This window comes from Pseudomonadota bacterium (assembly GCA_026388315.1).
GTDB lineage: Bacteria > Desulfobacterota > Syntrophorhabdia > Syntrophorhabdales > Syntrophorhabdaceae > MWEV01.
In genome coordinates this window covers 115,344-173,014 of sequence record JAPLKA010000055.1, presented here as the reverse complement: position 1 = coordinate 173,014, position 57,671 = coordinate 115,344, and the positions used below count along the sequence as shown (strand labels likewise).

The window sequence follows — 57,671 nt, the reverse complement described above, 5'->3', positions numbered from 1 at the left end:
AAACAATGATTTCAAAAATTATCACGTTTATTGTCCTCTGTCTTGTTCCGGCATACGCATACAGTGCTATTTATGGTTATGTGGATGACCGTGGCATATACCACTTTACAAATATCAAACCTGCAGGGAAGCAATACCATGTGGTCATCACCGATAAAAACAGAACAATGGACCTGCAGAAAAACTTCGACAACAGCAATTACGATACCCTTATCATACATCATTCGAATCTGCATGGAATAGATCCATCTCTTGTCAAAGCGGTCATGAAGGCCGAATCAAACTTTAATCCCTATGCGGTATCTCTAAAAGGGGCGCAGGGACTTATGCAACTCATGCCTGATACGGCAAAACTGATGAAGGTTGAAAATCCCTTTGATCCAGATGAAAACATCAAGGGAGGTACGAAATATTTAAAATTTTTAGAAGAAACCTTTCATGGTAATCTCGAGCTTATCCTCGCAGCATACAATGCGGGTCCCTCAAAGGTGATGGAACACAAAATGAATGTCCCCCCTATCGAAGAAACCAGGACATTCATTAAAAGAGTTAAACAATTTTATAATAAGTTGAAGTATCCGAATGAAGGTTAGAGATGAAAAGGCGTCAGTCTGGACGCTTCCAAATCGGCTGAGTGTTATCAGAATACTTTTCATTCCCGTCATTATCATTCTCATTTCTACTGAATATGAAGAACTTCTCTTCGCATCCTGTCTGTTATTTATTATAGCCGGTATTACCGACGGACTTGACGGGTATATGGCCCGAAAAATGCGTATGACAACAAAATTAGGGTTATATCTTGACCCTATCGCTGACAAGCTTCTTGTGTCATCAGTTCTTATAACTCTCACGTATTACAGGATGGTGCCTTTATGGATAACGATAATTCTTGTGGCACGGGAATTTATTATAAATGGTCTGAGGTCTTTTTACGCCATGGAAGGCATTACAATATATCCGTCTTTTTCCGGGAAATTTAAAACAACGCTGCAAATCATAGGTATTGCCTGTATACTCTTTAACAGCCCGATGAACAAATTAGATGCGGCAATCCATCAAGCAGGTTTAATAACCTTATATCTTGCCCTCTTTTTCAGCATATACTCTGCCGTACACTACGTAGCAGCAATATTCAGATCCACAGATACAAAGACGGGAGATCAGGGGCCAGATGCTTAAGTTTCCTTACACAACCCGCACTCTATGCATCTGCTTTCTTTCCCGTCATCACAGTAAACACCCGTAGTACCAGAAAATCCCCCCAGATAGATCTTGTCGGCTTTTCTTTTTTTCATATACCGGTAATCCACCGGCACTTTACCAAGCCCACCCGGAATGTCAAAAACATAATGTGGCAATGCCAGGCCAGAGATATTTTTCCTGAGGAATCGCATAATCTCAATGCCCTTCTGAACCCTTACCTTGAAATGCATCGCACCTCTGACTTCGTCAAGCTGAAACAGATAATACGGTTTAACACCGCAATAAACGAGGTTCTCGAACAGTTTTTGGAGTATGTATGGACAGTCATTCACGCCCCTTAAAAGCACCGTTTGACTTAAAATTATCCCACCCGTTTCCCTGAATCTCTTTATCTTTTCTACAAAAGCAGGTGTTATCTCTTTCGGGTGATTTATATGAATTATAATCCAGATTGGTGAATTATCCTTGATAGCGGTAAAATGATCTTCGTAGAGACCCTCTGGAAACACTACAGGAACTCTTGTACTGATTCTTATAGTTTTTATTCTCTCAATGGCCCTTAAACGCTCCAGTAAATAATTCAGTTCATTGGGCAACAACATAAAAGGGTCACCACCTGAAAGGATAATTTCATGTATCTCATCATTATTTTCTATATACCGGAGTGTTTCCTCCCAGTGTTTCTTCGGGTTCCACCCTTTCCCCACAAATCTCCTCCTGTTACAAAACCTGCAATGCATAGCGCATTCCGCATTTACAAGAAAAACGCCTCTGCCCCGGTATTTTTTAATAAAGGTGGGTGTTACAGAATAATCTTTTTCGTTCAGCGGGTCCAAACCCCCGTTATTCATAAGTTCTTCACTGGACGGAATAGACTGTTTTCTTATAGGACAAAGAGGATTATCCTTGTCCATAATACCGATATAGTATTCAGGGATTTTTAAAGGATGGTGACGAGAAACAGCATCAATATCTTTTTTAATCTGCTCGTCTAAATATACATACCTTGATACGTGTTCTGCGTTTTGAATAAAAGGGAGGGTAGCTGTTGTTGTACCCTCCGCATTTATCATCACATTACGGAAGTGCCAGGAAATGAGCCCTTCTGTTCTTTGCCCATGCCGCCTCATTATGTCCCGGATCAGCAGGTCTTTCTTTGCCATAGCTGACTGTCTCTAAGGCTTTCCCGTCAACTCCGAGGTTCACAATGTATGCCTTTGCGGCATCGGCTCTTTTCTGGCCGAGTGCAAGGTTGTATTCCACTGTGCCTCTTTCATCACAATTTCCTTCAACCCTCATCTTCTTGCCTGGATTCGCCTTGAACCACTCAGCATTACCCTTCAGTATATTCGCATCGCCAGGCCTTATGTTGTATTTATCGAAATCAAAATTAATATCATTCAGAGCAACAATAGGTGCTGGTGCTGCTGGTGCTGGTGCTGCAACAGGAATTTCTTTTTTCGTTTCAGGTGCTACAACTTTTGCCTGCGGTGGAGGTGGTGGGGGCGTTTCGCCCTTCATCTGCTGCATGAAACATCCACAGCCGCCTAAAGTCATACCTAATACGATTACCATTAAAACAAGTAAAAAAGACTTCATTTTCATATTTCACCCCTTTCATACGTTGAGGGTATACCCACAGGATGTGGATATACCCCAAAAAATAAAAACACTACTTTTTCGCCGGTGCTGGAGCTGGTGCTGCTTTCTCTGGAGCCGGTGCTGCTTTCTCTGGAGCCGGTGCTGCTTTCTCTGGAGCCGGTGCTGGAGCTGGTGCCGCTGGTTTTGCCTCCTCTTTTGGAGCTGGTTTTGGTGGCTCAGCCGACGGGCCGCAACCCATTAATGAAAAACTTGCAAAAAATGTAAGGGCTATAAATAACACCAAGAGCTTTTTCATCTAATTTCACCTCCTTTCATTGTTAATTAGATATTATTACAACATTCAAAATAAGTAAATTAAATTTTTTTAATAATTACATCTTTTTTAATAATTTCAACATCCTCCCGCTTACACAACTCATTGCCGGAATTCAGTGTTGAAGCAGTCCCGCATGCAACCCCCAGTGTAATAGCATCTTCAAATGTCCGGCCTTCACTCATAGCATAAACAATCCCTGCCACAAGCGAGTCGCCGGCCCCGATAGAACTCCTCACCTTAATTTTTGGGGGAGTTGCTAAATAATATTCATTCCTGTTAATCCCCACGACACCCCTCACGCCCATAGATACAACAATATATTCTACTACATTTTGATATGGTTTTGCATAGTTAATAATTTCTTCTACGCTCGATACATTGTGTTCCACAAATCTGCCGAACTCATGGATATTTGGTTTGATTAAGCATGGGCCGGCGTCTACGCCTCTTCTCAGCGCCTCACCATCTGTATCAAGGATCACCTTTGCCCCTTTCTCCTTCAATGTAATAATCATTTGCGCATAAAAATTCTCATTTACTCCCTTGGGCATATTTCCGCTAATCACAACATAACTGCGCCTTGGTATCTCTTTGATTTTATTGAAAAATGAAGCAATTTCAAGCGGATCGACATCAGGTTCACAGGTACTCAACAGCGTTTGCAATTTCTTTTTTCTCTGGTATACAATATTATTTGTTCGCGTTTCACTATTTATTCTTGTAAAATCGCATATAACACCTTCGTTGATGAGCCTGCCCTCTAATTCTAAACCATCATACCCACCGATAAGCCCGAGTGCAATGCTCTGTCCGCCGAGTTCCCTTATAACGCGGGAAACATCAATGCCCCTGCCGCCTGCCCGCCTTCTCTCTTCTTCAATCTTATTTACATCATCATATATGAGTTCCTCAACATCTACGATTCTATCAAGGGAAGGGCTTAATGTGATTGTATATATCATTAAGACCTATTTTATTAAATTAAAAATAAAATGGCTACACAAAAATTTTTATATATTGTTTTTTTCAACCTTAAATGGTAATTAGACTGAATACTTGCCGGTTATCAACGTTTAATATTTACAAGAATTTTGGTATACAAAGTTTTTTCGATTTTAACTTTATTGCTTTATATTCGTACAAACGGGGGCTTAAAGTAAAAAAGGCATTTATTTTAATCTTTTTTCTCTTTTTAATACCCCTTGATGTCTTCGGGGCCGCCTTCCTCATTTATAACCAGGATGCAAAAGCGAACGGCATGGGAATGGCCGTAATATCTTCCATAGATAATCCGTCGGCTGTGTTTTATAACCCTGCAATGCTCGTTTTTCAAAAAGGTTTTGGAATGTCTGTTGGTGACACTATGATTGCACCAAATATGCGATACGAAGATCCAACAACAGGAAAACGTTATTATGCAAAGACAGAAACACACCATCTGCCCGCATTTTTTGCAAAATACACCCATGGCAATATATCTTTCGGGGTTGGTGTCTATTCACCCTTTGGTTTATCCACTGAATGGCCGCAGGATTGGGCTGGCAGCCGTTACAGCACTTTTGCGGAACTCAGGACAACCTATGTTAATCCTGTATTTGCTTTTAAAGCAAATGATAATTTTTCTTTCAGCTTCGGTCTCTCTTATATAACAAGCTCGGTAACGATGAAACAGGCCATATTTGTAGCCCCCGGGTTGCCTGATGGCACTACAAAACTTACCGGCGATGGAGACGGTATTGGCTATAATGCCGGGGTTGCCATTAAACTCCCCGAAGATTACACGTTATCGTTTACCTACAGAAGTTCTACAGAGATCAGGTTTAACGGGAAAGTCTTCTTTTCTCTTCCGCCACCCTTGACTTCCAGTGGCACCGGTGCATCAACAACATTTACCCTGCCCTTCATTGCCGTTGCCGGTTTATCAAAAAAATTCGGAGATTTAACCCTGGAAGGTGATATACTCTATACAGGGTGGTCTTCTATGAGCAGCTACAAAATCACATCCGATAACGGGACGGCAGATGCATTTATATACAAAAACTGGCGCAATACACCGACTATTGCGCTCGGCTCAAACTACACGGTGAATAAATTTTTCGATATCAGGGGTGGATACATGTACGACAAGAGCCCTGTTCCAGGGAAAACGCTTGGGCCCGAAATGCCTGATAGTACGAGGAATATTTTCACCCTCGGAGGAACATTGAGGAAAGACGCTTTTAAAGTAAACTTCGGATATCAGGCAACATTTTTTGATGACCGAAATTCATACATCCAAGGGCTAAACGGCAAATACACAAACTTTGCGCACGTTTTTCTCCTGGGCTTCGAGTATAGTCATTGAAATCAATTGTTCTTAAAAAAGGTATCCTTAACGGATTATCTATTATTCTGGTCATGGCCAAGGTTATTGTGCCATGTTACATCGCCATCGAGTTCATAAAATATTTTGGGCTCATTGATATAATCAGCAGATTTTTCAGGCCTTTTATGGGCTTGTTCGGATTGCCCGGCGAGGCTGCACTGGGGCTTATCGCAGGATATCTCATCAATCTCTATGCAGCCATTGCAGTCCTGACACCACTCAACCTGTCTACAAAGGATATTACCATTATGGCATTGATGCTCGGCATCTCACATGCGCTTCCTGTGGAAACACCGGTGACACAGAAAACAGGCGTAAACGGGTGGATCATGCTCGCCGCAAGAATATTTTTTAGTCTGCTTTCAGGGGTTTTGCTTAATCTATTATGGAAATTATTTTAGTAGCATTAAAAGACTCGTTCAGCCTGATACTCAAACTTTTCGTCATCATACTACCCTTGACGATTTCTTATGAGTTTCTCAAACACAAACAGTCACAGATCGAAAAAATACGCTTTTCTGTATTTGGAATAACCCATAATGGTTTGGTGCCTCTCATTACAGGGATTATTATCGGGTTAACGTATGGTGCCGGTATCATCATCTATTCTATAAAGACATCCAATATAAGTAAAAGAGAGGGTTTTCTCATCCTTCTTTTTCTCTCAATCTGTCATGCCATGATAGAAGATACTTTGATTTTTGTTGTAATCGGCGCGAATGGTTTTATCCTGGTCGCCTTCAGGTTTGCCCTTGCGTTTATTCTGACGTACTTAATGCACAGAAGCAAACTATTAATGGGGCTCGCGTCGCCCCCTCCACAAGCAAAGCTCGTGGAGCCTCCCCACTCTCGCTCATGAATTCGCTAAATGTAGATTCCAACAACCGTGGGAATCTACTAACAAGTTAATTTTAGAACTGCTTTTGCAAGCCCCAAAACCTCCAGAGGTAATTCATGCTGGTTCTTTCTCCGCATATCCCTCATGACAATTATCCCTTTTGCAATCTCATCGTCCCCCAGAATCAAAACATAATCCGCACCGAGGCTATCCGCAAAGCGCATCTGGGACTTCAACGATTTACCTTCATACGCATAGTTAAAGGATAACCCTTCACTGATAAATGACCTCAGGATTGGCACAAGGTAATTTTTTGCCTCTTCGCCGACATATGCAAAGAAATGAGAAGGTTTTCCGGACAAAGCATCAATTGAAGTAATCAATGCAAGTCTTTCAACACCTATTGCGAAGCCGATAGCGGGTGTGGATGGTCCACCCATTTCTTCAACGAGATTATTGTAACGCCCACCTGCAATGAATGCCTTCTGGGCGCCAAGGTCACCGGATGTTATTTCAAAAACCGTTTTAGAGTAATAATCAAGGCCCCTCACGAGCCTTTTGTTGATATTAATGGCAACGTTAAAGTCATTTAAGTGCTTCAAGAAGGTTTCAAAATGTGTCTTGCAACCCTCACACAGCGAATCAAAAAGAAAGGGTGAACTCTGAGTAACATCAATACATTGAGAATTCTTGCAGTCAAATATTCTCAGAGGGTTTCTCTCCAGACGGCGGAGACAATCCTCGCAGAGATGGTCTTTTTTTGTTTCAAAATATGACACAAGTTCATTTCTAAAGGATTCACGACATTCTTTGCAACCCACGCTGTTGATTTCAACGATATATCCGGCTACATTAAGTTCCTTGAGTATGAGCGTGATCATCCAGAGAAGTTCCGCATCAATCAGGGGGTCGTCTGTCCCGAAGGTTTCCACGTCAACCTGGTGAAACTCCCTGTACCTCCCCTTCTGAGGCCTTTCATGTCTGAACATGGAGCCTATGGTAAATACTTTCGATATCCTCTCCTTTGCATACAGCCCTTCCTGGAGATAAGCCCTCACCATCCCTGCTGTAGCCTCAGGCCGCAGGGTAACTGAATCACCCCCCAGATCAACAAAGGTAAACATTTCTTTTTCAACGATATCCGTCGTATCACCTATGCTCCTCACAAAGAGCTCGGTCTTTTCAAGCACAGGTATTTCAATTTCCTTAAACCCAAAAAGATTAAAATATTTCCTTGAAACATTTTCAATAAGATTGAACTTCTGTATCTCCTCACCAAAAACATCCCTGAATCCGCGTAAAGTCCTTAGTTTTTCCATCTCTCCTCACCAAAAAACGTTTAAATATCGACACATTACTAACATAAAACATACGGAATTTAAAGCTAATTTAACAGTCCAGCATGTTATATTCCGAAGTTCTCCATTGCCCAGGCGACCCGTGTCTCCGGTGTCTCGAATACATTTTGGGGTGCCGCTTCTACCGTCTTGAGGCGTTTCAAAAGGCCACTGCCATTGGCCAACTGGATTGCAAGACCCGGACGTGCATTTAATTCGAGAAGGACCGGACCCCGTTCCTTATCAATCACAAGATCAGCGCCAATGTAACCAAGGCCGACCATATCTGCAGCCTTTGCCGCAATAAGAAGCATTTTTTCCCAGTAAGGTATTTGAATTCCGTTCACGGGGTTGCCTGTATCAGGATGATGGGTAATGAGATTTGAATGGTGGACGGCCATTAAGGTATTACCGTCTTTAAAATTAATTCCCGCGCCGATGGCCCCACGGTGTAAATTGGCCTTCCCGTCAGAAGCCTTTGTGGGCAGCCTGACCATGGACATCACGGGAACGCCCTTATATACTATAATCCTTATATCCGGCACCCCCTGGTAGGTTACATCGGCAAAAACAGGGGCAGGATGGATAAGAGACTCAATAATTGCATAATCCTCCAATCCTTCAAGGGAGTAAATACCCGAAAGAATCCCGGAAATATGATACGAAAAGTCCTCCCAGGGGATTTCTTTCCCACTCTGTGTAACATAAGTTTCTTCGGTATGATTGATAATGAGCACTATTCCACTTCCGCCGGAGCCGCGTGCCGGCTTGGCAACAAATTCCCGGTGGTCTTTGAGGAGTGTTTTCAGCTCTGAAATTCCACCATGATGAAGAACGACATGATAGAGGGTTGGCGTGGGTATCCCGTGCTCCATGGCAAGTTTTTTTGTTAATACCTTGTTGTCTACAAGCGGAAAAGAAGACCGGGGGTTGAAGACCATTATATACTCTGCATTCCGGTTGTTCATGCCAAGGATGCCGGATGTCCTCATATTCCGGATTGTATAGAGGATCATCATGAACCTCTTATGGCGCGAAAACGAATAAACTCGGAAATTCTGTAACCTGTATAGCGGCCTATGAGGATTTGAATACCTACTATTGCCATGAGAAGTTCCGGATAGACAAAAAATGTCAGTTGCAGTGGTTCCCAGCTTATAATCACATAGGTCAGTACCGACACGGCAGCACTTCCGCAGGCAGTCCTGAAGGCCTCCAATGTTCCCGATTCTTCAACAAGGACGAAAAACCTTTCAATGGTCATGGTAAGGATTACAAAGGGAAGGAGGCCTACTGCCATAAATTCCCTTAATCCATATTTATTCCCGATGAGGGCAAGAATAGTAAAACCACCAATGACGAGTGTCAGCATGACTGACATGCGCGGCACAAGGAGAAGCCTGAGCTTATCCAGGAAACTGCGTACAATGTATCCAAGAAGAATAACACCGAAAAAGATTCCAAGACCATAGATGAGCCCCGTACTCCTGAAAGAGAGCGCCATAAGGACAGGCATAAAAATGCCGAATGTCGGGAAACCGACAATATTGCGGAGCACACTGATCATAAGCGCACCAATAGGCACGAGCAGGAGTATCCGGAATGTCTTCTGAAACTCAGGGGGCAGCCTGAAAAGCGACCAGGTGTCAAGAAAACTCTTTGATCGCGTCGTACGCTCAGCATGTAAGCTCCACCGGTCTGCAACATACCTCACCAGAACCCAGCGTATATCCCTGATTTCGCCATTCGTCAACCGGACCGCAGGGGCACCGCCATTGGCAAGCGGAAGAAATGAAGTATAATCCTGATACACATCCCCGGTTTCGACCCACACGTTCAACCACTTCTTGCCATCCCATGCCTCTATCCATTTTGACAATTTACCCGTCACACTCTCTCTGAGAAAGAGCCCTTCTGATTGGTGTGCCGGAATATTCGCGCTCTGGCATAGCATTAAAAGTGCCTTTGCATTGCCATATTTTTCTTTTACCTTAGCCCATGCATTCATATCTTCCTTATCGGGGGCAGGTGTTCCCCATATTCCTGATACAGTCCCTGCGATGGCAGTTATCCTCTCATGCAATGGAAGGTTGTCCCATTTGTCTGTCAAGCGTCTCGCAATGACCTTTTCTGTATCTCCTCCCGAAAACAGATATTCTTTTGAATCCGGCAGTACGGCTTTAAAAAAGCGTTTAGGACGCAAAAGGACCGTGGCATGATAAAATATCAGTTCTTCCCATGGAACTCTTCCCTCATGTCCTGACCAGACGCCAAACCTGTTCTGCCCTTCATTAAGGATATTGAAATTCAGTGTTCCGGAAGATATTTTCTCCTCAACGAGCATCCGCCGGGGGTAGTCAATGGGGATTCCCAGTGATATGTCGATCCCTTTGCCGTTATTTTTAACATGGGCGTCGATGGAGAGGCGCCATGTTTGGCCTGGCGCTGCCGGAATGACAGGATAACCAAGCCGGACAACACGGTAAACAATAATTGCGGCAGAAAAAATAAAAAGCGAAATCACCAGGATAGTGGTAAATCGCCTCACTTTTGCGAAGCCTCAGGACAGGTAGGCGGTACACGCCCACTCCGTGTGGTATCTACAAGGAATGACTCTTTCAGGATATTTCGTCCGATTAACATAGGGTATGTCATTTTTGACCGGTTGTTGAGGTTCACCTGTGCACGAAAACGTTTTGAACCGATACAGATTTCCATCTCTACTACAGGCCTTTTTTTCACTTCACCTGTAGACTTTACTGTCCGCCAGTCAACAATAGGAAGACAGAGTTTGAGCCCCCCCCCATACTTTTCGGGCAAATAAAATTCAGCCATACTATCATCTTTTATTATCAGATTCCGGGCATCAAGTGAAGATGTCGCTGCTCCCGTGTCAATACGGGCGGGTAATTTTACACCCCATGGCAGGAGAATTACATCTTCAACAGTACCGATGATGATTTTGTCATTGGCCATTGTTATCGTAAACAACAAATGCAAAAAAATAACAATCAAAATCAGCATAATACATCTCTTGACCATTGCAGGTAAAGTAAACTGTTTTGTCATTGCACTGTACACAAGCATTTAAACAGGTTTTTTTGCCTCTACAAGGCAATCCATCTTTTCACCGGTCCTTACCAGTTTTATATCAACAAACCCGGCCTCTTTCAATGTATCTTTAACCTCAACCAGAGTATACGTATCCCCACCATGTGTATTTACAAGCATATTTATAGCAAAAAGTGCCCCGGAGGGAGGGTTTGTCCTTGATTCATCCATAATATGGTCTCTGATAAGCAATGTTCCGCCTGGTCGCAATACAATGAATATCTTTTTATATAGCTCTAAGTTCTCTTCAGCGCTGTTCTGGTGGATGATTGCCGAAAGCAGCGCCAGATCGCACCCTTCGGGGAGTTCATTCTTATAAAAATCCCCTGCAACAAGTGTCACGCGATGGGAAAAACCCTCAGATTCGAGTCTCTTCTTTGCTAAGGGTATCACCTCCTTCAGGTCATAAAGAACAGCTTCCATCTTCGGATTCTTACTGAGAAATGCCATTGTATAAGTACCGGATGCCCCTCCGATATCAAGCATCCGCTCAAAGCGGCTTACGTCAAAAGAACCTGCAATTTCGGATGAAAGGGTCCTGCCAATGACATGCATGGCACCAATAAAGGCTTCCCTGCTTTTTTTATCTGATCCCTTTATCACCTTGTGTCTTCTGCTTGTCTTTCCTTTTACGGTATCGGTGAGCAAACTCCAGGTATCCCAGAGTCTGTTAAAATGGAGCACCATGGGAAGAATAGTCCCGGAATGGCGGGATGAGAAAAAAGCACCTTTCTCTGCATTGGAATAACGGTTATCTTCTTTTTTGACAAAACCAAAGGCCACAAGGCAATCAAGCACCCTTGTCAAACCCTTCAGATTAAAACTGTACCTCTCCGCGATCTCTATTGCAGTTAAAGGTTTTTCATCGAGTTTTGTAAATAAATCGAGTTCTGAAGCCGTAAGGACTACACGGCTTTTCATGAAGTTCATTACTTCTGTCATAATGGTTTGAGGACTCTCCATTCAGTAACCTCTCCTGTTTATTTAACCACAATCCCTCTCCGATCCATTAACCCTATAATATAATTGCAGTAATGTCCAACATTTTATGGAAAATCACGCTCCGCTTCGATATAATCCCATAGCAAATATCCGAAGAAAGGAGCCTTCAGCGGCCATATCCAGGCAGGTAACGCTGAGGTGCGGATTCGTTTTGAAGTGAGAAGATCGCCGGACACATGAAAGGGTTCCACGAAAGAACCGACAAGAGAGGTGCGTACTTAAAAAAGAGTACGTTATAACAACATGATTTTACATGGTTTATTTTTTAATAAAATTTTACTTGACAGGAGGAATATAGGATGTCCCCTTATCCCCCCTAACGGGGAGCAAGGATCTCAAGGAGCTTCTTCGGCCCCCAGGTGGGATGTTTTAATCGGGCCTGCACGAGAGCTTCACTGATTGCCTCATCGGTGAGATGTGGACAGGTGTGGGGTCTTCGTGATCTGTCTGCCAGTCCTTCCGGTCCTTCCTGTTCATACCGTTCCACCCACTTGTAGCCTGTCTTCCTGCTGATATTGAATTGAAGACACAGTTCATTAAACGGGAAATACTCATTCAGGTATTCTGCAATGAAACATACTCTCTGGTCCATGACGGTAACTCCTTTCCAACCCATAGATACCTCCTCGTGTCTATGAATTAATACAAAAGTGTTACCTATGTCCCCGTTCGGTCAATTGGCCTCTATCTCCTGCCCTCTGTCAAAGCTCTCTCCTGTGCCCCCCTCTTATTTTACCTTTGACGTCGTCACTCTTCCGGAAAGGATCACTAGAAATGATCCGTCAGATTGGTAACCCATATCAATAACCTGAAACCCTGGCTCAAGTACAGCCTGGGCCTTGCTTTCTATAAGATCATGCGTTACTACAAAGTTCTCAACCTTAGTATATGAGGATATATCAATACCCGCCCTCTCGATCGCTTGGAGTTTGGCGTTAAGCAACGCCTCTTGATAATCCTGCTGCCTCGATTTGCCCCCGGGAGAATAACCCTTAATCAAAACATCTACAGATTTGGCAACAGTTTCGACCTTTAGTGGGGCTGCATTGTCTTGCGCATTATAAACCTTTGGCAAGTAAATACTTGCTATGACACCGCCAGAATTATCCCAAAAACCAATATCAGCACAATTTGGCCGAAAAGACAACTCGCCTGAGGAACTGGCCACCATTACAACATAACTTCCAATGAGGAATTCTTTTTCATTACCAATCTTGCCGAGTAACGACATAGCACCATATTCGGAATTGTAACGAATTTCTCCGGCAGAACCGATATATCCATCAGGGCCACAATCAGGTGCAAAACCTTTATTCCAAAGTCCACTTGCTCGTATGATAAATTTTTGTCCTTCTCGTAGCATGATTTCCGAATCTTGCCAACCTGTTCTGGCGCTTACAGCCATATCTTTTTCAAGTTTATAACTGGAATCTACTTGAGGAATCGTCTGGTTCTTAATATTTGGATATGCACAACCGGTCAGTAAGCATAGATAAAATAAAAATATGATAAATAATCTTTTCATTATCAGCCCCTTCGTAGTTGTAATGTTTTACGCGCCACAGTTAATATATCAAATATACTTGATTTGAATATTATACTTTTCAATGAAGGAATGACAAGCTTTTTTCGAGTATAATCAAAACCTTAATTTATGATGAAATTGTTTTTGCTGATATTGCATGGTAAAAGCAAATGTACTTTTTTGTAGTTTTTCTGTCCACGATTGCCAGTTGAATTATTGGCCAACGGAAAGGAGCAACATGTTGCCTCTTGCAGGAAGCAATTGAACAGAATTGCGTTATCAGAACAAATCAATATGATACATTCCGGCTTCACCACAACCATCCAGTAGAAGCCTCTTATCAAGACTTAACGTTGGAAGGATAAAGGGGGTATCATAACCCCTTTATCCTCTCCCAGCATTACTTGCCGACTGGCTTCAGCGGCAACAGTCGCCCCACATGACCCAGCTGGTTGTCAAATACTCGCCCAGTCTCGTCAAATCGGAAAATATGGCCCCAAATGCTGAATTCACGGTTCTCTGGTTTTCCGCCAGGATACGTCCATGTTCCTGCTGCTTTTGTTCCTTTGTTATAACCCGTTGCCCGCCATTGTTTCGATGAAGGGATATACTGGACAGTATAGCGTTCTCCCCCCTTAATCGTTCCAAGGGGCCAGTTTTTTTCATTAGAATCTGTGACCGCATCCAGAACAACGTTCACCGGCTGTCCGCTGGATAAGATAGAAATCCAATTCAAGAACTGAGGCTGGCTGGTGTCGGCAACACGGAAGGAACCGGAGGCAATTTCCTGAGACCCGGATGAGACAACTACTTTATATTCACCCACCGGCCAGCGCTTTCCGGGTGCCAATGTGTAATTGAACTCTGCCCAATTATTGTTTGGGTTTAGGGTAATCTCTTCTCCACCCATAAAAAAGGGACCTTTTTGGCTCAGAAAATACCAGGCTGATTTGATCTTTCCCTGTGATCCGGTCCTGTCCAGACGCATCCACATGTAAATGGGGTTGGTATCCGGCGAAAACGAGCCAGCAGCACCAACTGGTTTACCATCACGAACACCTGTGGCAAATACAAGCTCCTTCACAACAGGCATTGTAAGTGTGGTATCCGGCCGTTTGGCAGCACCTTCCCACCAGCGGCTTATCTTTATCTCCGATGCTTTGATTGTCCTACTGATTCCGAAGCCGGGGATAGCATATACAACGGACCCAGCAGGTACTTCCCGCTCCGAGCCGGTCACAGCTTCTTTCACCCTTGCCTTTCCTTCGAGTACCAAAAGCCCTGTTTCACCGTTGTATCCCACATCCACAACTGCCTTTCCTGCAAGCGTTATCTGGGCAGAGGGTGTTAAAATAAACACATATTCTGGAGAACTTGAAGCTGCAAAAACAATGGGACTTTTTACAAAATCAGTTGCTATCGAGCTGTCCTGTTCATCAAGGGAAGCTAATAAGGTGTGTTTGAAATTATAAATAAAATCTCCACCGCCGTTTACTGTTCCTTTAACGCTGGAATGCTCGGACGAACAGAATACTGCTTGTGGTCCTAAATATGTAAAATCATAAACATTATCTTTTATTTTTACATATTCAGTATCTGATGATTTGCTTTTCCTGTATTTCACCTTTGTTAAGCTCTTTGGACAAATGTTCGGGTAGGTTGCCTCAAGAATAAGCCTGTTCAGTTTTATAATATTTTTTGCTTCAGCCTCAGATAGTTGCGAAAATCTTTTTTGACGGTAATTTTGTGTTTCATAGACAAGCTTTTCAGCTTCAGGGCTCAATATCTTATTTTTCTCGCGCCAGATATCATAAAAATTGGGCACCTGGAGGAGTTCGTTCAGCCTTTCTATAGAATCGTCCGGCTTTTGCAATACAATTTTATATCCATCTCTTGTTATTGCCTTACTTAGGGCTCCAACCGCCCCGGCCCGGAATTCATCCATGGAAAAGTAGGTAGCAGCAGTGTAAGTACTTATTATTTTACCGTAGTTCTCGGGAAAAAGATTCCTGACCGTACCTTCAAAACCCCTTTCTTTTTCCTTCGTTTCTTCATCCGGAGCTTCTGTTGGGAGCAGTGCCGGCAAAAGTGCAGGCTTATTGGAGAAGGCAAGCTTATCTTTCAGCGATTCAGGGATGTTCATTTTTTTACCTTTATTATTGATTGCATAAAATTTCCCTGTATTATCTCTGACCACTAAGAATGCATCCTTGCCGATAATCTCCTGTATGGCCTTTTGGAGCGGAGGTTTAGCTTCCATCAAACGCCTGACGCTTTCAAAAAGAAAAGGAGGCAATTCTTTCTGAACGTATGGCTCAACCTTCTGAGCGCCGCCGCAGGCTGAAACAAGTTTCTCCAGTCGGGAAAGGTATTGCGACCACGCACATTTTTCATAATCCTGGAATGTGCCTTTGCTCCATACGGTACGGCATTCTGCAGGCCCCCAATATTTGTCTCCTTTTGGGTCTTTAGGCAGACCTCCATCAACTGCTTTCCAGACATATTCGAGGTCTTCGGGAATGACCGCATACCATGGGCTTGTTCCGGTGTAGAACCGTCTACTCTTCTCGCCTGATTGAATCTTTTGGTAGCTTTGTCGTTCGGATTCAATTTGAGATCTCGCTTTTGAGCAATCCTTGTCTGATGGACCTGCGTATACAAAGGCGCTTAAACCAATTATTATTACAGTAAAAAAGAGAAATAATTGCATAATGCCCCCATTCTACAGAAAGTAGGTTTCTTTGGTAATTGGCCTCCTCAAGTATAGCGGATTCACAGAGAATGTCAATTTGCTTTTCAAAACATTGATCTGACAAATCTATCCGGGCGTTTTTAAGAGCGATAGCGTGCGAAGCATCGTCCTTGTTGTCTTCGCAGATATAGATACAATCTCCGACACAGTGTCGGAAAAACCTTCCGACACATAATCGGGAGACCGGTCGTAGTTCACCGGTTCGCTCATCACCCCCTTCACATCATAGTTTTTATCGGGATGTCTTGCTTGAATGAATGCGAGAATTCCTTTGGCCTGACCCATGGGAGGATGAGCGTAGAGCGTAGAGGGAAATAATGAAAGGTGAAAGCGGAGGGACATCACGCAAGCCTTAATCCTGCCGAAGGCAGGACAATCACGGAATTTAAGACACCCCGTTCTTTAATAGATTCCATAAAGGAAAATAAGAGAATATTGTCTCACCGAAAATTGCTGTAAAAAGTAAAAAAACTACCCAAAGACCAAAACAAAAATGTACAATATATCATGGCTCCGATATTTTTCTCTGTATTCGATTTTTTTACAGTTAGCAGCAGCTCCGTTCAGACGGGAAGCCTGCGTATTTAACATACATTTATCCTCTTGGAGGTTTCGTATGAAAATAACCAATCTTGACAAGGTAGAGAAAGTTAAACTCAATATTGAAGGGGCAAAAAATACATATAAGCAGATCCCCATATCAATGGGTGACGGTTCTCCGGCATATTCTTTCCGGGTTTTCACCATTGAGCCGAACGGCCATACCCCGTATCATCAACATGCCTTTGAACATTTGAATTACATCATCGAGGGTAATGGCGCCGTTGTCATGGAAAACGGGTCAGAACGTCCTGTCAAAAAAGGAGATTTTGCCCTTATCCTGCCTGGCGAAACACACCAGTACCGGAATAAATCAGCAGATAAGCCATTCGTTTTAATCTGCGCCGTTCCGAAAGAGTACGAATAGATTCCCACGGGCTTGTCCGCTGGAATCTATTCAGCTCACACGGTGAGCGAGAGGGGGAGGCCGGGACACCCGCTTGCGGGTCGTGGCTTTGCCGGTGGAGGGCGATGTTAGCCCCTGTCAGAACAAAGAGTCTTCAGCACGCACAGCGTGCGAGAGTGGGGAGGCTCCGACGGCTTTGCCGGTGGAGGGGGCGACGTTAGCCCCTGTAACTGAGCGCCTCTTTCGGGCAGGTGACCACACAGAGACCGCATTTCAAACAATCTCCTTTAAAGGACATCTCCTGGTTTTCCTTCATTTCATAAGGGGTGAGCTGCATAGGGCATGTCTTTCCACAAAGCTTGCACGAAACGCAGGATTCTGTATCAATGGCAAGTTGATCCCTGTTCTTCCCTACCCAGTTTGACATTGACCCTATCGGGCATATATAGCACCATGAACGCTGCTGGAAGACAAGGGCAAGAATTATCCCGACGGCTGTCGTAATGGTAAGGAGCACCATAAAAAACCTGCCGATGGCATATGGATCAGGCCAAAACCTTATGATCTGGACAGTGAGCATCCCTATGAGGAAGGCAAGCACTCCAATGCGAACAGGTAATGAGCGTAACCAATCCGGAATTTTCTTTTCAGGGCTTATTGCTTTCATATAAGCATCCGCGAAGGAACCTCTCGGGCAGAACCAGTTGCACCATTTTCTTCCTTTTACGCTCGCCATGCTGATACCTGCAACCATACAGAGCGGGATAAAATACCCGATGAGAGGGAAAAACCAGCCTCCGCCAAGGAGTATAAGAAAGAAAGTTCCCATAACAATCTGCTTGCTCATCCGTGACTTTTTCATATTTTTCAAATTTTCTTTCGCGTTCATAATCCTTCAGTTAATAATGCCTTTTAAAGAGTTTGTCAAGATGCACAACAAATTCCTATACTAATTACAAATAGTTATTGCAATTTTAGAATCTTGTGCTAATAGAGATAGTAAGGAGATAAATTTAAAAAGGGTGGTGATGGTCATGTCGATTATGGAAGCATCTCCAACAAAAGAATTTGATCTTTTTCGGGGAGTAAGTCAGCGTGTCATGAGTGAAATTGGCAAGAACAGCGAGGAAATAGTTATTGAAAAGGATTCGGTCATATTTAGAACAGATGAGGAAGCGCTTTACATTTATGAGCTCGTAGAAGGAGAGGTAGATATTGTTTTGCTTGAGAGAGAAAATATGCATTATACCATGACTCGGCCTGGTGAAATTTTTGGATGGTCTGCACTCGTTGAACCCTATGTTTATACCGCTACAGCGCGTTGCAGTGAGGGTGCAAAGGTAATAAGGGTTTCCAGGGATACGATAGAAGATGTCATAAAAAGACATCCTGCTGAGGGTTTATTCATTTACAAGCACCTCACGGGTATTGTCGCTCAGAGGTTACGAAATGCCTATCAGCATATTTATCGCCAGTAGTAAGCTGCTCTTTTTCAAAATGCTTTTTACATGAAAGAAAGGAGAGTATCATGATAACCCTTGAAATGGATAGTGAAGAAGCAAAATTATTGCTCAATGTCATCGAGACATACCATTCCCATCTGGAGGTAGAAATCGTGCACACTCACCGGAGGGAATTCCGTGAAGCGTTGAAGGAAAGGGAAAAACAACTGAAAACCGTTATAGAACGGCTGAAGAATCTGATTGACTGATAAATTCCGTGATGTGCAATTGGTTTTAAACCATTACGGTAAAACCTCTGTTACTGACTGCGTTTGCGTCGTACTGTAACGCTTTCACCGCCGATGCCCCAGTTGTCTGTTTCCACCTCATCAATAATCACGACCGTAGTCTGGGGATTTTTACCCAGCACATCAACGAGCAACCGGGTGACCCCTTCGATAAGTTCTGCCTTCTTTTCAGCAGTAACACCTTCCTTGGTAATCTTAATATTCACAAATGGCATATTTACCTCCTCAAGATGAAATAAACAATGACCTATAACCTTTCACATTTCACCTTTCATCTATAAATCTTCCATGAGCCTCTTTACTACTGCATAATCAGCTTCCGGGAAATCGTACTGGTTTAATTCGGATCGTCTGATCCATCGTATCTCGTCATGGTCATTCAAGCAAAATTCCCCGGAAACATAGTTTACCTTATATACTGCAAGATCAATTGTAGTCTGGCAATTGAGGGGATGCCGGGTTGAACAGATAAAGTCACCTATTTCTGACTCAATGCCAAATTCTTCCATCAGTTCTCTTTTCAAACATTCTTCGGGGGTTTCGTTATCCTCTAATTTTCCTCCGGGGAACTCCCATTTGCCACCTAAAAAGCTATTTTTCTTCCGCTTGGCAATCAAAATTCTGCTATCATTTTCAATAACACCGGCAATAACCGTTATATAATACTGGTTGTCCATTCTTGAAATAATGCTACCATATGTACACGCGTTGTGTGAATAATAATGCATTCACCCACGCTTGAAAGCGTGGTCCTCAACTATCTTTACGCTCTTGAAATGATAACCTTGAAATCTTCACCTTCTTCAACAGAATATTCAATATTCTTCTTGCTGTTCAGTAACCGCTTTATGTTTTCAACGGATGCCTGTGTATCGACGAGAACCTCCAAAGATTCAAAGGATGGGTTTTCAATCGCTTTTTTTGTTTCAAAAACAGGTTGCGGGCAGGAAAGACCCCTTAAATCGAGTGTTGTTCTGCTCATTTTCCATCCTCCTTATACAATTCTTTTTCTCATGAATAACCCTGTTGCCACACAGAACAGAAGACCCATTATAACGGCAAAGGGTGTCCACGGAGCAATGCCTGCCGGGGAAGCTGCAGTGCCGAAATTGTGGGCAAACCCTGCACCAACGATCATCCCGATCACAAAAACTCCCGCATCGATATCACCTTCACCGGACAGGAAAAGCTGTCTACCAGGACAACCTCCGGCAAGTGCATACGAAAGGCCCGCAAGGACCATACCAAGAAAATTCCAGAGATGGTTCGTATGGGCTATGGGCTGGCCGGTAAAACCCGGATGGAATTGCCCAAATACGAGGTTTGCCAAAAACGCAAAGACGAGGAGGCTGATTACGCCGCTGGCAAGATGGAAATCCCTCATGAGGATTACATCTCTGATCGACCCCATGGTGCAGAAGCGTGTCCTCTGGGCAAACACACCTATGAAAAATGCAATGGCAAAAGACGCAATAATGGGTGCATGCTGTGAACCAGGTCCCTTTTGGCTGAAGAAAGGAGCACCTGTGGGCGTTACCGGCTTGATGATTAAAAGGAGAAGAAGGGCAAACATCAGCATGGGCATCAAAAGACCCGCAAGCTTGTAAGCCGGATAATTCCTTCCAAGCGTAAAGCCATTCCTGATAAAAAGAATGCCTACATAAACACCAACTATAAGGCCGATAATCGCAGGAATGGCGTTCCAGTCACCGCCGGCAAGTCGGAGCAAAGCCCTCCATGGGCATCCGAGAAAGACAAGGGCGCCAAGCATGGCGAAAAACCCGAGAAAAAATCTCACGAGGGGAAGAGAGCCGCCCCTTGGCTTGAATTCTTTAAAGATAAGGCTCGCAACAAATGAGCCAAGGACAAACGCAATGATCTCCGACCTCAAATATTGAACAATCGCCGCCTTGTGAAAGCCAAGCGCCCCTGCAATATCCCTCTCAAAACAGGCCACGCATATGCCCATATTTGCCGGATTGCCGAGTTTCTGGAGAACAGCCGCAAAAATCCCTATAAAAACACCGCACAATATAATCTTCCAATGCCTTTTAAAAAATTCCATTAATGTTAACCTCCACAGAATATAGGCTAACTTTAATATTCATAATTGATATTTGTCAAATTGATATTAAGAATAACTTCAGGCTGATTTATAAGATTTTACTATTTTAAGATACCTGTCTGTCTTTTCCTTGGTTTTTCGAGTTTTACCCTGGTAATTCTTATTCCTTCTACTCCGACCACTATAAACCTGTATATGCCATGGTCAATCATCTCGCCTCCCCTGGCCATACCCTGCAACTGGTTGAGTACAAATCCGCCAAGCGTTTCATAATCCGGAGACTCGGGAATATCGATGTCAAGCCTGATATTCAGATCCCTGATTGAATAAGAGGCATCGATAATAATAGAGCCGTCCTTCAATCTTTCGATCCTGTCGTCCACGTCGGTTTCATCCATTATCTCCCCGAAAATCTCTTCCATAATGTCTTCAAGCGTCACAATGCCGGCGGTGGTTCCATATTCGTCCACCACAATGGCAAGGTGCTGGCGCCTTTTCTGCATCTCTTTGAGGAGAATGCTTATTTCCATTGTATCGGGTATGAAATAAGGTTTTTTGAGGATGTTCTCCAGGTAAATGGGATTCTTCAGCCATATCTGCTTAGCGATGTCCTTGTGATAGACAAGCCCGATAACACTATCAAGGCTCCCCTTGCAGACCGGATACCGGGAAAATTCGTTCTCAACAATATATTTCAATATCTCGTCCATGCCATCCTCGATATTGATACTGTAAATGTTCGGCCTGGGAACCATAATCTCTTTTACCGACCGGTCGGCAAATTCAAAAACGCCATGGATAAGCTTTTCCTCGGTCTCATCAAAAACGCCTTTCCGCCTGCCTTCTTCAAGCAATATCTTAATCTCGCCTTCACCGATATGTTCCTCACCCTTCTTAAGGGAAAGGCTTCTGACAACAAGCATTGTTGACAATGAGAGAAAATTTACAAACATGAAGAGGAATCTTGAAGTAAGCTGGAAGATCGGAACAATCCATAATGCCACCTTTTCTTTATAGTTCATACCGATATATTTGGGCACAAGCTCTCCGACAACAAGAAAGATATAGGTAAGGATTGCTACCACGATAACAAGGGAGATAGTATCGTCAAAAACACCGATATAAGGCATGGCATGTATTACAGGCTTCACATATTGTACCGCAAGGATACCGCCTATAGCGGAAGCAAGGGTACCAAAAAGCGTTATACCAATCTGCACTGCAGAAAGAAACCTTTCCGGATTCTCTTTCATTTCGAGCAAGGCTTCGGCCCTTTTTCCTTTCTTGTTTTTTATCATCTCTTTAATCTTGCTTTTCCGTGAAGAGATGATGGCAATCTCACCGGCAGAAAAAATACCGTTGAGAATTATGAGAACTGCTATAAGTAAAACTTCTAAAAAGGGTCTATCCACTGCAATCTCCTGAATTCAGAATACATGAGAATGTTTTAGCAGTTTTTGACAGAGAGTGTAAAGGCAGAAATGAAAGGTTTGTAAATTCGGACAACCGTATTCCATACCTTTAAGTAACTCATAATCGTATTGCCTGTAGAATGAAGGCTAAGCCTGAGAGGACTATATAGCCTTGCATAGTTACGTTGATTGTAGAGCGTCCCGGACTGCAAGGCTACCGTCCCACAGGGTATGCCGGGGGGGAGCCAGCAACTTGCCGGAGATAACAATACTCCCTCCCTTGGGTGCGCCACAATTATCCAATCTGACTCGGTTCTTTGCTTCCTGAAAGAGAATATCTGTACCATTTTTAGAAACACATATATTTCGACCCAATATTCGGTAATCTATTAAGTGTTTTTAAGTTGAAATCAAAATAGAATTGAAGGACAATGAATATATGGGTTGGGAGTCAACGAAACATGAATGGGAAAGCAATCTAAGGTTTAGAATTTTCGCATTTTTCTGCGGTACTGCGCCGATGGTGAGTACCTGTCTGATCAAAACAACGGGAGTTCTTATAGCCCCTGCAGTCTATCTGATTTTCCTTGCATTGGTAATCCTGCCTGCGTATATGCTTCTAAAACCGGCAAAAAAATTGGATCAACAACCATAGCGGCAATGCAGCAGGGGATGATTATCAATTTTTATCCGCGTTCTTTCGCTTATTGAGTGGGAATTGTTCTTGAGATGACGAAAACATTAAAATGAAGATAGCAATTGTCTTTCATAAAAACCCCTTGGCGCCGCCGGCAAGCATCGATCTGATCCGCCTTCGTGCCATATCAAAGGGATTGATACATAAAGGCATGGAAACGGAAATCCTTGCCCCTGTTGAAGAAGATGGATTCATTGATGGAGTTGTGCCTGTATGCCATTTAAGCTCCCTAAAATCAGGCCGTTATGACCTCGTGAAAACCTGCTATCATTTTTCTATTGATCTGATTGACGGTTATGAAGGACCGGTAGTTTCCAGGATTGTGCGGGTTGTAGACGACCTGTTACCTGAACGGGATGAGTCAATGAGGGAACAACTCCTGAGATGCCAGGCCCTTATCAGGGAACGGGCCTCCTGTGTTATCGTGAACAATGCTGAAAACGGAGAGAGGTGGCATGCCCTGTATGGCCCAGCCTCCCCTGTCGTGTGTGTCCCTACCGGGTGCCCTTCTGTGATCCCGCTGCCGGGGAAAAACCCTTTCAGTCCTCATGAAAAGGTTATCCTCTTTCTCGGAAGCCTTGCAGCACCGCGCATGATCCCTGTAATCAATGAAATCTCCCGGCGTTTCGAGGGGGTGGCAAAGATTCACTTCATCGGCTCAGACAAGTCATGCCTATACTCCGGAAAGGAACAGCATGCGCTCAGTCCTCTGGTGGTGCAGCACGGATCATTATCTGAAGACGAGATATGGAATTATGTCTTTCATGCCCGCATGGGCCTTGCCATCGCCACAGGCCCTTATCCTTTCGACAACGATATGTCGAAAATATTCAGTTATCTCAGGGGCGGCCTCCCGGTGCTTTCCGAAGAGCCCATTGTTAATAATACACTCATTCGTGAGACCGGCCTCGGTTTGACCTTTAAATACGATGATATGGAAGACCTGACAGAAAAGGCCCGGTCGCTCCTTCAACACCCGCCGTCAGACAAAAGGGAAGCAGTAATGGCCTTTATGGCACATAAACACTCATGGGAGCAGAGGGTAGATACATATGTGAAACTGTTCCATGCATTGACAGAAAAGATGCCTGTCCCCGATGAACTGCTTCTGTGAAGCCCCGGCTATCAAAGGGGCTCGCGTTGCCCCCTCACCCGGCAAAACCGTGTGAGCCTCCCCCTCTCGCTCGCCGTGCGAGCTGAATAGTAGATTACTGCCCCTGAGATTTATTTTTCTCCCCGGCCAACCTCACGGAAAATTGTCTGCAAAGGTTTATTCCGATTTGGGGATGGAGATTCATAATCTCATAAAAGGCATGACGGTTGAAGACAAGGGCCTCCAGAAAGTCCGATGCCACCACATAGGTTTCACCTGCAGGGAGATGGCTAAAAAGGTAGAGTTCACCCATAACGTCCCCGTCTGTCAACGTACCCATAAGCTGTTGCCTATCGGTCCCGTAATGGGTAAAGACGTGTACCTGGCCATCCGTGATAATATAGAGCGACAGGACCTCCTTCCCTTCACCGATAAGGATATCCCCTGCTTTATAAAATTTCTGTGTTGCGATAGAGGCAATGGCCTTATATCCCTTAATGGTGATGCCCTTAAAAAGGGCCTCCTTTTTCAAAATGTCCATATCATAAATAATTTCAGGCATCTTTGCGTCTCCTTTCATGCACCGTTGTACTGCATAGGCAGCAGCCTGCCTCACCCCTTCATCCCGATCATCGAGAAGCCATTCTGCAACAGGGTAAAAACTCATATTGGGCATATGTTCACCTACGGCATACGCCACGAGCATCCTTGTGACAGGGTCATCGCTTCTTGTTAACCCGGAAAAGATATAGGCAATATCGTTTGTTTGTAAGAGAGGTAGAACCTGTCTCCCACGCTCTATCTTTTCGGCAAAAGGTATCTCATCGATGAGGGGGATGAGATACCTTGCCGTCTCCCTGTCGATGGATGTCTCCACCATCTCCACAGCAGCAGAAGCCTTGCCGGTGCGGAGGGACTCATACATCAATCTCATATCGTCATAGCGTACCCAAAGGGCATAAAAGACAGCGCCCATGATCTCTTCATTCTGTTCATAAAGGTGGGTCTTCAGCATATCGTAGCTATGTGAGCCGGGATGACGCGAAAGAGCTTCCGCTGCAATCAAATTGTTGTATGCTGTTGTTAATACCTTGAACATAAAAGGCGTTACATTAAAATCCTTCATGCCTGAACATCTCATGGCCTCAATGATACCCAGTTGAATCCTTATAGGGCTGTCCAGTAAAGCTGTTTCGAGAAATGGCCTGGCACCTTCGCCATAGGCGGCAATGGATTCGACAGCCCTTTCCCTGACTACCTCCTTGTCATCGAGGCTCTGAATCAAGCGGTTAATGGCCCGCGGGTCACGATGGCCGCCGAAGAAAACCACCGCCTCAGCCCGTACAAGGTCGTCTTTGCTGTTCAATTGTTTCAGCGCTATTTCGGGCGTGATATCCTCATGACATACCATCTCCCTGCGGCCTTTGTGCTGCCCGGTGGCAATACTGCAGGCCTGGAAAACCATAGGCGTTACATCCTGTTCCATGGCAATCTCTGATTCGATACGGTCGAAATCGATACCTCCGTCCATGAGCACCTGTTTAAGCCCCTCTTTGTATCGTCTTTTGAAAAGAACGGTCTCGAAAATCCAATACAGAGCAATTACGGCTGCAACAGGGGCCAACCCTTTTGCACTTACCACATGCTTCAGTACAACCATGATAAGGGCGCCTATAATGACAGCTGCCTTTATTACGGTTCCCCTTACAAATACACGGCTCCATGCTGCGACAGTCTCAGGCACCACATTAAAGAGGACTTTGTTGGCAGGTCCGGCAATGGCCCTCTGGATGAATATGGTGGAAAACTGGCCATATGCTGCCGTAAATATATTGAAAAAGGGAGTCAGCGCAGTAAAAACACAAACAAAATTTAACGGCTGAATCATTGATGCGTTGGGCAGCCCCATTCTTGTATAGGCACGACCCATTACAAAAAGGAGAATGAAACTTATCAGCGTTGTACCCCCCCTGAATACACTGAGGAAGGTCAGCAGAGAGTGCTCTGAGGTAAAGCTGTGCTGGGCAATAACGCTGAACTGATATGTAAAGACAGGCAGCAGGATATTCGGAATAAGGCCCGATATAATCAGATAGCGTATAATGGGATACTGCCTCATGATAGACAAGATTTCCGCCGGGCCTTTACTTAACGTCTTTTCTTCTGTTTTTTCAGGGGCAAGGGAACCGACCATCCTTCCAGCCGAAAAGGCCATCGCCGATGCGATAGCAAAGTAACCTGCCGAGGTGATAATAAGGAGAGGCTCATATCCGGCGTATGAAGCAAGGGGCGCCACGATAAAACTCCCCAGCGTGGTTCCCAGCACCTGTCCCGCCATAATGAGGGGGAAAATGCGTTTTCCCTGACGGGCATCAAAGAGATCGCATGCCATGTTCCAGAGGTATACCAAAAAAAACGAGTCCTGGAGGTTCAGGATTTGAAAAAGTACCGGATAGGCGATTATACTCCCCCCCTGAATCATAAAAAAGAGGATTGTTATCGCAAGGGCGCATAGTATAAGAAAACCGCTCAGGAGTCTATGATCGGGGAATTTCATATTGAGACGATTCATAAATCCGAAAACAACGATGGTCACGACACCGTTAATGAGCAGCATGAGCGGAATAGAGCCGGCGCCATAGCGTTTGAGAAATGTGGTATCCACATAGCTACGGAAAATGGCCATGATAAAGAAGATGCCGAAAAAGATAGCGCCTATCCAGAGGAATTTTCTAATTTCCTGATCATATATGTTAAGCGTTTTTGAAAGAAAACGTTTCATACCGTAGGCTTACCTGATAACCCCTGATTAATTGTTTGACATATATAAATCTCTTTTATAGACTGCATTAAACGGAGCTATTTTGTCAAACCGTATTCACCGCATCCTCATTTACACACATAATTCTATAGGCCTTGGTCACACCTTCAGGGTCCTGGCGATTATTACTGGCATAAAAAAATGGCGGCCCGATATTGATTTTCTTGTCGTGTCGGGCACATCGGTGCCTCATATCCTGTTGAGACAAGGTATTGAAGTCATCAAGCTCCCGAGTGTAAAAAAAGTGATAACTGGCGAAGGCGGTTCTTTATCTCCCCGGTATCTCCATGAGACAAGCCTTGATGATATCCTTGAATACCGAAAAAGGGCTATTGCTGGCTCATTTGATTTCTTCAGGCCTGACGCACTGATGATCGAGCACTATATAGCCGGGTTGTCAGGCGAAGTCACCCCTCTTCTTGCCAGAAAAAAGGCCTGCAAAGGGACACCGGACGAATTCCCCCTGGTCAACATATCACGGGGCATTTTGGGTGGTACTCCAGGATCGCATGAAGGCCGATTCCAGTTCCCGCTGACCGATTATGTATCATTGTATGACTTCATATATGTCTTCGATGACAAAACCACCATAGACGTAAACAGGGAGTTCCTCGGCAATGATCCCCTCATTGAATCGAGAATCCGGTATGTGGGGAAAATAACCGATAAACATCTCGATGAATTGCCTGATCCGCAGGAGGTTCTCAAGCGATTCCGTCTGCCGGACAAACCCATCATTCTCATGAACCTCTCCCGCCACGGCGATGTCGGCGCTTTGAGCCGGTGCCTCATGTCCGCATTTCATCGAACAGGGCTGAGCCGGCGCTTCCAGATCATCATAATCATAGACCCGTACCTTGACCAGAACATTTTTAAAGGTTCACAGAACGACCCCCTATTTGAGGATGTCCGGTTCCTGCCATTCTTTTACCCCCTCATAGACCTCATCCATGTATCAAAACTGGTCGTATGCCGTGCAGGCTACAATATTATCAATGAGATCCTCCTGACCGATTCGAGGGCGCTCATCATACCGGAACACCATCCCAGCGGCGAGCAGGAGCGCCGTGCATGTCTCATCCCCCGGGATAACGTCATTGTGATGGCTGAAAAGGATATACTTGCCTCTCCCCCTGACCATATCCTTTTGGACCTTCTCAACCGGAACACGGTTCCCCTCCATTTCAGCTTTGACAAATACCGAATCGGCAAAGGCATCATTACCGACCTTGAAAACTGGTCAAGTATGCGTCCGTTCTGATTATTCCATTCGACTGCGCATTGCCCTGTTACCGGGGCTCACGTCGCCCCCTCCACCAGCAAAGCTGTCGGAGCCTCCCCTTCTCGCCCACGGTGTGGGCTATTGAGATTCCCACGGGCCATGCAACGCAAACAAAGACCTTGCCCATGAGAATCTGTTTTTTTGCACTACCGTCTCCTCAATACGGGATGACAGCTTCCTGAAACGCTCAGGGGATATATTGACGCAGAAGCAGTTTTCAGGGCTCTGGTGGCAGTAGAGGGACGGGTCATAGTCGGGGGTGATCATGCCCTTGCCCCGACAAAGTTCGAAAGCCTCCGTGCCAGGATAAGGGGTAAATATGCTGTATATGATCTTTTCACATTCAATCTCTTCGATGACCTTCGCAGTATCTTTGAGGGACGCCTCTGTCTCCTGAGGGAATCCGGCCATAAAAAAGGTTTGCAGGTTTATGCCGTGGTTCCTGATGATATTGCATGCTACAAGCGCCTCCTCGATAGTAAAGCCTTTTCTAACTTCTTTCAGGATTTCGTTATTCCCCGACTCAATACCGAGCTGGATCATGAAGCACCCCGCTTCTTTCATAATGGATATGTTTTTGTCATTCACGAGCCGAACATGAATTTCACAACTCCAACTGATCCCTGGGCATGAAGACTTGATTGCCCGGCAAAGGGTCTGGAGATATGGTGTTGTAACCCCGAAGGTGTCATCACCAAAATGGATGTCTTTGATGCCGATGTTTTGCAGATTCAGTATCTCTTCAACCACATTGCGGGGTGAACGGAACCGTACGCCTTTCCCCCATACGTTTCTGGACCCGCAGAAAAGGCAACAGTAAGGGCATCCCCGTGTAGCAAAAACATTGCTGAAAGCGGATAACGGGTAGATTTCGTAATCTTTTAAGACGTGAGGGGCATATTGATAGGGAAAGGGAAGCGCGTCGAGGTTTTCTACGGGTCTTCCCGGCAGGGTTGCCATAAGCTCTTCCCCCTTTCTATACACAATCCCTCCGATACGGTCAGGGCTCTTATGCCTTTCGAGGGCATCCAGTAATGCAACGATCGTCTCTTCTCCCTCACCGACAACAAACATATCAATATCCCGGCAAAAAACCTCGCCGCCCGCATCTGTCCTGTCGACTCGACCCCCTTTCATGCCTGTCGTGTCAAATGCCTTTGAGAATACGGCAGAAGGGTGAGGACCACCGACAACGACAATGATCTCGGGATTGATCGCTTTTGCAATACCTGCGACCCGGAGGACAGACGCAAAGGTGGATGATTTTGCTGAGATGCCCACAACAGCCGGTGCATATCCGGAGATGACATCCCGAATCCCCTGCCATATCCGGTGCGATACATCACAGAGGGTCCTGCGGTAGCGCGCAAAGCCCGCACCCTTAAAATACGTCACTTCAAAGGGGTCGCTGGCCGGTGTAAAATCAGCGTTATAGGCCATGATATCCCAATCCGTCCCTGCTTTTACGGATGACGCAAGATACCCGAGAGAAAGGGGGTACCTGACCAGCCCGTAAGTCTCTTTAAAAAGCCGGTAAAAGGGGGGTTCGATGAGAAGGATTTTATGGTTTTTCAACTATCAGTCCCTGGCCGGTCGTTCCGTCAGCATGTATCCAATCCACTTCTTTATCGTCACCGCTATTCAGTATGTATATCGTTTCATGGGACTGATGGACATTCAGGATGCACAACGGGTCCATCTCGAGCCACAGTTTCAGGAAGACACGGTTTATCCCCGCGTGACCTACGACAATGGCTACATCATAACCCTCCATCATTTTTATCTTCCGTACGACTTCGGCCACCCGGAGTTCTCCGTTCGCATAGCCCTCACCCTCAGGAGGGGACGCCGTCCATGCTGCACGGATAAAGGGCCGATCCGGCGCTACTACGCTCCTGAGTTGTCCTTCCCATTGTCCACAGGAAAGCTCGGCCATCCCTGCCATCACCTCTATCTGCCATCCGGTTTTGTCGGCATATATCCGCGCACTCTCAAGGGCACGGCCAAGGGAAGAGGCTACGATGAGGCCTCTAAACACACGGGCATCTTTCGGCAATAGTCCGGACCCATCTCCGACAAAAGAAAGGCTTCCGGAATATGACATAAGCCTCTCCATAACAATATGAGCCAGTTTCGTGGTGGTCTTAATGCCTTTGTCAGTTAGAGGATAGTCCTTTCGTCCAAGGATAAGTCCCTGGCTGTTTCCAGCGGTTTCACCGTGCCGCGCAAGAAACACCTTTATCATGTTTTACTCCTCATCTTTTATGACCCTTTTCCCCGGCAAGTTATGATATAGTTATATCACTTGCATTATAACAGTACTACACTTTTGCCGCCTATGTCGATAACACGATATAAAAAGCAGACGAGGATCACATGAAAGATCCGGGATTGCCTTCCGACACATTTCTTTGTGACACAATCACCAGGAGGGCGTTGCTCTTTGAGGGGTACGGACATGCCGCATCGATCGGTCAGATCCGCGTAACCCTTCTATGCCCCATGCGGGATTTTTCGTCATTCAACCAGCTATCTCTTACCGCAACCAACCTTACGGAAACGGTCCTGTATGCAGAAATGAGATTGTTCCACGGGTCCGGCAAAACAGATGTGATCGATGAGCCCGTTTCACTAAGCGGTGGGCGGGAATGCCTGCCACCCGGGAAAACAGTGGAATTAGCATTCCCCCGGGAGTCATTCGGCACATATGGAAAACCGGATGACTGGAAAGACATCACCCGCATAGAAATCACATGCAAACATGAGAAAACAGACGTTTCAACGGGATTGATCGCAGTGGGCATAGGCGCCCTCTATGGCGAAGACCGGCTGTTCCCGGCAGGCCCGAGGCTGACAAATGGAGGTCTCAAGGCGATGCTGAGCCATTGCGCGTCTGCAAGGGCCCTCTCTCTCCCGCAAGAAAGGGGCCCAGGGGAAGATGCGGACAATCCTTACGGGCAGGCATATGCGTCATTGCTTTCTATCCCCCCTTACCATCCCTACCCTCAGGAGGGCGCTGACGAAATCCTCAAGGGTCACATCATGGGCCAACAACTTCCATGGCCCTTACAGTGGGACAAAAACCCGTCCTGCATTCTGGAATGGTCGCACTTTCTCCACCGGCATCACTTCTTAAGGGAAGTGATGAAGGCCTTTCTGGAGAAAAAAGACCGGCATTATAGTGCATTTCTGGATCAGATAATCCACGACTGGATCATCGCGCATCCCGTGCCTGTGGGATCAAACGGCGGCGCTGGACCATCCTGGGAAACCCTGTCTGCTGCATGGCGTCTCAGGGAATGGCTCTGGATAAAAGGGATAGCATGGCCTCATGAATCCTTCAGGCGTGAAACGAAAGAACTGATGCTCCGTTCCTTCTGGGAACATGCCCGCCACCTCATGGATCACAAAGGCCATCCTAATAACTGGATCATCGTGGAATCAACGGCATTAGCCCTTGCCGGGATATGCCTCCCCGAATTAACGGAAGCCGCCAAGTGGTTCGAGGAGGGGGTAAGTCGTCTTGAAAGTGAATTCCACAGACAATTTATGGCGGATGGGGTTCATTTTGAACTGTCACCGCTTTATCACGCCATCTGCCTCCATGCATTATTGGAAGTGAAAAGGGCAGCATCCGTCAAACATGTACCTCTCCCCGCAGTATTTGAGGCCCCCCTGGAAAGGGCAGCCGGATACCTCGCTTCTCTATGCCGCCCTGACTTCACCTGGCCTTCTTTGAATGATTCAGGGAACATAACCGGTGACTATAGAGTCCTCATGAGGCTTGCAGGAGAACTCTTTAACCGTCCCGATTTTATATGGATCGGCACAAAAGGCCGGAGAGGCACTTCGCCTGCCGCTGCTGTACACATATACCCCGATGCCGGTATTGGCGTTATGCGGTCGGGTTACAACAAAGACTCACATTTCCTTGTATTCAGGGCAGGTCCTCCGGGAATGACACACATACATGAAGATGTCCTCTCTCTCGATGTAACAGTGCATGGAACCCTTTGTCTTGCGGACCCGGGCATCACAACCTACGCGCCTACGCCCCTTACCGGTTATTACCGCTCAGCCGTTGCCCATAATATGATCCTCATCGATGGGAAAGGCCCCGAGAGGTCACAGTTAGCTTTTCAGGAAAGAGTACGATCAGCGAGGGAAGGCTTTGGATTTCACCATGAAACGCTTGGTATAAATGATCTGCCGCTTAAATTACTTTCTCGGAAGAAAGGGTTGGAATGCTCGATTGATACGTTAACGGGAATCTGCAATGATTATCTCGACGAAAGAGGCACAAGGATTGCCGTAACAAGAACGGTCTCCTTTCCGGCCCATAAGTACTGGATCATTCAGGATTCAGTCCGAGCGTCATTTAGCGAGCACTGCGAGCGCGAGAGAATGGCCGGGGTACCCGCTTGTTGCGGGTCGCGCTTGCTGGCGGAGGGGGCGACGCGAGCCCCTTTAATAGCAGGGCATGGGAATCACACCGTCACCGTGTGCTGGCAGTTTTCTCCCGGGCAAACTAACATTGACTCTTGTACATACATAATCCGCAAAGCGACATCGGAAGGCAGGGGCGTTGCCCTGATCCCCGTCTTGAGGAACTATAAACCGGATGTCGTCCGTTCGGAAGGCAATACTGATCCATTATGCGGATGGGTCTCTGTAAATGGTGGAGATATTTTGGCAAGTCATTTTACCTTTTCCTTCGTATACCCCCTACCTCTCACGCTTACATGGGTACTCTATCCCCTCCCGGATATCCATTCCCACATCCCTCCCCATTTTCTCACATCTATTCATTCGAAAATATGCGGAAGAAATTATCCATGATGAAATTTACCGTCTCTTTGTTGACGTGGAACGGCTCCCTTCCCTCGGTAAATAACGATTTGCCGAGGATTGCCCTGTATGTAACGGCCATCTCAAAGGCAGGAAAATAGAATACGTTCTCGTGGCGGGAGACAAATTCGTCTACAGCAGCCCTCAGGGTAGCCTTGGAATTCCAGCTTGCGCTGATGACGTCGAGGTCTTTCCTGAATGTTGCCCAGAGATGTACCGGTGAGACCGTCACAATCAGTTTGCACCGGGGATTATGGGCCTTCATAAGTTCATATATGCGCTCCATGTTGTCAAGGTTTTCATGATAGCGACTCACCCTGAAGTGGTACCGGCTCATATCACCGCCCTCGTTCACATAGGGACCGGAAGGAAGGCAGATCACAGACCCGTCAATCCTGTCTTCCCATATCTCGGTGAGACCGAAGGTCAGAATGAGTACCTCTGCACGTTCAAGGGCTGTGCGCGATGCCAGGCAATGTCTTTCGAAGTCCGCCTCCGCCTCCGCCATCGATTTGTAAAGGATAATCCTTCGGTAGGGGTCCTGGATGATGCCGGACACTGGCGCCTTCCACCAGCGAACATGAGGCCTCCAGTCGTCAAAGGTATACTCGAATATCTGTCGCATGGAAAAGGAGTTGTACGTTCGTTCCCATGCGGCGCTGGCGTGTTTCGAGGCAGGATGACCAACCTCTTCCCTGATGTATGAATAATCTCTGTCAATGAGCACATCCTTTATCTCCCTGGCAAAGCATGAACCCATAGAGGCGATGGGCGTTTTCAGGTCAATCTTTAATCCTGAAACGTCCGGAAAGGGATAGACCTCTCCAGAGGCAGGAGGGTTATCATATGACCCCGGCCACACCTGCCAGGGTTCGAAATGGAATTTGGGATGAACATCAGATCGGGGCATAATGCATTTCACCTGTCATTCATTATTATTACCCCATAACGCTTCTTTTGTAAAGAAATCGCCCTACGAGTCGGCAACAACCAGGATGTTTCCTGAGTCTTTCTGACTTACACCCAACAATATACCTGTGATTATTCAAAGAAATGTTAAATTCACCCCGGACGGAACCATTTCGGTCGAGAACGCTGGAGCCTGGTTGGTTGGCCTCCATAAGTCAGGAAGCTCCAACAATAACATGGTTGACTAAGTGACAATGTCTTTGATACTATAAAACCCATACATGCTTCGAAGAAAAGGCAACATTACGAAAACATGCATTGTAACACCTGAGTATCCGCCTGACCAATGGGGTGGGCTTGCGCGGACAGTGAAAAACGTTTCCCGGCATATCCGGGACATGGGGATAGAGGTTCATGTTGCCCATTTTACAGTCACGGATGAACCGATGATTCTCCTTGATGAAAACAGGAGGAATGAACTTATTGACGGGATCATGGTTCACCGGATGAACATCGGCAAAGAAGAGTTTTACGGCAGACCACTTACGATGTGGGATTCTCCTTATACACGGACCTTCAAAATGATGTATCAGTCCCTCGAACTTCTCCATGACGATCAGTGCTTTGATTGTTTCCACAGTTTTTTTCTCTATCCCGCGGGGTATATTACGGGTCTTATTGCCCGCAAAACAGGGAAACCTTCCATTGTCACCATTGTTGGCAATGACGTAAAAAAGTATATATTCAGCCCTGAAAAGACCGCAATGTGTAAAAGCGGCCTGGAGAATGCCGACAGGGTTGTGGTGTTAAGCCGGGACCTTCTTGACACAGCAGACGCTCTCTCATCGATTAAAGGGAAGGCACAGATCATCTACAACTCCGTTTCCATACCTACTGTGCCATGGACTCCTCAAAGTGTTAAAAATAATACCTTTCACATCGGCTGTGCCGGCATATTCAAGTACGCAAAGGGGCTGCCCTACCTCTTTAAGGCAATAGCAGAATTAAGAAAGCAGCATGATGTAACATTGGAACTGACGGGAACGATCAGGGATTCGGAACGGAAGACCTGCGAAGACATGATCAAAGGAACCGGCATTCAGGACATCCTCACATTTCACCCTGCTGTTTCCCATGAAAAGGTGACTGACTGGCTTTTGAGCCTTGATGCCTTTGTCCTCCCTTCTGTGTCGGAAGGGTGTCCCAATATCCTCATGGAGGCAATGGCCTGTGGACTTCCCTGTGTTGCCACCCGTGTGGGGGCAGTGGAAAACCTCATGGAAGACGGGATATCGGGTTTCATTGTGCCCTGGGGCAGCGCTAACACCATTGCCGATGCCCTTGAGCGGATCATCACGCTGTCTGATGGCGGCCTGGCACTGGGTATTGCCGCAAGAGAGCGTATGACAAATTTTTCCCCTGAACGGGAAAGGTGGGAATGGGAACAGGTATACAGGCAGTTTATGGGATTTAATAAATAAGCCTCACAGAGGTCTGTATTTTTGCTGCAGGCAGACCGGAATGACAAATGGACTTCCTGCAGATCATCATATCCGCGTATGAAAAGAAAAAGATACCCCGAAGACCACTGGATACGTTCTGAGCATATCGAGAAGGCCCTGCAGGCGTATATGGATCAGCAGAGCAAGGCCTACAGCAGAATAAAAAATATGTTTATCAGTGCATTGCTGGGAGACCTGAAGGGGAAAAGATTCCTTGATTATGGCTGTGGTGCGGGTATGTTTCTTGTCTATGCCGCCAGGTTGGGCGCTACCCGTATCGTAGGGGTGGACGCTGAAGAAACAGTTTTATCAACAGCCCGTTATCTCACGGAAAAAGAGGGGGTCCAGGATAAATGCGAGTTTATTGTGAGCGAAAGATGGCCTGCTTTTCAACCTGGCGCCTCTTTCGATGTTATCCTGTTAAAAGACGTAGTCGAACACGTTGAAGACGATCAGGCTCTTCTCGATGCAGCCGCGCAAAACCTTGCACCCGAAGGGGTCTTGACGGTAAGCACCCAGAATGCCTTTTCCCTTAATTATTTAATAGAAGGAATGTATCATCGCGTTGTGCGGCGTCAAAAGGACTGGTATGGATGGGATGCAACACATCTCCGTTTCTATACCCCCCGGAGCCTTAAAAAGAAACTTCTAAAGGCAGGGCTAAGGCCTGTTGCCTGGCGCTCGTTGTACATCATTCCCCATAAATTCCCTGCATCGCCATCCTCTGGCAGACAGTTTTACCGCTTGGAATCCTTGGCCCTCATCGATAAAATCCTGGGACGTATCTTTCCCTGGAACCGTCTCGGGTGGAACATCATCGTCAAGGCAGTCAAAGAGACAAAATAGTAACGATCTCTATCAAGGGCATAATCCACCATCATTATTCGGTTAAGTTTTTCATAAAATCAGCGTGTCGGGATGGTCAGGACAGGCATCCCCTGTTTCCCTTCTGTTTCCAGCATCGAAAAGACGAACATGAGGAAGGAGAACATGGACTTTGACGGAAGGTCCTTATTATCGATCCAAAACCACGTACGGTCATAGAGGACAGCCATGTACGCGTCGCCGGGTAATTGCGGGGAATTGTAGATCTTAATGGATTGAGCTGCCAGTGGGTCCCTGTCATCTGCAATCTTAAGGTTGGGGTATGCCCGCTTTTCTGCTATGTCGGTCTCAGGAGCCTCTATAGAGGAGGCAAGATCGGTGAGGACCTGGACCATCGAACGGCTCAGAATAGCTATCTCTTTGTTGTTCCTGGGGGACTGTCCATACACAACCCTGTACTCCTGGGTCTGAGGATCAAGACCAAGTATCTTTTTTACCTCGGCGCCATCGGCCTTGATCTCTTTACTGGACTTCTCGCTGAAGGTGAGGAACGCGGATTCTCCCTCGCTGGATTTTTCTATCTTGAGCGCCATGGCACCGGATTGTTGCATGCGCCGCATCCTCTCCAACAACGGATATAGGTCAGGGTCGGCTGGATTCCCCGTTGCGCCCATGCCGAAGCGGTTCTTAACGCTATTTGCCGACTGAACCAGAAGACGAAAGACAATGTCTGCCGGGTACCCGGATTGGACAAGCGCAAGAACGACGGAAGGGGAAATGGGGGTCATCATGCTGCGAACGAACTTCTCCCCTACCATGGGACTGTATGTTATCGTTGGACGAGTGGCGGAGTATAGTTCTCCACCTATGTAGGTACTCGTTGTAAATGGAAATGTCCACCCTGTATTTGCGGTTCCTTTGCCGGACACCTCATATGAAGTGACCACGGAGTCGATGTTGAGAAAGATGGGGGTATCTCCGTAACGCACTCTCACGATATTGATAAGCATCTGGCTCTTCCAGGAATCGGATATTGCAGTATTGTAGTCGAGTCGGTCACGACGGATCGTTGAAGGCCCGTATGCGACACACCCCGAGACCAGCAGCATCACGATATAGAATGTGATCACTTTCATACACGTTAGCTTCACGATTATGTCCTCCTGCAAACTTTAGTAGAGCATAACAACCATTTATTGATTCGGTATGGACATATTTACCACCTAAACGACCCGTAAAGCAACAAATTCGTCGGTCCTGCGTTCATAGGCATGAAACCTCGTGGGGACGTGTAGCGACCGTGGTAAATCCGCTGCCTCATGAAGCATGACCTATCACGTATGGCCATATAATACAGTAGATCACCAATTATGAAATACTGAGATTTATTGATTGCCACTTGCTATCGAGTTTTTAGAACCTACGCCCAATATACAAGACTTTAAGTGGTAATCGTTTTTTTTGCTGTAATAGAATTGAACGTCTATCCTACAAGCTGAAAAGTTTTTCATAAAACCATGATAACCAAAAGTGATTGATATCCTGGATTTTTAGTAACTATAATGTGTTCTATATTGATATAGAAACCGGCATTTGAATCCTCAACCAATAAACCAAGAGGACACAATGGACTGATGACCTAACCCCCGTTTCTCGAAAGAGAGCAGGATTTTGTGCTTTAGAGCGGTGTCGGGAATAAATGTTATTATTGAAATTGCTATTCCATGTTTTGTTCGTGTCCAAACTGTAGACAAATTGTGTATATTCCTAAAATTATGATAACTTTTTGCTTTGACTGATATGATTTAAATCAATGTAGATGGATGATTTTCTTCTGTCCTTGGCTGGAACACGATGCGGTCACGTCTTTGCCGCAAGCAATAGTATTAAACTGCCAGGCTACACGAAAGGCATACTAATTGCATATATATTTGCATATATTTGTTTATAATGAAGCATGTTTGATAGAGATTGGATGGACGGTTGTAGTAGATAAAAGAGCATAGGACTCCAAGAGTGACATAACAACAGACCGCTAAGTAATTTCAGAAGATGGAGATAACGATATGGAAAAGATGATTTTAGGTATCTCGGGTGCATCAGGAGTAATATATGGTATCAGGTTATTACAGGTTTTAAATGAGATCAACATAGAAAGCCACCTTATTGTATCCAAATCAGCAATAAAGAATATTGCTATTGAAACTAAATACACTTTAGATGAACTGTATTCAATGGCTTCCGTTGTCTACGATGTTGATGATGTCGGTGCTGCTATAGCAAGTGGTTCCTTTGGGGCTAACGGGATGATTATTGCACCATGCTCGATAAAATCGCTCTCAGCTATCGCTAATTCGTATAATGACAATCTAATTATCAGAGCGGCAGACGTAATACTGAAGGAGCGGAGGAGGCTTGTGCTCCTGGTAAGAGAGACCCCATTACATGAAGGACATCTTGAATTAATGATGAAGGTTTCAAGAATAGGCGGCATCATAATGCCTCCCGTTCCTGCTTTTTACCATTTACCCCAAACCATAAACGATTTGATAGACCAGACAGTCGGGAAGGTTCTTGACCTTTTTTCTATAGACGCCCATTTATTTAAAAGGTGGGGAACTGAAGAGAGCCCAAAAGAGAAGAGGAGAATAAGTATCTTATAAATAAATGGCAGAATATATTTGCGATCTAAAAGTGGCATAGCATGAATGCCCATATCCCGCAACTATGGAGAACTACATGGAGATGTTGATACTTGTTGATAAGGATGATGAAGAAATACATTATAAAGAAAAAGAAGAGTGTCACCTTATTCCGGTAAAACTTCATCGTGCATTCTCGATATTTATTATTAATATGAAGCATCAAATGCTCATCCATAAAAGGCAAAATTCAAAAAAAATATGGCCTGGTTTCTGGACAAATGCATGTTGTTCACACCCGAGAAAAGATGAGAACCTTGAAAAAGCCACGAAGAGGCGTCTTCAAGAGGAATTAGGATTTACGTGTGACGTAAAACCTCTTTTCAAATTCCATTATAAAGAAAATTATGACGACAAATATGGAGAAAATGAAATTGATCATATTTTTTTTGGAATTTATGATGGAGATATTAAGCCGAATAACGATGAAATTGAAGAACATAAGTTTGTGCCCATAGATGAACTTATGGAAGATGTAAGGAAACACCAGGGAAAATATACGCCATGGTTTAAGAAAGCGTTACCAGAGGTACTCAATTATCTGGCGCGGTAACCCTTATATACTATTTTGAGAATGTGAGCAGGACCTATTTTACTGGCACTATGCAGATGGATATTTCTATCACACCCACAGATAAGGAACTGGAAAATCGGAAAAAGAGAAAAAAGACACAAGAAGCCGAATCATTTGTTTAGGCAATATTATATCTTTTTATCTTTTCATATAAAGCAGACCTTGTCATATGTAAAAATATTGCAGCCTGTCTTTTGTTGCCTTTTGTTTTTTCTAAAGCAGAAACGATGAGTTTTTTTTCTTTATCTGCTACCTCTTTCTTTATGTTTTTTATACTATTGTTTGAGTTATTATTAATTGGCCTTACAGAATTGGAAATTAATTCAAAAGGAAGATGCTCTTCATCGATTTTGTCACTTTTCCATGCTTTCAGCATGGCCAGTTCTAAAATATTTATTAATTCTCTTACGTTACCTGGCCAGTTATATTTCAGGGAAGCGTCTATAGCCTTTTCTGACATCTTTTTGGGTTTTATATTAAACGATAAGCTTATTTTTCTTAAGAAGTGGTCAAGGTAGACAGGAATATCTTCAACTCTTTCTTGAAGAGAAGGAAGATTAATAATAGTTTTTGCCACCCTGTAATAAAGGTCTTCGCGAAACCTTCCTTCTTTTACAAGAATTTTCAGGTCTTTATTTGTAGCAGCAATTAATCTAAAGCTTATTTTTTTTACTTTAGTACTTCCCAATCTTTCAATTTCTCTTTCCTCCAATACTCTGAGCAGTTTCGCTTGAACGGAGAGCGGTAGCGAGGAAATCTCATCCAGAAAGATTGTCCCATTATTCGCAACCTCAAATTTGCCAATTTTTCCTGATGATAATGCCCCAGAAAACGCTCCTTTTTCATAGCCAAAGAGTTCCGATTCTGCAAGTTCGAAGGGGATGGCCGGGCAGTTAATTTTTACAAATGGTTTTTCCCCGTGGGTAAAGTCATGGATGCTATGTGCAAACAACTCTTTACCGGTTCCACTTTCCCCAACAATCAATACATCTGTATTCACAAGAGAAATTCTCTTTGCAATTTCAATGGTATCTTTTATTAAAGAACTAATACCAAGGATATTGTTAAAAGTATATAATGCGCTATATTCGCCCTGTTGTTTCTCCTCAAAATAGCTCACCTTTCTTCTTAACCTATTCATTTCGCTATTTATTCTATCCACCACCTCCAGTGAATAAAATGTCAATCTCGCAAGAGCGCCTATTATTTTTTCCTCTTTAATGATTGGATATACAGTTCCAATTCCCTTCTTGTCTTTTACTTCAAATATTCTTCCTACTATGGGTATGCCGTTTTCCAGGGTTATTGGTATGCTTGAGTGGGGGAAAAGCTCTCGGATATCTGTCCCTCTTGCATCGCCCTGTGAAAGTCCGAAAAACTTTTCTGAACCCCTGTCCATAAATTCGATCCTGGCATTTCTATCTGTTACAATGAGAGTTTCATATGGATTTCTGAAAATAAATTTTAAAGCACATGCAATAACTGGTGTATGTCCATATTTGCCTAATATATCCAACAAAATTTTTTTCTCTTCCATATAATACCTCTCAATTCACTTAATGTGTCCTACAATACAGACATGTATATTTTAACAGACAGTTATGTAATCTTCAATTTTAAAATTCATACGTGGTTTGCATATTGCTTACAATGAAACACAGCTGCTGCATTATCTAACCACCTGATTCTGTTACAATTATTTTATTACTGCAAATTTATTCTTTGATCAACACACATCACTGCATGAAATTTCATAAATATGGATGCTTAAATTTATGGCACAAATAATGCATTTTATATCGTAAAACACGATAGTTGTTAAAAATTGACTATTTTTGATATATAGGGAATAAGTCGATAATTTTAAGGACAATAATTTTAAGGAGGTAAGCAATGGGATACAAAAATTTAAGAGAATGGATAGCAATACTTGAATCTGAAGGAGAACTGAAACGTATAAGTACGGAAGTGGATTGGCAAGGTGAAATCGGTGCAATTACAAGAAAAGTCTTTTCCAAACGAGGACCCGCACTACTTTTTGAAAATATAAAGGGTTACAAAGATGGGATTTGTACAAAACTTTTTATTGGCGGGCTTGCATCAAAGAGTAGGATTGCGTTGATGCTGGATCTTCCAAAAGATATAAAGATGGAAGACTTGGTGGAAGTTGTAAGGGAGCGTTTTAAGAATCCAATCGAACCACAATTTGTGAAAAAAGGACCTGTAAAGCAAAATATCATTAAATCAAAAATAGACCTCAATAAATTCCCAGTGCCCAAATGGCACCACCTTGATGGCGGAAGATACATCAACACATGGTGTGGAATTATAACAAAGGACCCAGAAACAGGAATAAACAATGTGGGATTGTATCGAGGAATGATCGTTGATAAAGATGAGATAGGGGTTTTGTTGGTAAGAGGTCAGGGCTGGGGTGTCCATTATTCGAAATATCAGGCATTAAAAAAGCCAATGCCCGTTGCTGTTGTGTACGGGTGCGACGAATCGATAGTTTTTGCGGCAGCTACCCCCTTACCAAGGGATCTGGATGAGTATAAGGTTGCCGGCGGTCTACTCAAAGAGCCGGTGAAACTTGTCAAATGCGAAACTGTAGACTTAGAAGTACCGGCTGATGCTGAAATGGTTGTGGAAGGCTATATTTCACCTGATCCAAAGGATTATAAAATGGAAGGACCATTCGGCGAGTATACGGGATATTATGGTGAGTCTGCAAAAAGACCATTTGTCAAGGTTTCATGTATTACACACAGAAATGATCCTATCTTTCGCGGAACGCTTGAGGGAATGAATTATCTGAATCCTAACGAAGATAGCTCCATTCTCGTTGTGAGCCTCTCTGCTGTTGCCAAGAATATCCTCGAATCCCAGGGTGTGCCGGGAGTTCTCGAAATTAGCGCAGTTCCAATAACAATTGTCAAAATCAAAAAAATGTTCAGAGGGCATGCAAAACAGGTAGCAGCTGCATTATGGGGATCCTCTGGAGCACAATACTTGTTTAAGTTTGTCATTGTTGTTGAAGACGATATTGATATCTGGAATAAAAGATCTGTTGAAGAAGCAATTTCATACAGGGTAAACGCAGAAGAAAATGATATTGTCATTTTTCCGGGAAGTTTTGGAGCTGTATTAGACCCAAGCACCAGAATAAGGGATAGAAATGAAATCAAGTTTGGGACAGGAAAATGGGCAAGAGTGCTTATTGATGCAACAAGGAACTGGGATTACGATAAGGTTCCTGAATGGGGTAACGACGTATATCCTCCGTCATCGGTCACTATTTCCAAAGAAGATGACGAGTTGACCACGAGAAGATGGAAGGAGTACCGCATAGATTAAGATTATAATTTTCTTCAACAGGTGCTGATATGAAAGAAAACGATAAAGAGTTGGTTCTGAGCAATATCAGGGTTTTAGACCTCTCAAGATATCTTGCTGGGCCTCTTTGTGGAATGATGCTGGCAGATATGGGGGCTGAGGTGATTAAAGTTGAGCCTCCGGGAGGCGCTGTAGACAGGACATGGGGTATACTTGGAACTGATGGTGAAACACTTACATATAAAATTTTAGGGAGAAATAAAAAATCCACCACCCTAAATTTATCTACTAACGAAGGAATGGAAATTTTCAGAGAAATGGTTAAATCTTCGGATGTAGTTATCCACAATTTTCCTCCCGGTACGACACTGGAGGCACAGCTAAATTATGAGAATTTAAGCAAGGTCTCGTCATCAATCATACTGGCAGTTGTTTCAGGTTACGGTCTAAATGGGCCGGATGCTCAAAATGTTGGTTTTGACTTTGTTACACAGGCAAGAGCAGGGGCTATGGTACTGAATGGTTTTCAGGGTGACCCCCCCTTAAAAACCACAGTTCCTTATATTGACTGCTGCTCAGGGGTAATGGCTGCACTCGGAATTCTGCTTGCACTCTACCACAGGGAGAAAACTGGGAAAGGACAGCTCGTTGATGTTGCTTTATTCGACATAGCATCCTTCATTACACAGAATTTAGGTACTCTCCTCTATTATCAGGTATATGGTGAGATACGCAAGCAGTTTGGCAATTTTGGTTTTGCGAGTTTTATGACCTGTCTTAAAGCAACGGATGGCCAGGTTATGATAGTTGCAAGCAGCAGCGGTGTTTGGAAAAGATTCGTAACAGCAATCGGGAGAGAGGAGCTTAGTACTGACCCCCGTTGTATAAATGATATGAGCAGATCTTTTAACGCAGCGCTTATTGACCCTATAATTCAGGAATGGGCTAAAGACAAGACTACCGATGAAATATTAGATAAACTTCAGGCTGCCCGTGTAGCTTGCGCTAAAGTAAATGCAGTGGATCAACTATTGAGCGATCCTCAGTCTTTAGCGCGAGAAATGGTGGTAGATGTTGAATACGCGGGTCTTGGTAAAATATCTATACCAGGTATACCTATTAAGCTCTCTTTAACACCAGGGAAAATAAGAACGCTTGCACCTAAAGTGGGAGAAAATAATAAAGAAATATACTGCGGTCTTTTAGGCTACGATTTAAAGAAATTCAATTCCTTAAAGGAAAGAGGTATAATTTAATTTTACAGATGCCGCAGAGAGAATCAAAGAGGAATGAACGATGATCCAGATCAAAATGTATGGTACTGGAGGACATGGTGTTGTGGTTGCTGCAAAAATTCTTTCAGATACAGCGGTGACGTGTGGCCTTATAGCACAATCTTTTTCCTCATACGGAGCAGAGAGGCGAGGAGGGAAAGTAGAGGGCTATGTACGACTTTCTGAAAAACATATATTTCTACACTGTAAGATGTATGATCCAGACTTTATAGTGCTTATGGATGAGAATTTTGTAAAGGACCCTGAAGTATTGGCTGGATTAAAAAATGATGGATTGATATTGATTAATAGCACAAAACCGCCCGAATATTTTTCAGTACCGGGAGGATTTAACATATCTACAATTAATGCTGCTCATATTGCACAAAAACATCAATTGGTGCTTCCGAATAAATTGCCCATTATTAACACAGTGATGCTCGGATCTATTGTTGCAATGATTCCGTTGTTGAATTTTGAATCTTTAGCTACAGTCATAAGGAAAGGGAATATTCCTAAACCGGAAAAGAACATTGAAGCTGCCAGAGAGGCATATGAGAAGTTGAAATTGCCACTAATGGATTCAGATATTGGGGAGAAGATTGAGGACAATGTACGGATAGACAGCGGACGTTATCCAGCCTTTCTTTATGAGAAATGCAACCTCTGTGGAAATTGTTACATGTTCTGCCCTGATATTGCAATTATCCCTGATTCTGACAGATCGTCATTTATTATAAGGGATGAATTCTGCAAGGGTTGTGGTATCTGCATTGAGGAATGCCCGAAAAAAGCCATGGAGTGGAAGGAAAGGCATAATGCTTAAGGTAATCACAGGTAATGAAGCTGCAGCATATGGTGCGCTTTTATGTCGTCCGAAAATTGTGTGTGCCTATCCGATTACCCCCCAATCAAGAATACCGGAATTACTGTCTGAGTTTCACGCGGAGGGACTCCTTAAAGGCGAATTCATAAATGTGGAATCTGAAATGTCAGCGCTTAGCTATGTAATTGGTGCGGCACAGGCTGGCGCGAGAGTGTTTACCGCAACATCCTCACAAGGCCTTGCCTGGATGCATGAAGGGCTCCATTGGGCAGTGGGAGCTCGTCTGCCAATTGTGCTCGTCAATGTTAATAGACCGCTTGCTCCACCATGGAATCTCACCTGTGAGCATACTGATAGTTTGTCCCAAAGGGATACAGGTTGGTTACAGTTTTATTGTGAATCAAATCAGGAGATTCTTGATACAGTGATCCAGGCATATAAAATAGCTGAATCTGTAACCTTGCCCTGTATGGTCTGTTTGGATGGCGTTTACCTTTCATATTTTGCGGAAAGCGTTGATATTCCAGATCAATCGAAGGTGGATGAATATCTTCCTCCCTTCGAAACCACTCTGGCATATGATAACAGATTTAGAATGTTTAGAAGAACTCCTGCTGAACCACTTGATTATGAACAGTATGATTATATGACAAACCGGTACCAACTACACAAGTTGGAAAATACATGTATTGATACGGCTTTACATTCAAATGAGGAATTCAAGTTACATTTCGGCCGGGGGTATGATCCGGTGGAGGAATATAAATGCGAGGATGCAGAGGTAGTTGTATTAATGTCCGGGAGTGCTGTCGGGACATGCCGATATGTTATTGATATGTTAAGAGATGATGGGTATAGAGTCGGTTTGGTTAAATTAAAAATGTTTCGTCCATTCCCCAAAGAACTGGTTAGAAAAGCTTTGCATGGAAGGGAAAAAATAGCCGTTATTGATCGTGATCTTTCTCCGGGTGAAGGTGGAATTATCTATCAGGAGGTTAAAGGGGCGCTGAACATAAATACTCGAAATCATACAACACCTGTATATGGATTTATTTCAGGTTTAGGGGGAGCAGATATTTCGGTTGAACTTATTAAAAAAGCCATTCTTTACATGATTAAGGAAGATCCTCCTGAAGATGAAGTAATCTGGTTAGGAAAAATAAAAAATGTGAGAGCCGATCAAGATGAAAATACTATCAATATTTCCTGAAACGGAATATTTGCAGTCACCTCATACTGCATGCACCGGATGTGGTCTGTCGGTAGCCATACGATATTTTTTGAAGGCTATAGGTGAGAAGATAGTATTTGTAATGCCACCAGGGTGTGCAAGCGTTATTGTTAATATTCCAAAGCGAGCCATAAGCTATAAAGGGCAACCTATAGGGTTACTGGCTTGCCCATTTGGTGCAGCAGCAACATTTGCCGCAGGTTTTAAAACGGGCCTTACAATGGTAGGCGACTTAGAAACTGTGGTTGTGCCATGGGCTGGAGATGGCGCAACTTTTGATATTGGGTTTGGTGCTGTTTCAGCGGCTGCTGAAAGAAATGAAGATTTCATTTATGTATGCTATGACAACGAAGCCTATATGAACACAGGCAACCAGAGAAGTTCAGCAACACCAAAGGGTGCAACCACATACACTAATCCTTTTCCTGTTCCTAAAAATGAACATAAGAAAGATATCATGTTAATCCTTGCTGACCATAATATACCTTATGCTGCTACTATGACAATTGCATATCCACGTGATTTTATGAGAAAAGTGCAGAAAGCTAAAGGAATGAAGGGATTCCGATTTTTACATATGTTCACCCCTTGCCCTACTGGATGGCGTTTTCCTACCGAATGGACCATGAAGTTATCACGGTTAGCAGTTCAAACAAAAGTATTCCCTCTCTTTGAAGTTGAAAATGGGAATCGCTTTATTTTAAACAAAGAACCAGCGCGCATACCACTCGAAGAATATTTGAAAGTTCAGGGTCGATTTTCCCATCTAAACAATCAGGAAATAGAAGAGTTCAAAGAAAAAGTCGAACAAAGATGGGAGTGGTTGAAATGGCTTGGTAATTATAAAAATAACAGGCCCGAAGAGCATAGAGGTAAATATGATGGAGAATAAGCCGGAAATTCAGCAAGACATGTGGATACCTACAGTATGTGGTCGATGTTATGCCAACTGTGCTATTCTCGTTCATGTCGTGAACGGGGTTGCCGTGAAGATAGAGGGTAATCCTGAGAGCCCCATGGGTTCACGGGGTGGTGTATGTTCGAAGGGTCTCTCAGGGCTACAGGTGCTTTACGATCCCAACCGACTCAACGTACCGCTGAGGAGAACGAATCCGGAGAAAGGTCTATATGCCGACCCTCAATGGAAGGAGATCAGTTGGGACGAAGCCTTGGATGAGATCGCTGCACGACTCAAGAAAGTGGTCAGTGAAGACCCGAGGAAGCTCTTGATTCAGGCTACAACATGTCGACCAAGCTTCATGATAGCCAACATTTTTCCGCTCAAGAGTCTTCTCGGACAGTTTAGTTACTATCTGGGCGGAGGCGGTCTTCATTGCGGTCAAGGTGCCCACGGAATAGCGGGGCTGCAACATGGTTCATGGTCAATAGTTCCCGATTTCAAGTATTGTAACTACGGGATATACTTCGGGGCAAATAAAGGTAGCGGGTCAGGCCATTCCGCCATGATGACTACCAGGCTCGCTGCTGAGGCGAGGGCCCGTGGTATGAGGTTTGTAGTCTTTGATCCTATGTGCAATCAAGCTGGGGGTAAAGCAACAGAGTGGATTCCTATCATTCCAGGTACCGATGGAGCTGTAGCACTCGCCATGTGCAACATTATAGTGAATAAGTTGAAGACACTGGATGAAGTGTTTTTGAAAGCTAAGACGAACGCGCCCTATCTTGTCGCGTCTGACGGCAGTTACGTGAGAGAGAAAGATTCAGGAAAGTGTCTGGTCTGGGATGCGAAAGAGGGGGCGGCTGTGCCTTACAACCATAGAGCGATCTCCACCTACGAAGCGGCGTGTGAAGTCGATTTTGCGCTGGAGGGAGACTATCAGGTTGAGGGAACAATGTGTGTTCCGTGTTTTCAGGTTGTCAAAGAACACCTGAAACAGTATACACCGGAAATGGCATCGCAGATAAGTGGTGTCCCCGCAGATACGATTCGCCGTATAGCTACCGAATTTGCAGAGGCCGCAATGGTGGGAAGCACCATTACCATCGACGGCAATAAAATGCCGTTCAGACCAGCTTCCGCGGTCCTCTTTCGTGGCGGGGAGGGTCATGAGAATTCCTACCATACCTGTTTTGCAGTGTCACTTCTCGATATGATCGTGGGCTCCGCCGATGTTCCTGGTGGCACTCTCGGATGGCCAGCAAGATGTCTCGGTTTTCCAGAGACCGGCAAGCTTGCCACATCTCCGTTCATGGGTAAGGATGGTTTTCTGGCAGTCGAACGTTTTGGTTCCTCCAGCGGGTCAATCAAGAGGAAAGGCCCGTGGCCTGAAAAACTGCCTGAGTTTCGGGGGGATCCCGGACTATTAGATATTTTTCCCGCAGCCCACTTTTCTTTCGTTTTCGCATCGAGCGACCAGGAAGAAATATGGAAAAAAATTGGATGGGATAACCGGATAGAAATGATGATTTCGTGGGGTTGTAATACGGTACTAAGCGTTGCAAGTAAGGATATACTGGCGGAAACGCTTAAGAAAATACCTTTTATCGTCGTGTCCGAGTTGTATTCCACGGAACTGGCTGAAGGCTTCGCAGACATACTTTTGCCGGATACATCTTATCTGGAAATGGCAACGTGGGCTGAAGGTGCGGGCATGAACTTCAACTATCCCTTTGGTACCGAGGACTGGAATTTTCAGATAACACAGCCGGTGGTTAGGCCAAAGTATGAAAGAAGGGAATTTTTTAGCGAGGTTGTATCGGAACTGATCGACAGAATGGGGAAGAGACGGGAGTATAATGCTATTCTTAATGAACTATACGAGCTTGACGACTCTTATAAGCTACCCCTGGACGAGAAGTTTTCCGCTCAAGAATTGGCCGACCGGGTGCTGAAAAACCTTTTTGGCGAGGATCGTGGCTGGGAATGGTTCGGTCCGCGCGGTATTTTTACTTGGCCGAAAAAGGTTGAGGAGGCGTATTGGAGATACTTTGTTGATTGCAGGGTTCATGTCTACCTGGAGTTTTTAATGGAATCGGGAGAGAAGGTGAAGGAGATCGCTCAAAAGACCGGCCTGGAGATCGACCTTAGCCAGTATACTCCGTTGATCTCGTGGTTTCCATGTTCCATTCATAATGTTAACAGCTCCGAGTATGACCTCTACTGCTTTTCTTACAGGGACGTTGTTCATACCGGTTCTCATACCATGGAACAACCCTGGTTGGACGAAATGAGTGAGATGAATCCTTACACATACAATATTGCCTTAAGTACAACATGCGCGGAGGAAAAAGGGTTGAAGGACGGCGATATGGTGGAACTGGAGTCTGAGACAGGACGCAAGATTACAGGAAGAATGAAGGTGATGGAAGGAATCCATAAGCAGACGGTAAGCATAGCGGCGTGCACCGGTCATTGGGCAAAAGGTATGCCTATTGCCAAGGGAAAGGGGGTTAACTTTAATACTTTAATGGAAATAGATTTGAAGAAAGTCGACCCTATTTCCCTGAATCTTGAAACCGCTGTAAGGGTCAAGATTAGAAAGGTATAAAAGGGGATTTAGATGGTCCGATGGGGAATGGTAATAGACTTACAAAGATGCATTAGTTGCTACGCCTGCGTGGTCGCCTGTAAGCAGGAACACTTCTTGCCGCCAGGTGTATTCTGGAACAGACTGGTGGTCAGTGAGACCGGTAAGTATCCTACGGTTACTAAGATTGCGTATCCAGTGCTCTGCAATCACTGTGAAGACGCAATCTGTGTGAAAGTGTGTCCGGCCGGCGCCACTGTAAAAAGGGAAGACGGGATAGTCTCAATTGATTATGACGCATGTGTTGGCTGCCGATATTGCGTTGTTGCCTGCCCTTACCAGCAACGGACGTACAACGCCAATACCCCAGCAGAGTACTTCCCGGGCCAGGGACTCACTGAATTCGAGGTTATTGGCCAAAAACTCTACCCCCTTCAGAAAGGAACGGCACTCAAATGCAATTTTTGCCTCGAGAGGATTGATGAGGGTCTCAAGAAGGGATTGCAGCCTGGCGTTGATCGCGAGGCAAGTCCGGCATGCGTCATTACATGCCCGGCGAAGGCACGATATTTTGGCAATCTGGACGATCCGAATAGTGAGGTGTCACGTTTAATAAAGGAAAAAAAGGCGTCTCAGTTTCATCCGGAATTTGGCACTAACCCTTCTGTTTACTATATTTCTCGATGAGGAGATGATTATGAGACCGTACGAATGGATGGTAAAGCATACACCCCAAACCGAATGGATAGAGGGGCGGGGAATTCTCTTTTTGATTGCGTTCTTTTTCATTGAGCTTGGCGCCGGGATATTTGTCGTTTCATCGCTCTTTAGCAGTTATGCAGGGGAGGTTATCGGTTGGCTCGTCTGTGCGGTTTTAGGCGGGGGGTTTCACCTCCTCTACCTGGGACATCCTTTCAGATTCTACCGCATGCTTTTGAAACCTCAGACTTCCTGGATTTCCCGGGGTCTGCTCTTCGTATCTGGTTTCTTGGCCCTGGGTGCAATCCACCTCGTTCTGTCTTTCTGGGCGCACTCAAATCTTGGTCTATTAATAATGGTCGACGTGTTTGCTTTCCTGACCATCATATACGGTGGTTTTGCAATGAACTATGTGAACGGTATTCCACTCTGGAACTCTGCCCTTCTCCCGGTGCTGTTCACTGTGGCTGGCCTTTGGGGGGGTGCAGAGGTCAGCATGGCTATTCTCTTATTGAGGGGTGGCATAGGTGAAGGACCGGAACGGGTCATCCAGATATTACTATTAGTCCTTGTTGTTATTTTTCCCACGTACCTTATAAGTGCCCGGTACGGTTTGCCTGCCGGAAAGGTGTCCGTAAGCGAAATTGTCACGGGAAATTGGTGGCCTTATTTTTGGATAGTCGTTGTGCTAATGGGGATGGTACTTCCTGTGGGAGTTACCATAAGCAGCCTCCTGGCGGGCTCCATGGCCATTCCTGTTCAACTTCTCTACGTCTCAATTTTCTTCGGCCTTCTTGCTGATCTCGTCCTGAGATATCTCATACTCAAAAATGGCTTCTATAATCCACTGGTACAAGTTCCGGCTTCTTATAGTTATGTGACTAAACCTTTTTATGAATGATGATGCTATTAAAAAACAAAAGAGAATATGGGAACACTTTGATAGGCCTCATTTAGAGGGGAGTGATTTTTAAGATTAGTATTAATAAAACATTCAAAGGGGGTTAAAATGAAAACCAGAATTATCAGAAAAATTATTATTTGTTTGGTTGTTTTTGTGGGGTTTTCTGTATTTATTCCCAGCCATTCTTATTGCGCTCAACAAACACCTGTTAAACAAGAACTGAAATTCTTCTCGGGGAGTCCTGCAGCAGGAGGTGTATGGTATTTATTATCTGTCGGTATTACGCAGATTTTTGGAAAATCTATACCTGGCATAGAAACATCCTTAGTCCCTGGCGGTGCTGGTGGAGGACCTATTTCAGTCGGTGAAGGCAATTCACAAGCAGGTCTGGTTAACCTTGGGCCTTTTTTAGATGCTCAAGAAGGTCTACCGCCATTTAAAAAGTCATACAACAATCTTAGAATATTAGGTAGCTTATATAACCATGTATTCCAGGTAATCGTTTTAAAGGATTCAGGTATTAACAAGATTACCGATCTTAAAGGGAAGGTAGTTTCTCCAGGAATTAAAGGGCAATATAGCGAGTTCTGGTTTAAAAAATTACTAAAAATATATAACATGGATCCAGCAAAGGATATCAAAGTTGTCTCTCTTGGTTTCGGTGATACAGCTGAATCTATGAAGGACGGAAAAGTGGATTGTTTAGCTACCGCAGCTCCTATTCCAATGCCTTCCATAGAAGACTTGGCAACTGCCAGAAAAATTAAATTCTTAAACATAGATAATGAACAACTAAAAACATTCTGTGCAACAGTAAATGGGTTCCAGCCAGGCATATTAAGTGCTAAAAAGATCCCTTATAAGGGCGAACATAGCGACATAACAACAGCCTTTTTACCGTTATCTGTCATGGTAAGCGCTGATTTGCCGGAAGATCTGGTATATAAGATGACCAAAGCCCTTGCCGAAAATATAAAAGATTTAGAACAAATGTCTTCCAGTATGAGGGGAATTGATCCAAAAAGCCTTGCCAGAAGTATAAGTCCTAAAGCTAAATTTCACCCAGGGGCAGTCAAGTACTATAAGGAGAGAGGGTGGCAATAAAAAATATGGAGAAGTTTCGAACATTATTGTTCGGTGGAATAGCTATTTTATATTCCATGTTCCAGCTTTATACTGGAACAATCGGCCGTATGGATCCGTTTTTGCTACGTATTATCCATCTGTATTTCGCTCTCGTCTTAACGTTCTTGATGGTGCCCAGCAATAAGGGGAAGCTTAATAATGTTGTGAATGATGTCTTTTTGGGTCTGGTTGTAGCAACTGGCATTTACTTATTGTTTATGTGGCCCACCCTCACCGAACGATTTCCACTTGTTAGCCCTCTTCCTTTAAGCGGTTTTGTTTTTGGGAGTATCTTCTATGTGGTTCTGTTAGAAGCCTTACGTCGACACATGGGCAAAGAACTGGTTATTGTTGTTATAGTGCTTACTGCATACGTGTTGTTCGGAAAATATACGTACGGAATATTTAAACATCTTGGATATAGTATTGCAAATGTTTTAGATGTTGTATACCTCAGCACCGAGGGTACTTTTGGTGAAACCCTTGGTATCTCGGCAAACTATTTATTTTTATACGTTTTGTTTGGTTCTTTTCTTGTGAGAAGTGGTATTGGAGAATTAATTATCGATTTAGGCAAAGCATTGGCTGGAAACAGAATAGGTGGAGCAGGTAAAATAACTACCGTTGCAAGCGCAGGTTTTGGTATGATTTCGGGCTCAGCAGTTTCCAGCGTACTTACTGTAGGGAGCTTCTGTGCGCCATTGCTGAATAAAATGGGTTACACACCAATTTACAGCGGAGCCCTAATTGCAACCGCCTCAACCGGTGGCGTCATTATGCCACCGGTGATGGGGGCTATCGCTTTTCTTATGGCAGAATATCTTGGAATTCCTTACGGGAGAGTTATTATTTACGCCTTCTTTCCGGCATGTCTTTATTATCTCTGCCTTTATGCATCAGCACACTTTGAAGCAAAAAAACAACACCTTCCTGTTTTAAAAAAAGAGGAACTACCAAGTGCCATTGAAACGTTAAAAAAAGGATGGTATTTGCTCATACCAGCTTTTTTGTTGGTAGGTTTTCTTATAAAACAATACTCAGCACAATTTTCTGTTTTGGTGGCTATATATGCAAACATTGCACTTATGCTGCTATTACCAAATAAAAAAATAAAAACAAAACTCCTTGATATAGTATTATCCCTTAAAGATGGAGCCAGAGATGCCCTCATGGTAGTTATAGCTCTGGCAGTTGCAAATTTAATTGAAGGTCTTTTTAGCATAACCGGTGTGGCATTAAAGATAAGCGCAATATTAGTCCAGATTTCACCAAATATTTTTGTTCTACTTGGGTTGGCGGCAGGGACTTTATTTCTACTTGGGCTTGCATTGCCATCTTTTGTTATATACATTACTGCAGTACCACTCCTAATTCCACCGATGTTGAAATTTGGTTTAGATCCAGTAGCAAGTCATCTGTTTCTTCTCTATTGGGCTGTGCTCTCAATGATCACTCCACCTACCGGAGCCTCTTTTTATGCCGCAGCGGCTGTAGTAAAAGCTCCTATTATGAAAGTAGGATGGGCTGCTACTCGAATGGCCGCCCCAATTTACCTGTTAACTTTTATTCTTGCCTTACATCCTGCACTCTTACTACGAGGTACAAGCATTTGGGAAACACTTTACTATATTGTACCTGCCGGTCTTGGAGTTATAAGTATTGCTGCAGCCAATAGTGGCTATCTTTTATCAGAATTGAGGCCATTTGAAAGGCTCATGTTGATCATTGCAGGGATTTTTCTTATCTATGCTTCACCGCTTTTTCTCTTTTTGGGTATGTTATCTCTGATTGCTGTTGTTTATACACAGGTTATCAAGAAAAAATATCTTTCACCCGATCTCGAAGTTACAGTAAATGATAATTCAAAAAAGTAGCACATAAAGAATAGTCATCACTGTCCGATTGGGGTCAGACCAAGCCAACCCGTTGAAGCAAATCGTTTTATGTATGGAAAATGGCCAATTTCAGGGCTTAAAGTGCTGTTTTTGGGGGCAATTTGTAACCTGTCTGCCACAACCCAGGCACAGGCAGGCAAAGGGGTACGAACTTGACGGGGTGATGGGCGAGTTGGTAAACACCATGAGGAGACCCGACTCGGTATCGGAGGAAATTGCATTCACTGTGAATGCAATTGCTCAAATCTCCGTAAAGTCAACACGGACGCTACTTAGCACGATTTTACTTTTGAAACTTTCTTCTGAGGGGTTCTCCGCCACTGTGGCGGAGAATGTAAATATGATGGTCTCGTAAAAAGTCGTATTTCTGTAGTTTTGTTATTCCTACGAAGTGGGTGTCTTTACTTGCGAAGCAACATCCAGTGATTTCAATGTGTTCTGGACTCCAGTTTTCACGGGAGTGACGGTATTTTGACTTTTTACGAATGCATCACTTTTTAGTTAACTATTTCGGTAAAAGCCGGAAGAACTTTGCGGCTTCGTAATCTTAGATGGGAATATCCGGGTTTGATGCTTCAACATGATCAATCGGATTCTTTAGACCTTACAAGTCCGATAAATAAATGCACAAGAAGTATTTTACCTTGCCTTTTTCAAATCCCGGTAAAAGTTTTCGTGGACGCCCAAGGCAAGTAAAAACAAGGTTTCTTTATCGAAACCATATGCCAGAAGAAACTGCTGTTCCAGGACGCGGAATTTGTATACCCGTACCCCGGCGAGATCACCTCTTTTTTCTTCACCACATGACACATCGGAAAGAATGTGCCGGATTGCTTCATATACCGGCTTGATTTGATTCGCATGAAGCTTTTTGTAGTTGCGCCTGAAGTATGGTGTCTGAACAGTCTTCATTCTTTGGTAAATTCAAAGGGTTCAAAATCTCCCTGTTTCTTAGCCGCCAATATATCACGAATGAATTCAATGGGCAGATCAGGGTTATCAAGAGCGGCCCTTCCTATCTTGGCCCAGTAAGCTACCTGCAAGGGCACCGTACGACATTCCACCTCGGCTCTCCGTTTTGCTACTTCGTATAATTCGTCATCAATGCGGATCGCTACACTCATACAACACCTCCTGTTACAATTGTAGCATTGTGAAACCAATAAAACAAGTATCTTCTGTCTTTGTGGTATCTGATGCAATTGCCGCAACGGTTGCGGCAATTCTTGAAATCACCGTAAAGTCAACAAAAACGCTGTTTAACGGGCTTTCGCTATTAAAACTTTCCGATGAGATTCAGGTAGTGATCCGAGAATTACGTTACGGTAAATCCGAGGTCCTTGATCATTTCTATATCGCTTGCTGCGTCCCTTCCGAGGGTGGTGAGGTAATTCCCCGTCATGAAAGAGTTACAACCTGCCACTATTCCGAGGGGAAGTAATTGTCGCAAGTTTTTCTCTTTTCCGCCGCAGAGTTTAATGTCTTTGTCCGGGAGAATAAACCGGTAAAGCGCAATGGTGATTAAAATTTCAACAGGGGTCAATGGCTGCATGTGTGCAAGGGGAGTTCCTTCAATCGGATTGAGGATATTGATGGGTACAGAGTCCACATCAATATCTTTCAGAGTGAATGCCATTTCAATGCGCTGCTCCATCGTTTCTCCAAGACCGATAATACCCCCTGAACAGACAGAAAGGCCTGCCTTTTGAGCGTTTTTCACAGTCTCAATATCCTCTTCATAATCGTGGGTGGAACAGATAGCATCAAAGTTGCTCCGCGCTGTTTCAAGGTTGTGGTGGTAACGGAATAAACCTACCTCTTTCAACCTTTGCGCCCTCTCTTCGTCAAGCATGCCGATGGAGGCGCAGGGCTTAATGCCTACCCTGACCATTCCCCTGATGGCCTCTTCAATTTCTTTCCATTCGTTATTTCCTTCAATCCGCGTACCGCTTGTAACAATGCTGAACATATGGGCGCCGGACTCTTTTGCTTCTTTTGCCTTTTCAATAATTTCATCCTTCGGGATAAGCGGGTATATCTCTGCATGGGTATGGTGATGGACCGACTGGGCACAAAATCTGCAATTTTCAGGACACAAGCCTGACTTTGCATTCACGATGGAGCACAGAGATACATGCCTGCCTTTGTAATAGTCCCTCACTTCAGATGCGTATGCCATGAGGAGAAAGGGCTTTTCTTTCCCAATGTTATAAAGAATTACTGCATCGTCAGGGTTAATGGCTTTTTCGGCAATCGCCTTGTCTGTTAGCCTTTTCAATTCAATATCCATCCAAAACCTCCAGCACCACAGGAACCGATTCCATGTTTCTTACTGCCTGCGGCTGCCAACTGTACATCTCACAGAGGTATCGAGAGTATCCAGCCGTAACGGTCTTTCAGTTCACCATACTGAATACCCGTTATCTCGTCATAGAACCTCTGGGAGAATTCCCCTATTTTCATATCGTTTACTATAATGGTCTCTTCATGATGCCTGATTTCTCCAACCGGTGAGATAACTGCAGCAGTTCCTGTACCAAACACCTCCTGCAGTGTTCCATTTTTTGATGCCGCAATAACTTCGTCAATGGAAATGGGCCGTTCCTCAACTCTTATTCCCCAATCCTTAGCAAGCATAATCACGGAATCTCTCGTTATACCGGGAAGAATCGTCCCATCCAGAGAGGGGGTTATTAACGTACCGTCAATGACAAAGCAAATGTTCATTGTTCCCACTTCTTCGACAAATCTATCTTCGATGCCATCAAGCCAGAGCACCTGTGTGTATCCTTTATGTTTGGCCTCCTCTGCCGGAAAAAGACTCGCAGCATAGTTTGCCGGTGTCTTTGCTTCACCGAGACCACCCCTTGCTGCCCTCGTATAGGCTCCAGATGTAATGAGCCTCACAGGGTTCAAACCCTCTCTGTAATACGCACCCACAGGGGAAGTAATAACCATGAACCGATATGTGTCAGAAACCTTGACCCCTAAAAAATTTTCCGTAGCAAAGATAAAGGGGCGAATATAGAGCGCAGTCCCCTTCCCTCTTGGAACCCACTCGCTGTCAAGGGTAACAAGCGCCTTTATGACCCTGATAAATAACTCCTGCTCCATGGGGGGAATGCAGAGTCTCTTACAGGACCTGTTGTGACGTTCATGATACTTTTCAGGACGGAAAATATTTATCCTGTCACCGGCAAAAAAGGCCTTGAGCCCTTCAAAAATCATCTGTCCGTAATGTAAGGAACACATCGATGGTGATACGCTTATGTTGCCAAAAGGAATAATCTCCGGGGTCTGCCACTTATCATCCCTGTATTCAAAACTTACCATGTGGTCTGAAAACTTCTCGCCAAAATTAAGATTATCAAAATCAACTTCATGTCTTTTACTTTCCAATGCCTTCTCAATTC

At 44.4% G+C, this 57,671-nt stretch carries 54 protein-coding genes (1 of these 54 only partly in view); 26 read left to right on the top strand and 28 right to left on the bottom strand.

Features of this window, described 5'->3' with window-relative positions; translation table 11 throughout:
- The first annotated feature begins 5 nt into the window (after window positions 1-5).
- Together NTX75_08400 and pgsA are read left to right on the top strand one after the other, a co-directional pair.
- Window positions 6-593: a transglycosylase SLT domain-containing protein gene (locus tag NTX75_08400; GenBank protein ID MCX5816247.1), complete on the top strand. Its 588-nt coding sequence runs from the start codon at window positions 6-8 to the stop codon at window positions 591-593.
- On the top strand, window positions 583-1,182 hold the full coding sequence (pgsA, locus tag NTX75_08395; protein MCX5816246.1) for a CDP-diacylglycerol--glycerol-3-phosphate 3-phosphatidyltransferase: 600 nt from the start codon (window positions 583-585) through the stop codon (window positions 1,180-1,182). Before NTX75_08400 ends, pgsA begins: the two co-directional genes overlap by 11 nt.
- Here the strand turns inward: pgsA and NTX75_08390 are convergent.
- Window positions 1,179-2,369: a KamA family radical SAM protein gene (locus NTX75_08390; GenBank protein ID MCX5816245.1), complete on the bottom strand. Its 1,191-nt coding sequence runs from the start codon at window positions 2,367-2,369 to the stop codon at window positions 1,179-1,181. The two genes, pgsA and NTX75_08390, sit on opposite strands and share 4 nt — an antisense overlap.
- Complete coding sequence (gene pal / locus NTX75_08385) at window positions 2,284-2,811, bottom strand: peptidoglycan-associated lipoprotein Pal (protein MCX5816244.1); 528 nt, start codon at window positions 2,809-2,811, stop codon at window positions 2,284-2,286. The genes NTX75_08390 and pal overlap by 86 nt, the downstream gene beginning before the upstream one ends.
- An 81-nt stretch (window positions 2,812-2,892) precedes the next feature.
- On the opposite strand from pal, the gene NTX75_08380 reads away from it, so the two are divergent.
- The gene (locus tag NTX75_08380; protein ID MCX5816243.1) at window positions 2,893-3,072 is read left to right on the top strand and encodes a hypothetical protein; all 180 of its coding nucleotides are present in this window, start codon (window positions 2,893-2,895) and stop codon (window positions 3,070-3,072) included.
- A 90-nt stretch (window positions 3,073-3,162) separates the two neighbouring features.
- Here NTX75_08380 and NTX75_08375 read toward each other — a convergent pair whose 3' ends face one another.
- The gene (locus NTX75_08375) at window positions 3,163-4,086 is read right to left on the bottom strand and encodes a 1-phosphofructokinase family hexose kinase (GenBank protein ID MCX5816242.1); all 924 of its coding nucleotides are present in this window, start codon (window positions 4,084-4,086) and stop codon (window positions 3,163-3,165) included.
- Between the two features lie 74 nt (window positions 4,087-4,160).
- Between NTX75_08375 and NTX75_08370 the strand changes: the two genes are divergently transcribed.
- From NTX75_08370 to NTX75_08360, 3 genes are read left to right on the top strand one after another with little or no spacing between them, the layout of a single operon-like run.
- The gene (locus NTX75_08370) at window positions 4,161-5,468 is read left to right on the top strand and encodes an outer membrane protein transport protein (GenBank protein ID MCX5816241.1); all 1,308 of its coding nucleotides are present in this window, start codon (window positions 4,161-4,163) and stop codon (window positions 5,466-5,468) included.
- Window positions 5,465-5,890: a nucleoside recognition protein gene (locus NTX75_08365; protein MCX5816240.1), complete on the top strand. Its 426-nt coding sequence runs from the start codon at window positions 5,465-5,467 to the stop codon at window positions 5,888-5,890. The genes NTX75_08370 and NTX75_08365 overlap by 4 nt, the downstream gene beginning before the upstream one ends.
- On the top strand, window positions 5,875-6,348 hold the full coding sequence (locus NTX75_08360) for a nucleoside recognition protein (protein MCX5816239.1): 474 nt from the start codon (window positions 5,875-5,877) through the stop codon (window positions 6,346-6,348). The genes NTX75_08365 and NTX75_08360 overlap by 16 nt, the downstream gene beginning before the upstream one ends.
- A gap of 38 nt (window positions 6,349-6,386) precedes the next feature.
- On the opposite strand, the gene hisS is transcribed toward NTX75_08360, so the two are convergent.
- The 9 genes from hisS to NTX75_08315 all read right to left on the bottom strand — a co-directional run bounded on the left by hisS (window position 6,387) and on the right by NTX75_08315 (window position 16,396).
- Window positions 6,387-7,646 (bottom strand): histidine--tRNA ligase, encoded by a 1,260-nt coding sequence (gene hisS / locus NTX75_08355; GenBank protein ID MCX5816238.1) that lies wholly within the window; start codon window positions 7,644-7,646, stop codon window positions 6,387-6,389.
- 86 nt (window positions 7,647-7,732) lie between these two features.
- Window positions 7,733-8,683, bottom strand: coding sequence for an alpha-L-glutamate ligase-like protein (locus NTX75_08350; GenBank protein MCX5816237.1), 951 nt, complete (start codon window positions 8,681-8,683; stop codon window positions 7,733-7,735).
- Window positions 8,680-10,212: a UUP1 family membrane protein gene (locus NTX75_08345; GenBank protein MCX5816236.1), complete on the bottom strand. Its 1,533-nt coding sequence runs from the start codon at window positions 10,210-10,212 to the stop codon at window positions 8,680-8,682. Before NTX75_08345 ends, NTX75_08350 begins: the two co-directional genes overlap by 4 nt.
- Window positions 10,209-10,688, bottom strand: coding sequence for a RimK/LysX family protein (locus NTX75_08340; GenBank protein MCX5816235.1), 480 nt, complete (start codon window positions 10,686-10,688; stop codon window positions 10,209-10,211). The genes NTX75_08345 and NTX75_08340 overlap by 4 nt, the downstream gene beginning before the upstream one ends.
- Before the next feature lie 63 nt (window positions 10,689-10,751).
- On the bottom strand, window positions 10,752-11,738 hold the full coding sequence (locus tag NTX75_08335) for a methyltransferase (protein MCX5816234.1): 987 nt from the start codon (window positions 11,736-11,738) through the stop codon (window positions 10,752-10,754).
- Window positions 11,739-12,093: 355 nt separating this feature from the next.
- Window positions 12,094-12,393 (bottom strand): helix-turn-helix domain-containing protein, encoded by a 300-nt coding sequence (locus tag NTX75_08330; GenBank protein MCX5816233.1) that lies wholly within the window; start codon window positions 12,391-12,393, stop codon window positions 12,094-12,096.
- A 111-nt stretch (window positions 12,394-12,504) separates the two neighbouring features.
- The gene (locus NTX75_08325) at window positions 12,505-13,302 is read right to left on the bottom strand and encodes a hypothetical protein (GenBank protein ID MCX5816232.1); all 798 of its coding nucleotides are present in this window, start codon (window positions 13,300-13,302) and stop codon (window positions 12,505-12,507) included.
- Between the two features lie 400 nt (window positions 13,303-13,702).
- Entirely contained in the window at window positions 13,703-16,012 is a 2,310-nt protein-coding gene (locus NTX75_08320; protein MCX5816231.1) for a hypothetical protein, read from the bottom strand.
- Window positions 16,013-16,120: 108 nt separating this feature from the next.
- On the bottom strand, window positions 16,121-16,396 hold the full coding sequence (locus tag NTX75_08315; protein MCX5816230.1) for a hypothetical protein: 276 nt from the start codon (window positions 16,394-16,396) through the stop codon (window positions 16,121-16,123).
- A gap of 274 nt (window positions 16,397-16,670) precedes the next feature.
- On the opposite strand from NTX75_08315, the gene NTX75_08310 reads away from it, so the two are divergent.
- The gene (locus NTX75_08310) at window positions 16,671-17,021 is read left to right on the top strand and encodes a cupin domain-containing protein (GenBank protein ID MCX5816229.1); all 351 of its coding nucleotides are present in this window, start codon (window positions 16,671-16,673) and stop codon (window positions 17,019-17,021) included.
- A gap of 196 nt (window positions 17,022-17,217) precedes the next feature.
- Here NTX75_08310 and NTX75_08305 read toward each other — a convergent pair whose 3' ends face one another.
- Window positions 17,218-17,889, bottom strand: a complete 672-nt coding sequence (locus NTX75_08305; protein MCX5816228.1) for a 4Fe-4S binding protein — start codon at window positions 17,887-17,889, stop codon at window positions 17,218-17,220.
- A gap of 145 nt (window positions 17,890-18,034) precedes the next feature.
- Here NTX75_08305 and NTX75_08300 point away from each other — a divergent pair, with 145 nt between their 5' ends.
- A complete protein-coding gene (locus tag NTX75_08300) occupies window positions 18,035-18,478 on the top strand; it encodes a Crp/Fnr family transcriptional regulator (protein ID MCX5816227.1) in 444 nt (147 codons plus the stop codon).
- A gap of 50 nt (window positions 18,479-18,528) precedes the next feature.
- Window positions 18,529-18,711, top strand: coding sequence for a hypothetical protein (locus NTX75_08295; GenBank protein MCX5816226.1), 183 nt, complete (start codon window positions 18,529-18,531; stop codon window positions 18,709-18,711).
- Between the two features lie 50 nt (window positions 18,712-18,761).
- Here NTX75_08295 and NTX75_08290 read toward each other — a convergent pair whose 3' ends face one another.
- From NTX75_08290 to NTX75_08270, 5 genes are all read right to left on the bottom strand, one after another.
- Window positions 18,762-18,965: a 4-oxalocrotonate tautomerase family protein gene (locus NTX75_08290; GenBank protein ID MCX5816225.1), complete on the bottom strand. Its 204-nt coding sequence runs from the start codon at window positions 18,963-18,965 to the stop codon at window positions 18,762-18,764.
- Between the two features lie 60 nt (window positions 18,966-19,025).
- Window positions 19,026-19,427, bottom strand: a complete 402-nt coding sequence (locus NTX75_08285; GenBank protein ID MCX5816224.1) for a (deoxy)nucleoside triphosphate pyrophosphohydrolase — start codon at window positions 19,425-19,427, stop codon at window positions 19,026-19,028.
- Window positions 19,428-19,513: 86 nt separating this feature from the next.
- The gene (locus NTX75_08280) at window positions 19,514-19,732 is read right to left on the bottom strand and encodes a sulfurtransferase TusA family protein (GenBank protein MCX5816223.1); all 219 of its coding nucleotides are present in this window, start codon (window positions 19,730-19,732) and stop codon (window positions 19,514-19,516) included.
- A gap of 12 nt (window positions 19,733-19,744) precedes the next feature.
- On the bottom strand, window positions 19,745-20,815 hold the full coding sequence (gene yedE, locus NTX75_08275) for a YedE family putative selenium transporter (GenBank protein MCX5816222.1): 1,071 nt from the start codon (window positions 20,813-20,815) through the stop codon (window positions 19,745-19,747).
- 101 nt (window positions 20,816-20,916) lie between these two features.
- The gene (locus tag NTX75_08270) at window positions 20,917-22,227 is read right to left on the bottom strand and encodes a hemolysin family protein (GenBank protein ID MCX5816221.1); all 1,311 of its coding nucleotides are present in this window, start codon (window positions 22,225-22,227) and stop codon (window positions 20,917-20,919) included.
- Window positions 22,228-22,973: 746 nt separating this feature from the next.
- On the opposite strand from NTX75_08270, the gene NTX75_08265 reads away from it, so the two are divergent.
- Entirely contained in the window at window positions 22,974-24,038 is a 1,065-nt protein-coding gene (locus tag NTX75_08265) for a hypothetical protein (protein ID MCX5816220.1), read from the top strand.
- 94 nt (window positions 24,039-24,132) lie between these two features.
- On the opposite strand, the gene NTX75_08260 is transcribed toward NTX75_08265, so the two are convergent.
- Window positions 24,133-26,799: a HEAT repeat domain-containing protein gene (locus tag NTX75_08260; protein MCX5816219.1), complete on the bottom strand. Its 2,667-nt coding sequence runs from the start codon at window positions 26,797-26,799 to the stop codon at window positions 24,133-24,135.
- Between the two features lie 82 nt (window positions 26,800-26,881).
- Between NTX75_08260 and NTX75_08255 the strand changes: the two genes are divergently transcribed.
- Window positions 26,882-28,099, top strand: a complete 1,218-nt coding sequence (locus tag NTX75_08255; GenBank protein ID MCX5816218.1) for a glycosyltransferase — start codon at window positions 26,882-26,884, stop codon at window positions 28,097-28,099.
- A gap of 99 nt (window positions 28,100-28,198) precedes the next feature.
- Here the strand turns inward: NTX75_08255 and NTX75_08250 are convergent, their stop codons facing one another.
- Together NTX75_08250 and NTX75_08245 are read right to left on the bottom strand one after the other, a co-directional pair.
- Window positions 28,199-29,695: a radical SAM protein gene (locus NTX75_08250; protein MCX5816217.1), complete on the bottom strand. Its 1,497-nt coding sequence runs from the start codon at window positions 29,693-29,695 to the stop codon at window positions 28,199-28,201.
- Window positions 29,682-30,365: a phosphoglycerate mutase family protein gene (locus NTX75_08245; protein ID MCX5816216.1), complete on the bottom strand. Its 684-nt coding sequence runs from the start codon at window positions 30,363-30,365 to the stop codon at window positions 29,682-29,684. Before NTX75_08245 ends, NTX75_08250 begins: the two co-directional genes overlap by 14 nt.
- 131 nt (window positions 30,366-30,496) lie before the next feature.
- Here NTX75_08245 and NTX75_08240 point away from each other — a divergent pair, with 131 nt between their 5' ends.
- Entirely contained in the window at window positions 30,497-32,959 is a 2,463-nt protein-coding gene (locus NTX75_08240) for a heparinase II/III family protein (GenBank protein ID MCX5816215.1), read from the top strand.
- On the opposite strand, the gene NTX75_08235 is transcribed toward NTX75_08240, so the two are convergent.
- Window positions 32,922-33,878, bottom strand: coding sequence for a GSCFA domain-containing protein (locus tag NTX75_08235; GenBank protein ID MCX5816214.1), 957 nt, complete (start codon window positions 33,876-33,878; stop codon window positions 32,922-32,924). The genes NTX75_08240 and NTX75_08235 overlap by 38 nt on opposite strands.
- 280 nt (window positions 33,879-34,158) lie before the next feature.
- On the opposite strand from NTX75_08235, the gene NTX75_08230 reads away from it, so the two are divergent.
- Both NTX75_08230 and NTX75_08225 read left to right on the top strand, forming a co-directional pair.
- A complete protein-coding gene (locus NTX75_08230) occupies window positions 34,159-35,358 on the top strand; it encodes a glycosyltransferase (GenBank protein ID MCX5816213.1) in 1,200 nt (399 codons plus the stop codon).
- Window positions 35,359-35,436: 78 nt separating this feature from the next.
- Complete coding sequence (locus NTX75_08225; GenBank protein ID MCX5816212.1) at window positions 35,437-36,225, top strand: methyltransferase domain-containing protein; 789 nt, start codon at window positions 35,437-35,439, stop codon at window positions 36,223-36,225.
- 59 nt (window positions 36,226-36,284) lie between these two features.
- Here NTX75_08225 and NTX75_08220 read toward each other — a convergent pair whose 3' ends face one another.
- Window positions 36,285-37,355: a hypothetical protein gene (locus NTX75_08220; protein ID MCX5816211.1), complete on the bottom strand. Its 1,071-nt coding sequence runs from the start codon at window positions 37,353-37,355 to the stop codon at window positions 36,285-36,287.
- Window positions 37,356-38,270: 915 nt separating this feature from the next.
- On the opposite strand from NTX75_08220, the gene NTX75_08215 reads away from it, so the two are divergent.
- Both NTX75_08215 and idi read left to right on the top strand, forming a co-directional pair.
- Window positions 38,271-38,867, top strand: a complete 597-nt coding sequence (locus tag NTX75_08215) for a UbiX family flavin prenyltransferase (protein MCX5816210.1) — start codon at window positions 38,271-38,273, stop codon at window positions 38,865-38,867.
- 76 nt (window positions 38,868-38,943) lie between these two features.
- A complete protein-coding gene (gene idi, locus NTX75_08210; protein ID MCX5816209.1) occupies window positions 38,944-39,459 on the top strand; it encodes an isopentenyl-diphosphate Delta-isomerase in 516 nt (171 codons plus the stop codon).
- 139 nt (window positions 39,460-39,598) lie between these two features.
- On the opposite strand, the gene NTX75_08205 is transcribed toward idi, so the two are convergent.
- Entirely contained in the window at window positions 39,599-41,017 is a 1,419-nt protein-coding gene (locus NTX75_08205; GenBank protein MCX5816208.1) for a sigma 54-interacting transcriptional regulator, read from the bottom strand.
- Window positions 41,018-41,373: 356 nt separating this feature from the next.
- Between NTX75_08205 and NTX75_08200 the strand changes: the two genes are divergently transcribed.
- The 10 genes from NTX75_08200 (at window position 41,374) to NTX75_08155 (ending at window position 54,237) form a co-directional block, all read left to right on the top strand.
- Complete coding sequence (locus tag NTX75_08200; GenBank protein MCX5816207.1) at window positions 41,374-42,837, top strand: UbiD family decarboxylase; 1,464 nt, start codon at window positions 41,374-41,376, stop codon at window positions 42,835-42,837.
- A 29-nt stretch (window positions 42,838-42,866) separates the two neighbouring features.
- Window positions 42,867-44,072, top strand: coding sequence for a CoA transferase (locus NTX75_08195; GenBank protein MCX5816206.1), 1,206 nt, complete (start codon window positions 42,867-42,869; stop codon window positions 44,070-44,072).
- A gap of 40 nt (window positions 44,073-44,112) precedes the next feature.
- Window positions 44,113-44,916: a 2-oxoacid:acceptor oxidoreductase family protein gene (locus NTX75_08190; protein ID MCX5816205.1), complete on the top strand. Its 804-nt coding sequence runs from the start codon at window positions 44,113-44,115 to the stop codon at window positions 44,914-44,916.
- Complete coding sequence (gene porA / locus NTX75_08185) at window positions 44,909-46,126, top strand: pyruvate ferredoxin oxidoreductase (protein ID MCX5816204.1); 1,218 nt, start codon at window positions 44,909-44,911, stop codon at window positions 46,124-46,126. Before NTX75_08190 ends, porA begins: the two co-directional genes overlap by 8 nt.
- Window positions 46,101-47,039: a thiamine pyrophosphate-dependent enzyme gene (locus NTX75_08180; protein ID MCX5816203.1), complete on the top strand. Its 939-nt coding sequence runs from the start codon at window positions 46,101-46,103 to the stop codon at window positions 47,037-47,039. Before porA ends, NTX75_08180 begins: the two co-directional genes overlap by 26 nt.
- The gene (locus tag NTX75_08175; protein ID MCX5816202.1) at window positions 47,026-49,656 is read left to right on the top strand and encodes a molybdopterin-dependent oxidoreductase; all 2,631 of its coding nucleotides are present in this window, start codon (window positions 47,026-47,028) and stop codon (window positions 49,654-49,656) included. The genes NTX75_08180 and NTX75_08175 overlap by 14 nt, the downstream gene beginning before the upstream one ends.
- 12 nt (window positions 49,657-49,668) lie before the next feature.
- Complete coding sequence (locus NTX75_08170; protein MCX5816201.1) at window positions 49,669-50,322, top strand: 4Fe-4S dicluster domain-containing protein; 654 nt, start codon at window positions 49,669-49,671, stop codon at window positions 50,320-50,322.
- A gap of 10 nt (window positions 50,323-50,332) precedes the next feature.
- A complete protein-coding gene (nrfD, locus tag NTX75_08165; protein MCX5816200.1) occupies window positions 50,333-51,235 on the top strand; it encodes a polysulfide reductase NrfD in 903 nt (300 codons plus the stop codon).
- 108 nt (window positions 51,236-51,343) lie between these two features.
- Window positions 51,344-52,342: a TAXI family TRAP transporter solute-binding subunit gene (locus NTX75_08160; protein MCX5816199.1), complete on the top strand. Its 999-nt coding sequence runs from the start codon at window positions 51,344-51,346 to the stop codon at window positions 52,340-52,342.
- Complete coding sequence (locus NTX75_08155; protein MCX5816198.1) at window positions 52,333-54,237, top strand: TRAP transporter fused permease subunit; 1,905 nt, start codon at window positions 52,333-52,335, stop codon at window positions 54,235-54,237. The genes NTX75_08160 and NTX75_08155 overlap by 10 nt, the downstream gene beginning before the upstream one ends.
- A 660-nt stretch (window positions 54,238-54,897) precedes the next feature.
- Here the strand turns inward: NTX75_08155 and NTX75_08150 are convergent.
- From NTX75_08150 to NTX75_08135, 4 genes are all read right to left on the bottom strand, one after another.
- Window positions 54,898-55,170, bottom strand: coding sequence for a type II toxin-antitoxin system RelE/ParE family toxin (locus NTX75_08150; GenBank protein ID MCX5816197.1), 273 nt, complete (start codon window positions 55,168-55,170; stop codon window positions 54,898-54,900).
- The gene (locus tag NTX75_08145) at window positions 55,167-55,382 is read right to left on the bottom strand and encodes a hypothetical protein (GenBank protein MCX5816196.1); all 216 of its coding nucleotides are present in this window, start codon (window positions 55,380-55,382) and stop codon (window positions 55,167-55,169) included. Before NTX75_08145 ends, NTX75_08150 begins: the two co-directional genes overlap by 4 nt.
- Window positions 55,383-55,573: 191 nt before the next feature.
- The gene (gene bioB / locus NTX75_08140; protein ID MCX5816195.1) at window positions 55,574-56,548 is read right to left on the bottom strand and encodes a biotin synthase BioB; all 975 of its coding nucleotides are present in this window, start codon (window positions 56,546-56,548) and stop codon (window positions 55,574-55,576) included.
- Window positions 56,549-56,616: 68 nt separating this feature from the next.
- Window positions 56,617-57,671, bottom strand: partial view of a branched-chain amino acid aminotransferase gene (locus NTX75_08135; GenBank protein ID MCX5816194.1) — the 3' portion only. It continues 4 nt past the right edge of the window; only the last 1,055 of its 1,059 coding nucleotides appear in the window; the start codon falls outside the window, past its right edge; its stop codon occupies window positions 56,617-56,619.

What these genes read in the sequence shown, in the direction of transcription:
- NTX75_08320 (MCX5816231.1), bottom strand. Translation starts at nt 16,012, where the DNA reads ATGCAATTATTTCTCTTTTTTACTGTAATAATAATTGGTTTAAGCGCC.
- NTX75_08325 (MCX5816232.1), bottom strand. Translation starts at nt 13,302, where the DNA reads ATGAAAAGATTATTTATCATATTTTTATTTTATCTATGCTTACTGACC.
- pal (MCX5816244.1), bottom strand. Translation starts at nt 2,811, where the DNA reads ATGAAAATGAAGTCTTTTTTACTTGTTTTAATGGTAATCGTATTAGGT.
- idi (MCX5816209.1), top strand. Translation starts at nt 38,944, where the DNA reads ATGGAGATGTTGATACTTGTTGATAAGGATGATGAAGAAATACATTAT.
- NTX75_08295 (MCX5816226.1), top strand. Translation starts at nt 18,529, where the DNA reads ATGATAACCCTTGAAATGGATAGTGAAGAAGCAAAATTATTGCTCAAT.
- NTX75_08335 (MCX5816234.1), bottom strand. Translation starts at nt 11,738, where the DNA reads ATGGAGAGTCCTCAAACCATTATGACAGAAGTAATGAACTTCATGAAA.
- NTX75_08300 (MCX5816227.1), top strand. Translation starts at nt 18,035, where the DNA reads ATGTCGATTATGGAAGCATCTCCAACAAAAGAATTTGATCTTTTTCGG.
- NTX75_08265 (MCX5816220.1), top strand. Translation starts at nt 22,974, where the DNA reads ATGAAGATAGCAATTGTCTTTCATAAAAACCCCTTGGCGCCGCCGGCA.
- NTX75_08290 (MCX5816225.1), bottom strand. Translation starts at nt 18,965, where the DNA reads ATGCCATTTGTGAATATTAAGATTACCAAGGAAGGTGTTACTGCTGAA.
- NTX75_08190 (MCX5816205.1), top strand. Translation starts at nt 44,113, where the DNA reads ATGATCCAGATCAAAATGTATGGTACTGGAGGACATGGTGTTGTGGTT.
- NTX75_08375 (MCX5816242.1), bottom strand. Translation starts at nt 4,086, where the DNA reads ATGATATATACAATCACATTAAGCCCTTCCCTTGATAGAATCGTAGAT.
- NTX75_08260 (MCX5816219.1), bottom strand. Translation starts at nt 26,799, where the DNA reads ATGAAACGTTTTCTTTCAAAAACGCTTAACATATATGATCAGGAAATT.
- NTX75_08245 (MCX5816216.1), bottom strand. Translation starts at nt 30,365, where the DNA reads ATGATAAAGGTGTTTCTTGCGCGGCACGGTGAAACCGCTGGAAACAGC.
- NTX75_08280 (MCX5816223.1), bottom strand. Translation starts at nt 19,732, where the DNA reads ATGAGCAGAACAACACTCGATTTAAGGGGTCTTTCCTGCCCGCAACCT.
- NTX75_08390 (MCX5816245.1), bottom strand. Translation starts at nt 2,369, where the DNA reads ATGGCAAAGAAAGACCTGCTGATCCGGGACATAATGAGGCGGCATGGG.
- NTX75_08215 (MCX5816210.1), top strand. Translation starts at nt 38,271, where the DNA reads ATGGAAAAGATGATTTTAGGTATCTCGGGTGCATCAGGAGTAATATAT.
- NTX75_08200 (MCX5816207.1), top strand. Translation starts at nt 41,374, where the DNA reads ATGGGATACAAAAATTTAAGAGAATGGATAGCAATACTTGAATCTGAA.
- NTX75_08175 (MCX5816202.1), top strand. Translation starts at nt 47,026, where the DNA reads ATGATGGAGAATAAGCCGGAAATTCAGCAAGACATGTGGATACCTACA.
- NTX75_08360 (MCX5816239.1), top strand. Translation starts at nt 5,875, where the DNA reads ATGGAAATTATTTTAGTAGCATTAAAAGACTCGTTCAGCCTGATACTC.
- NTX75_08310 (MCX5816229.1), top strand. Translation starts at nt 16,671, where the DNA reads ATGAAAATAACCAATCTTGACAAGGTAGAGAAAGTTAAACTCAATATT.
- NTX75_08305 (MCX5816228.1), bottom strand. Translation starts at nt 17,889, where the DNA reads ATGAACGCGAAAGAAAATTTGAAAAATATGAAAAAGTCACGGATGAGC.
- NTX75_08195 (MCX5816206.1), top strand. Translation starts at nt 42,867, where the DNA reads ATGAAAGAAAACGATAAAGAGTTGGTTCTGAGCAATATCAGGGTTTTA.
- hisS (MCX5816238.1), bottom strand. Translation starts at nt 7,646, where the DNA reads ATGGAAAAACTAAGGACTTTACGCGGATTCAGGGATGTTTTTGGTGAG.
- NTX75_08235 (MCX5816214.1), bottom strand. Translation starts at nt 33,878, where the DNA reads ATGCCCCGATCTGATGTTCATCCCAAATTCCATTTCGAACCCTGGCAG.
- NTX75_08285 (MCX5816224.1), bottom strand. Translation starts at nt 19,427, where the DNA reads ATGGACAACCAGTATTATATAACGGTTATTGCCGGTGTTATTGAAAAT.
- NTX75_08315 (MCX5816230.1), bottom strand. Translation starts at nt 16,396, where the DNA reads ATGTCCCTCCGCTTTCACCTTTCATTATTTCCCTCTACGCTCTACGCT.
- NTX75_08180 (MCX5816203.1), top strand. Translation starts at nt 46,101, where the DNA reads ATGAAAATACTATCAATATTTCCTGAAACGGAATATTTGCAGTCACCT.
- NTX75_08225 (MCX5816212.1), top strand. Translation starts at nt 35,437, where the DNA reads ATGAAAAGAAAAAGATACCCCGAAGACCACTGGATACGTTCTGAGCAT.
- NTX75_08340 (MCX5816235.1), bottom strand. Translation starts at nt 10,688, where the DNA reads ATGCTGATTTTGATTGTTATTTTTTTGCATTTGTTGTTTACGATAACA.
- NTX75_08150 (MCX5816197.1), bottom strand. Translation starts at nt 55,170, where the DNA reads ATGAAGACTGTTCAGACACCATACTTCAGGCGCAACTACAAAAAGCTT.
- NTX75_08240 (MCX5816215.1), top strand. Translation starts at nt 30,497, where the DNA reads ATGAAAGATCCGGGATTGCCTTCCGACACATTTCTTTGTGACACAATC.
- NTX75_08205 (MCX5816208.1), bottom strand. Translation starts at nt 41,017, where the DNA reads ATGGAAGAGAAAAAAATTTTGTTGGATATATTAGGCAAATATGGACAT.
- NTX75_08170 (MCX5816201.1), top strand. Translation starts at nt 49,669, where the DNA reads ATGGTCCGATGGGGAATGGTAATAGACTTACAAAGATGCATTAGTTGC.
- NTX75_08160 (MCX5816199.1), top strand. Translation starts at nt 51,344, where the DNA reads ATGAAAACCAGAATTATCAGAAAAATTATTATTTGTTTGGTTGTTTTT.
- porA (MCX5816204.1), top strand. Translation starts at nt 44,909, where the DNA reads ATGCTTAAGGTAATCACAGGTAATGAAGCTGCAGCATATGGTGCGCTT.
- bioB (MCX5816195.1), bottom strand. Translation starts at nt 56,548, where the DNA reads ATGGATATTGAATTGAAAAGGCTAACAGACAAGGCGATTGCCGAAAAA.
- NTX75_08230 (MCX5816213.1), top strand. Translation starts at nt 34,159, where the DNA reads ATGCTTCGAAGAAAAGGCAACATTACGAAAACATGCATTGTAACACCT.
- NTX75_08400 (MCX5816247.1), top strand. Translation starts at nt 6, where the DNA reads ATGATTTCAAAAATTATCACGTTTATTGTCCTCTGTCTTGTTCCGGCA.
- NTX75_08350 (MCX5816237.1), bottom strand. Translation starts at nt 8,683, where the DNA reads ATGATGATCCTCTATACAATCCGGAATATGAGGACATCCGGCATCCTT.
- NTX75_08145 (MCX5816196.1), bottom strand. Translation starts at nt 55,382, where the DNA reads ATGAGTGTAGCGATCCGCATTGATGACGAATTATACGAAGTAGCAAAA.
- yedE (MCX5816222.1), bottom strand. Translation starts at nt 20,815, where the DNA reads ATGGAATTTTTTAAAAGGCATTGGAAGATTATATTGTGCGGTGTTTTT.
- NTX75_08370 (MCX5816241.1), top strand. Translation starts at nt 4,161, where the DNA reads ATGGTAATTAGACTGAATACTTGCCGGTTATCAACGTTTAATATTTAC.
- NTX75_08330 (MCX5816233.1), bottom strand. Translation starts at nt 12,393, where the DNA reads ATGGGTTGGAAAGGAGTTACCGTCATGGACCAGAGAGTATGTTTCATT.
- nrfD (MCX5816200.1), top strand. Translation starts at nt 50,333, where the DNA reads ATGAGACCGTACGAATGGATGGTAAAGCATACACCCCAAACCGAATGG.
- pgsA (MCX5816246.1), top strand. Translation starts at nt 583, where the DNA reads ATGAAGGTTAGAGATGAAAAGGCGTCAGTCTGGACGCTTCCAAATCGG.